This window comes from Methylobacterium sp. M6A4_1b, assembly GCF_053345175.1.
Window position 1 is genome coordinate 114,013 of the sequence record NZ_JBKEZQ010000009.1, and the last position, 54,540, is coordinate 168,552.

56 protein-coding genes and 1 pseudogene (2 of these 57 cut by a window edge) are annotated in these 54,540 nt (G+C 70.7%); 28 read left to right on the plus strand and 29 right to left on the minus strand.

What is annotated here, in order from left to right:
• Positions 1-277, plus strand: partial view of a metallophosphoesterase gene (locus ACLBWX_RS11520; RefSeq protein WP_447677198.1) — the final stretch only. 569 nt of this gene lie to the left of the window's left edge; 277 of the gene's 846 nt are visible here — the last part of the coding sequence; the start codon falls outside the window, past its left edge; it ends in the stop codon at positions 275-277.
• A gap of 70 nt (positions 278-347) precedes the next feature.
• Entirely contained in the window at positions 348-569 is a 222-nt protein-coding gene (locus tag ACLBWX_RS11525; RefSeq protein ID WP_055949561.1) for a hypothetical protein, read from the plus strand.
• 14 nt (positions 570-583) lie between these two features.
• Here the strand turns inward: ACLBWX_RS11525 and ACLBWX_RS11530 are convergent, their stop codons facing one another.
• Complete coding sequence (locus ACLBWX_RS11530) at positions 584-961, minus strand: 4a-hydroxytetrahydrobiopterin dehydratase (protein ID WP_447677199.1); 378 nt, start codon at positions 959-961, stop codon at positions 584-586.
• Positions 962-1,210: 249 nt separating this feature from the next.
• Here ACLBWX_RS11530 and ACLBWX_RS11535 point away from each other — a divergent pair, with 249 nt between their 5' ends.
• From ACLBWX_RS11535 to ACLBWX_RS11565, 7 genes and pseudogenes are all read left to right on the plus strand, one after another.
• Positions 1,211-2,203 carry an ABC transporter substrate-binding protein gene (locus tag ACLBWX_RS11535; protein WP_447677200.1) on the plus strand — a complete coding sequence of 331 codons (993 nt, stop codon included), beginning with the start codon at positions 1,211-1,213 and terminating at the stop codon, positions 2,201-2,203.
• A gap of 44 nt (positions 2,204-2,247) precedes the next feature.
• Positions 2,248-2,985 (plus strand): ABC transporter permease, encoded by a 738-nt coding sequence (locus ACLBWX_RS11540; RefSeq protein ID WP_447677201.1) that lies wholly within the window; start codon positions 2,248-2,250, stop codon positions 2,983-2,985.
• Complete coding sequence (locus ACLBWX_RS11545) at positions 2,966-3,736, plus strand: ABC transporter ATP-binding protein (RefSeq protein ID WP_447677202.1); 771 nt, start codon at positions 2,966-2,968, stop codon at positions 3,734-3,736. Before ACLBWX_RS11540 ends, ACLBWX_RS11545 begins: the two co-directional genes overlap by 20 nt.
• A 661-nt stretch (positions 3,737-4,397) precedes the next feature.
• Entirely contained in the window at positions 4,398-6,200 is a 1,803-nt protein-coding gene (xoxF1, locus tag ACLBWX_RS11550) for a lanthanide-dependent methanol dehydrogenase XoxF1 (RefSeq protein WP_447677203.1), read from the plus strand.
• 135 nt (positions 6,201-6,335) lie between these two features.
• Positions 6,336-6,941 carry a c-type cytochrome, methanol metabolism-related gene (locus ACLBWX_RS11555; protein WP_447677204.1) on the plus strand — a complete coding sequence of 202 codons (606 nt, stop codon included), beginning with the start codon at positions 6,336-6,338 and terminating at the stop codon, positions 6,939-6,941.
• On the plus strand, positions 6,941-7,795 hold the full coding sequence (xoxJ, locus tag ACLBWX_RS11560; RefSeq protein WP_447677205.1) for a rare earth element methanol dehydrogenase accessory protein XoxJ: 855 nt from the start codon (positions 6,941-6,943) through the stop codon (positions 7,793-7,795). The genes ACLBWX_RS11555 and xoxJ overlap by 1 nt, the downstream gene beginning before the upstream one ends.
• 1 nt (position 7,796) lies before the next feature.
• Positions 7,797-8,371: pseudogene (locus ACLBWX_RS11565) on the plus strand (L,D-transpeptidase family protein).
• Here the strand turns inward: ACLBWX_RS11565 and folK are convergent.
• From folK to ACLBWX_RS11645, 16 genes are all read right to left on the minus strand, one after another.
• A complete protein-coding gene (gene folK / locus ACLBWX_RS11570) occupies positions 8,372-8,845 on the minus strand; it encodes a 2-amino-4-hydroxy-6-hydroxymethyldihydropteridine diphosphokinase (RefSeq protein ID WP_447677262.1) in 474 nt (157 codons plus the stop codon).
• Between the two features lie 14 nt (positions 8,846-8,859).
• Positions 8,860-9,234 carry a dihydroneopterin aldolase gene (gene folB, locus ACLBWX_RS11575; protein WP_447677206.1) on the minus strand — a complete coding sequence of 125 codons (375 nt, stop codon included), beginning with the start codon at positions 9,232-9,234 and terminating at the stop codon, positions 8,860-8,862.
• A complete protein-coding gene (gene folP / locus ACLBWX_RS11580; protein WP_447677263.1) occupies positions 9,231-10,004 on the minus strand; it encodes a dihydropteroate synthase in 774 nt (257 codons plus the stop codon). The genes folB and folP overlap by 4 nt, the downstream gene beginning before the upstream one ends.
• A 232-nt stretch (positions 10,005-10,236) precedes the next feature.
• Positions 10,237-10,617, minus strand: coding sequence for a hypothetical protein (locus ACLBWX_RS11585; RefSeq protein WP_447677207.1), 381 nt, complete (start codon positions 10,615-10,617; stop codon positions 10,237-10,239).
• On the minus strand, positions 10,598-11,314 hold the full coding sequence (locus ACLBWX_RS11590) for a hypothetical protein (protein ID WP_447677208.1): 717 nt from the start codon (positions 11,312-11,314) through the stop codon (positions 10,598-10,600). The genes ACLBWX_RS11585 and ACLBWX_RS11590 overlap by 20 nt, the downstream gene beginning before the upstream one ends.
• Complete coding sequence (gene pqqE / locus ACLBWX_RS11595; protein WP_447677209.1) at positions 11,311-12,468, minus strand: pyrroloquinoline quinone biosynthesis protein PqqE; 1,158 nt, start codon at positions 12,466-12,468, stop codon at positions 11,311-11,313. The genes ACLBWX_RS11590 and pqqE overlap by 4 nt, the downstream gene beginning before the upstream one ends.
• Positions 12,465-13,577: a pyrroloquinoline-quinone synthase PqqC gene (pqqC, locus tag ACLBWX_RS11600; protein ID WP_447677210.1), complete on the minus strand. Its 1,113-nt coding sequence runs from the start codon at positions 13,575-13,577 to the stop codon at positions 12,465-12,467. The genes pqqE and pqqC overlap by 4 nt, the downstream gene beginning before the upstream one ends.
• A gap of 143 nt (positions 13,578-13,720) precedes the next feature.
• Positions 13,721-14,623, minus strand: a complete 903-nt coding sequence (gene pqqB, locus ACLBWX_RS11605; RefSeq protein ID WP_447677211.1) for a pyrroloquinoline quinone biosynthesis protein PqqB — start codon at positions 14,621-14,623, stop codon at positions 13,721-13,723.
• A gap of 58 nt (positions 14,624-14,681) precedes the next feature.
• Entirely contained in the window at positions 14,682-14,771 is a 90-nt protein-coding gene (pqqA, locus tag ACLBWX_RS11610) for a pyrroloquinoline quinone precursor peptide PqqA (RefSeq protein WP_055889187.1), read from the minus strand.
• A 200-nt stretch (positions 14,772-14,971) separates the two neighbouring features.
• A complete protein-coding gene (locus tag ACLBWX_RS11615; RefSeq protein WP_447677212.1) occupies positions 14,972-15,676 on the minus strand; it encodes a response regulator transcription factor in 705 nt (234 codons plus the stop codon).
• Positions 15,673-17,295, minus strand: a complete 1,623-nt coding sequence (locus tag ACLBWX_RS11620; RefSeq protein ID WP_447677213.1) for an ATP-binding protein — start codon at positions 17,293-17,295, stop codon at positions 15,673-15,675. The genes ACLBWX_RS11615 and ACLBWX_RS11620 overlap by 4 nt, the downstream gene beginning before the upstream one ends.
• A 158-nt stretch (positions 17,296-17,453) precedes the next feature.
• A complete protein-coding gene (locus ACLBWX_RS11625; RefSeq protein ID WP_447677214.1) occupies positions 17,454-17,660 on the minus strand; it encodes a hypothetical protein in 207 nt (68 codons plus the stop codon).
• 140 nt (positions 17,661-17,800) lie between these two features.
• On the minus strand, positions 17,801-18,598 hold the full coding sequence (locus tag ACLBWX_RS11630) for a formylmethanofuran dehydrogenase subunit C (RefSeq protein ID WP_447677215.1): 798 nt from the start codon (positions 18,596-18,598) through the stop codon (positions 17,801-17,803).
• Complete coding sequence (gene fhcD / locus ACLBWX_RS11635) at positions 18,595-19,551, minus strand: formylmethanofuran--tetrahydromethanopterin N-formyltransferase (protein WP_447677216.1); 957 nt, start codon at positions 19,549-19,551, stop codon at positions 18,595-18,597. The genes ACLBWX_RS11630 and fhcD overlap by 4 nt, the downstream gene beginning before the upstream one ends.
• A 69-nt stretch (positions 19,552-19,620) precedes the next feature.
• Positions 19,621-21,264, minus strand: a complete 1,644-nt coding sequence (locus ACLBWX_RS11640; RefSeq protein WP_447677217.1) for a formylmethanofuran dehydrogenase subunit A — start codon at positions 21,262-21,264, stop codon at positions 19,621-19,623.
• The gene (locus ACLBWX_RS11645; RefSeq protein ID WP_447677218.1) at positions 21,258-22,337 is read right to left on the minus strand and encodes a formyltransferase; all 1,080 of its coding nucleotides are present in this window, start codon (positions 22,335-22,337) and stop codon (positions 21,258-21,260) included. Before ACLBWX_RS11645 ends, ACLBWX_RS11640 begins: the two co-directional genes overlap by 7 nt.
• Positions 22,338-22,692: 355 nt before the next feature.
• Here ACLBWX_RS11645 and ACLBWX_RS11650 point away from each other — a divergent pair, with 355 nt between their 5' ends.
• The 7 genes from ACLBWX_RS11650 (at position 22,693) to fae (ending at position 29,526) form a co-directional block, all read left to right on the plus strand.
• Positions 22,693-23,679 carry a beta-ribofuranosylaminobenzene 5'-phosphate synthase family protein gene (locus ACLBWX_RS11650; RefSeq protein WP_447677219.1) on the plus strand — a complete coding sequence of 329 codons (987 nt, stop codon included), beginning with the start codon at positions 22,693-22,695 and terminating at the stop codon, positions 23,677-23,679.
• 110 nt (positions 23,680-23,789) lie between these two features.
• Positions 23,790-24,683, plus strand: coding sequence for an NAD(P)-dependent methylenetetrahydromethanopterin dehydrogenase (locus ACLBWX_RS11655; protein ID WP_447677220.1), 894 nt, complete (start codon positions 23,790-23,792; stop codon positions 24,681-24,683).
• Between the two features lie 197 nt (positions 24,684-24,880).
• Entirely contained in the window at positions 24,881-25,855 is a 975-nt protein-coding gene (locus ACLBWX_RS11660) for an ATP-grasp domain-containing protein (protein WP_447677221.1), read from the plus strand.
• Positions 25,852-26,838, plus strand: a complete 987-nt coding sequence (mch, locus tag ACLBWX_RS11665) for a methenyltetrahydromethanopterin cyclohydrolase (RefSeq protein ID WP_447677222.1) — start codon at positions 25,852-25,854, stop codon at positions 26,836-26,838. The genes ACLBWX_RS11660 and mch overlap by 4 nt, the downstream gene beginning before the upstream one ends.
• A 189-nt stretch (positions 26,839-27,027) precedes the next feature.
• Positions 27,028-27,939 (plus strand): ATP-grasp domain-containing protein, encoded by a 912-nt coding sequence (locus ACLBWX_RS11670; protein ID WP_447677223.1) that lies wholly within the window; start codon positions 27,028-27,030, stop codon positions 27,937-27,939.
• The gene (locus ACLBWX_RS11675) at positions 27,936-28,823 is read left to right on the plus strand and encodes a triphosphoribosyl-dephospho-CoA synthase (RefSeq protein WP_447677224.1); all 888 of its coding nucleotides are present in this window, start codon (positions 27,936-27,938) and stop codon (positions 28,821-28,823) included. Before ACLBWX_RS11670 ends, ACLBWX_RS11675 begins: the two co-directional genes overlap by 4 nt.
• 190 nt (positions 28,824-29,013) lie before the next feature.
• The gene (gene fae, locus ACLBWX_RS11680) at positions 29,014-29,526 is read left to right on the plus strand and encodes a formaldehyde-activating enzyme (RefSeq protein ID WP_056220318.1); all 513 of its coding nucleotides are present in this window, start codon (positions 29,014-29,016) and stop codon (positions 29,524-29,526) included.
• A 134-nt stretch (positions 29,527-29,660) separates the two neighbouring features.
• Here the strand turns inward: fae and ACLBWX_RS11685 are convergent, their stop codons facing one another.
• A complete protein-coding gene (locus ACLBWX_RS11685) occupies positions 29,661-30,359 on the minus strand; it encodes a HisA/HisF-related TIM barrel protein (RefSeq protein ID WP_447677264.1) in 699 nt (232 codons plus the stop codon).
• Between the two features lie 95 nt (positions 30,360-30,454).
• Here ACLBWX_RS11685 and ACLBWX_RS11690 point away from each other — a divergent pair, with 95 nt between their 5' ends.
• Entirely contained in the window at positions 30,455-31,480 is a 1,026-nt protein-coding gene (locus ACLBWX_RS11690; protein WP_447677225.1) for a hydantoinase/oxoprolinase family protein, read from the plus strand.
• A gap of 22 nt (positions 31,481-31,502) precedes the next feature.
• On the plus strand, positions 31,503-31,703 hold the full coding sequence (locus tag ACLBWX_RS11695) for a hypothetical protein (protein ID WP_447677226.1): 201 nt from the start codon (positions 31,503-31,505) through the stop codon (positions 31,701-31,703).
• A 225-nt stretch (positions 31,704-31,928) separates the two neighbouring features.
• On the opposite strand, the gene ACLBWX_RS11700 is transcribed toward ACLBWX_RS11695, so the two are convergent.
• The 7 genes from ACLBWX_RS11700 to ACLBWX_RS11730 form a co-directional block, all read right to left on the minus strand.
• Positions 31,929-32,831, minus strand: a complete 903-nt coding sequence (locus ACLBWX_RS11700) for a beta-propeller fold lactonase family protein (RefSeq protein ID WP_447677265.1) — start codon at positions 32,829-32,831, stop codon at positions 31,929-31,931.
• 53 nt (positions 32,832-32,884) lie between these two features.
• Positions 32,885-33,421, minus strand: a complete 537-nt coding sequence (locus ACLBWX_RS11705) for an SRPBCC family protein (RefSeq protein ID WP_056469097.1) — start codon at positions 33,419-33,421, stop codon at positions 32,885-32,887.
• Between the two features lie 30 nt (positions 33,422-33,451).
• Positions 33,452-34,048: a DUF447 domain-containing protein gene (locus ACLBWX_RS11710; RefSeq protein WP_447677227.1), complete on the minus strand. Its 597-nt coding sequence runs from the start codon at positions 34,046-34,048 to the stop codon at positions 33,452-33,454.
• Positions 34,049-34,052: 4 nt separating this feature from the next.
• Positions 34,053-35,660 (minus strand): DUF6513 domain-containing protein, encoded by a 1,608-nt coding sequence (locus ACLBWX_RS11715; RefSeq protein ID WP_447677228.1) that lies wholly within the window; start codon positions 35,658-35,660, stop codon positions 34,053-34,055.
• Positions 35,657-36,307 carry an amino acid kinase family protein gene (locus ACLBWX_RS11720; RefSeq protein WP_447677229.1) on the minus strand — a complete coding sequence of 217 codons (651 nt, stop codon included), beginning with the start codon at positions 36,305-36,307 and terminating at the stop codon, positions 35,657-35,659. The genes ACLBWX_RS11715 and ACLBWX_RS11720 overlap by 4 nt, the downstream gene beginning before the upstream one ends.
• Entirely contained in the window at positions 36,307-37,050 is a 744-nt protein-coding gene (locus tag ACLBWX_RS11725; protein ID WP_447677230.1) for a (5-formylfuran-3-yl)methyl phosphate synthase, read from the minus strand. Before ACLBWX_RS11725 ends, ACLBWX_RS11720 begins: the two co-directional genes overlap by 1 nt.
• A 186-nt stretch (positions 37,051-37,236) precedes the next feature.
• Positions 37,237-37,767 (minus strand): DUF3280 domain-containing protein, encoded by a 531-nt coding sequence (locus ACLBWX_RS11730; RefSeq protein ID WP_447677231.1) that lies wholly within the window; start codon positions 37,765-37,767, stop codon positions 37,237-37,239.
• A 232-nt stretch (positions 37,768-37,999) separates the two neighbouring features.
• Between ACLBWX_RS11730 and ACLBWX_RS11735 the strand changes: the two genes are divergently transcribed.
• The 9 genes from ACLBWX_RS11735 to ACLBWX_RS11775 all read left to right on the plus strand — a co-directional run bounded on the left by ACLBWX_RS11735 (position 38,000) and on the right by ACLBWX_RS11775 (position 47,111).
• Positions 38,000-39,217, plus strand: a complete 1,218-nt coding sequence (locus ACLBWX_RS11735; protein WP_447677232.1) for an ABC transporter substrate-binding protein — start codon at positions 38,000-38,002, stop codon at positions 39,215-39,217.
• 177 nt (positions 39,218-39,394) lie between these two features.
• Positions 39,395-40,390, plus strand: coding sequence for a YVTN family beta-propeller repeat protein (locus ACLBWX_RS11740; protein WP_447677233.1), 996 nt, complete (start codon positions 39,395-39,397; stop codon positions 40,388-40,390).
• A 117-nt stretch (positions 40,391-40,507) separates the two neighbouring features.
• Entirely contained in the window at positions 40,508-40,972 is a 465-nt protein-coding gene (locus ACLBWX_RS11745) for a hypothetical protein (RefSeq protein WP_447677234.1), read from the plus strand.
• Positions 40,973-40,982: 10 nt separating this feature from the next.
• The gene (locus tag ACLBWX_RS11750) at positions 40,983-41,324 is read left to right on the plus strand and encodes a hypothetical protein (RefSeq protein ID WP_447677235.1); all 342 of its coding nucleotides are present in this window, start codon (positions 40,983-40,985) and stop codon (positions 41,322-41,324) included.
• On the plus strand, positions 41,321-42,088 hold the full coding sequence (locus tag ACLBWX_RS11755; protein WP_447677236.1) for an ABC transporter ATP-binding protein: 768 nt from the start codon (positions 41,321-41,323) through the stop codon (positions 42,086-42,088). The genes ACLBWX_RS11750 and ACLBWX_RS11755 overlap by 4 nt, the downstream gene beginning before the upstream one ends.
• Before the next feature lie 208 nt (positions 42,089-42,296).
• Positions 42,297-43,181, plus strand: coding sequence for an ABC transporter permease (locus ACLBWX_RS11760; protein WP_447677237.1), 885 nt, complete (start codon positions 42,297-42,299; stop codon positions 43,179-43,181).
• On the plus strand, positions 43,181-43,816 hold the full coding sequence (locus tag ACLBWX_RS11765) for a hypothetical protein (protein WP_447677238.1): 636 nt from the start codon (positions 43,181-43,183) through the stop codon (positions 43,814-43,816). Before ACLBWX_RS11760 ends, ACLBWX_RS11765 begins: the two co-directional genes overlap by 1 nt.
• A gap of 257 nt (positions 43,817-44,073) precedes the next feature.
• Positions 44,074-46,506: a TonB-dependent receptor gene (locus tag ACLBWX_RS11770; RefSeq protein WP_447677239.1), complete on the plus strand. Its 2,433-nt coding sequence runs from the start codon at positions 44,074-44,076 to the stop codon at positions 46,504-46,506.
• Positions 46,507-46,751: 245 nt separating this feature from the next.
• Complete coding sequence (locus ACLBWX_RS11775) at positions 46,752-47,111, plus strand: hypothetical protein (RefSeq protein ID WP_447677240.1); 360 nt, start codon at positions 46,752-46,754, stop codon at positions 47,109-47,111.
• 88 nt (positions 47,112-47,199) lie between these two features.
• Here the strand turns inward: ACLBWX_RS11775 and ACLBWX_RS11780 are convergent, their stop codons facing one another.
• The 3 genes from ACLBWX_RS11780 to ACLBWX_RS11790 form a co-directional block, all read right to left on the minus strand.
• Positions 47,200-48,726: an undecaprenyl-phosphate glucose phosphotransferase gene (locus ACLBWX_RS11780; protein WP_447677241.1), complete on the minus strand. Its 1,527-nt coding sequence runs from the start codon at positions 48,724-48,726 to the stop codon at positions 47,200-47,202.
• Positions 48,727-48,798: 72 nt separating this feature from the next.
• A complete protein-coding gene (locus tag ACLBWX_RS11785) occupies positions 48,799-50,073 on the minus strand; it encodes a glycosyltransferase family 4 protein (RefSeq protein WP_447677242.1) in 1,275 nt (424 codons plus the stop codon).
• A gap of 211 nt (positions 50,074-50,284) precedes the next feature.
• Positions 50,285-50,857, minus strand: a complete 573-nt coding sequence (locus tag ACLBWX_RS11790; protein WP_056469148.1) for a polysaccharide biosynthesis/export family protein — start codon at positions 50,855-50,857, stop codon at positions 50,285-50,287.
• Between the two features lie 186 nt (positions 50,858-51,043).
• On the opposite strand from ACLBWX_RS11790, the gene ACLBWX_RS11795 reads away from it, so the two are divergent.
• Entirely contained in the window at positions 51,044-53,365 is a 2,322-nt protein-coding gene (locus ACLBWX_RS11795) for a GumC family protein (protein WP_447677243.1), read from the plus strand.
• An 80-nt stretch (positions 53,366-53,445) separates the two neighbouring features.
• On the opposite strand, the gene ACLBWX_RS11800 is transcribed toward ACLBWX_RS11795, so the two are convergent.
• Positions 53,446-54,540 carry the 3' portion of a GNAT family N-acetyltransferase gene (locus tag ACLBWX_RS11800; protein ID WP_447677244.1) on the minus strand. Its footprint extends 99 nt past the window's final position, so the window shows 1,095 of its 1,194 coding nt (coding positions 100-1,194); its start codon lies off the right edge, out of view; its stop codon occupies positions 53,446-53,448.

Genomic DNA, 54,540 nt, shown 5'->3' on the forward strand with positions numbered 1-54,540 from the left:
GCAGGCCCATGACGGGCCGACCGTCTGCGTCACCCATCACCCGGCGAGCCCGCGCGCGGCCAATGCGTTCCGGGATGTCCCCGGCGTGCCCTGGTGGGTCCCGGCCTTCTACGCCACCACCGTCCTCGAGGATCTGCCCGAGGCGGTCCGACCGAACCTCTGGGTCTCGGGTCATTTCCATGCCGGGCACGACATGCGGATCGGGCGCACCCGCTGGGTCGCGAACCCGGTCGAGGGGCGGGACTTCTCTGCCGATCACGTTCTCACGATCGAGTGAGACCGGACGCCGCCCGGCCGCGTACCTCTCGGGCATCGCCGCGCCGGAGATCACCCATGAGAGTTGGCCCATGAACGCCTTCATCGCCGTCGTCCTCGTCTGTGCCAACGGCATTCCGATCGAGGCCTGCACCGACGACAAGGCGAGCGAGGTCCGCAAGGTCCGCGTCGCCAACGAACTCGGCTGCACCAACGGGTGGCAGGAGATCATCGCCCGCACCGATCTGCGGGACGAGGTCGGCAAGACGAGCTACCTCAAGACCGAGTGCCGCCGGGTGAAGCAGGCCGACTGAGCGGCCGCCCGGATTCAGCGCTCGTACTTGATGTAGGCGAAGCGCGCGTCGGTGGGCGTGCCCTCCAGCGCGCCGCCCTCGGTGCCGGGTTGCCAGCCGACCACCTCCTCGATCTTGGCGGCCAGCGCGAAGTCCTTCTCGGTGATCCCCTTGGCGGCATGGTTGGTCAGCCGCACCTCGACCCATGCGTAGGAGGCGGTGATGTCCGGATGGTGCCAGGCGGCCTCGGCGAGATGGCCCACGGTGTTGATGACCATCAGCGTACCCTTCCAGCCAGCAGTCTTGTAGGTGCGCCGGATCCAACCGTCTTCCAGGCGCCAGGCCGGCAGCTCCCGCGCCAGGCGCTCCGTGACGGTGGCGTCGTCGATCACGTCGTCCCGCGTGCCGGCCATGGTCTGAAATCCCCTCGAACAAGCATCGATGCCGAACAGGCTGAAATCCTGCGCCGCCCCCTTGCCATGCGCAAGGTATCTGAGCCCGTTCGGAGAGATCTGCGGTTCCAGGGGCGACCATCCGCCCGGCGGACTTGCCAATTCGTCCTGTGGACGCCCTGTGCCCGACCTCCTATGAAGATTGCCAACCAGCGCCGGCCTTCACGGGACAACCCGAGCGTTCGATTTCGAATCCAGGGAGAGTCCCTCATGCTGTCACGGCGCGGATTGCTCGCGACGGCGGCACTGTTGCCCCTGCCCTGGAGCCTCGCCCGTCCGGCGCGGGCGGCGGGGCCGGCGTTCCGGGTCGGCAGCCTGCCCTTCGGCACGGTCTCCTGGGAGGCGGCGGTGATCAAGGCGCGCGGCCTCGACAGCGCCAACGGCTTCACCCTCGACGTCGTCAAGCTCGCCGGCAACGACGCCGCGCGGATCGCCTTCCTCGGCGGCCAGGTCGACACCATCGTGGGCGACCTGCTCTGGGCCGCCAGGCTCGGCAACGAGGGACGCGCCATCCGCTTCTTTCCCTACTCGACCACCGAAGGCTCCCTGATGGTGCCGGGCGACAGCCCGATCCGCACGTTGGCCGATCTCAAGGGCAAGCGCCTGGGCGTCGCCGGCGGCCCCCTCGACAAGAACTGGCTCCTGCTCAAGGCCCAGGCCCGGGACACCGCCGGAATCGACCTCGAGACCCAGGCCACCATCGCCTTCGGGGCGCCGCCCCTCCTGGCGCTCAAGCTGGAGCAGGGCGAGCTCGATGCCGGGCTCCTGTACTGGACCTACTGCGCGCGCCTGGAGCCCAAGGGCTTCCGCCGCCTGATCGGATCCGACGACATCATGCGCGCCTTCGGCGCCACCGGTTCGATGGCCCTGATCGGCTATCTCCTCGACGACGCCACCGTGAAGGACAAGGGCGAGGCGGTCATGGGCTTCACCCGCGCTTCCAAGGCCGCCAAGGAGATCCTCGCCAACGATCCCGCCGCCTGGGACGTGGTACGCCCGCTGATGTCGGCCGAGGACGAGGAAACGTTCCAGGCGCTCAAGCGCAACTTCCTCGCCGGCATCCCGCGCCGGCCCCTCGCCACGGAGCGCGGCGACGGCGAGAAGCTGTTCTCCGTCATGGCCCGCCTCGGCGGCGAGCGCCTCGTCGGCGCGGGCACGACGCTCCCCACCGGCCTGTACTTCGACGGCTCCGGCAATGGCTGAGGCCACCCGGCGCCGGTCAGCCGCGCCCCCGACGCCCTGACCCCATGGGCTTTGCCACCCGTCTCGCCTCCGTGCTGGTCCTCCTCGCGGGGTGGCAGATCGCGGCCTCGGCCGCCGGCTCACGGCTGCTGCCGGCGCCCCTGGCGATCCTCGACTTCATCGCGCGCGAATCCGCCACCGGCGACCTGTGGTGGAACGTCGGCATCACCCTGTCGCGGGTGGGCATCTCCTTCTTCCTGGCGATGACCCTGGGGGTGCTCCTCGGGATCGCCCTCGGGCGCTCGCGTCGGTTGAACCTCGTCCTCGACACGCCGCTCCTCATCCTTCTCAACACGCCCGCCCTGGTGATCACGGTGCTGGCCTACATCTGGGTCGGCCTCAACGAGGCGGCAGCCATCGTCGCCGTGGTGCTGAACAAGCTGCCGAACGTCGCCGTGATCCTGCGGGAGGGGGCCCGTGGCCTCGACCCGCAGCTCGAGGAGATGGCGCGCAGCTACCGCTTCGACCGGCGGACCTGGATCGCCCACGTGCTGGTGCCGCAGCTCCAGCCCTTCGCGGTGGCCGCCGCACGCTCCGGCCTGTCGCTCGCCTGGAAGATCGTGCTGGTGATCGAGCTGCTCGGCCGCCCCAACGGCGTCGGCTTCGCCATCAACTACTACTTCGTCCAGAGCCTGAACGTGGCGGCGATCGTCGGCTACAGCATCGTGTTCATGAGCGTGATGATCGCCATCGACATCCTCATCCTCCAGCGGCTCGAAGCCTATGTCCGGCGCTGGCGCTGACGGCAGGGCCGTGCCCGGCCCCGACGGAGCAGCTCTCCGGGTCGAGATCGTCCGCAAGGTCTATGGCGGCGGCGGCCCGGAACCGGTGGAGGCGGTGCGTGGCCTCGCCTTCACGGTGACGAGCGGCGCGATCACGTGCCTGATCGGCCCGTCGGGGGCTGGCAAGACCACGACCCTGCGCATCCTCCTCGGTCTCGACCCGGATTACGAAGGCAGCATCACCCCGCCGCCCGACGAGGCCGGCATCGCCATGGCGTTCCAGGAGCCGCGCCTGTTGCCCTGGCGCACCGTCGAGCAGAACGTCCGCCTCGCCCTCCCGAGGCCGGCGCGAGAACAGAACCTCGACGCCCTGTTCGAATCCCTCGGGCTGGCCCCCTGGCGCGGACGCTATCCCGGCGCGCTCTCCCTCGGCATGGCTCGACGGGTCTCCCTGGCCCGGGCGCTCGCGCAGAAGCCGCGGATCCTCGTCCTCGACGAGCCCTTCGTGTCCCTGGACGACAACGCCGCCGCCGCCCTCCGCGGCCTCGTGGTCGCGGCGGTCGGAAATTCGGGCATGGGCGTCCTCATGGTCACCCACAACGTCGCCGAGGCTCTCGAGATCGCCGACCGCCTGCTCCTGGTCTCCGGACGTCCGGCGAGCCTGCTCGGCACCATCGCCCTCGACAGGCCGCGCGGGCAGCGCAACCGCGCCTGGACCGAGGCGAACCGCGCCTCCCTCGCCGAGCGCTTTCCCGGCGTCATCGCGGGCTGATTCGCCGCTGATCTGCGTCCAGGCGACGAGATGGGCACCTTTCCCCGGGGTCGGATGCGGCGAGACCGCGCATCGGATCGTCGCCACGCTTCATCGGCGCTCCAAGAAACCTGCGGGCATTCCCGATCCAAAGCGCTCGATATTCCTGCATTATATAGCTGTTTTAGAATTTTATTTCTTTACGATCGGCTCGTCGAAGGGGGAATCGAACGGTCAGGTCGCGCCACCGACATGTCGCTCGCTGCCTAGCTACGATCCCATGCGCATGCTGCATGAAGATCCGGCAAAGCTGTTCAAATCGCTTTGTCTTACCACTTCGAGATATTGCGTCGCACAATCTTATGGTGCGAAGCGCGAGCCTGTTCGAATGTCGTCGGAACGCTCACGAGGTCTTGTGCAAACCCTGGAACCACGGTGCGCAAGCGTGTTGACGCCGCCCGAATTTTTCTTAGAGTTCGTTCAAGCTTCGGTTTCGAGGGGCGCCGCAAAGGGATAGCGGCCCCTGACCACACAAACCCAGCACCGACCTTTGCAGGTTTGGTTTCAAAGGTTTGGCGTCCGCTACCGTGGCGAACCTATCCCTGTCGCAAACAGTCAGATCACAGCGTGATCCTGCGGATTTTCTGCATGATGACGGCTGCAAGATCTGTCGGAGGAATCCATGAGAGCGGTACATCTTCTCGCACTCGGCGCCGGCATGGTCGCTTCGACCACGGCGTTCGCCAACGAAGACGTCCTGAAGCGCACGGCCAACCCGGCCGAGCAGGTCCTTCAGACCGTCGACTACGCCAATACGCGCTATTCGAAGCTCGACCAGATCAACGCCAGCAACGTCAAGCAGCTCCAGGTTGCCTGGACCTTCTCGACCGGCGTGCTGCGCGGCCACGAGGGCTCCCCGCTCGTCGTCGGCAACATGATGTACGTCCACACCCCCTTCCCGAACATCGTCTACGCCCTCGACCTGGACAAGGACGGCGTGATCGCCTGGAAGTACGAGCCCAAGCAGGACCCGTCGGTCATCCCGGTGATGTGCTGTGACACGGTCAACCGCGGTCTCGCCTACGCCGATGGCGCCATCATCCTGCACCAGGCCGACACCACGGTCGTCTCGCTCGACGCCAAGTCCGGCAAGGTGAACTGGTCCGTCGTCAACGGCGATCCCAAGAAGGGTGAGACCAACACCGCCACCGTTCTTCCGGTGAAGGACAAGATCATCGTCGGCATCTCCGGCGGCGAGTTCGGCGTGAACTGCCACGTCACCGCCTACGACGCCAAGACGGGCAAGAAGGTGTGGCGCGGCCACTCCCAGGGCCCCGACGCCGACATGCTGATGGATCCCGAGAAGACCACGTCGCTCGGCAAGCCGGTCGGCAAGGACTCCTCGCTGAAGACCTGGGAAGGCGATCAGTGGAAGACCGGCGGCGGCTGCACCTGGGGCTGGTTCTCCTACGATCCCAAGCTCGACCTGATGTACTACGGCTCGGGCAACCCCTCGACCTGGAACCCCAAGCAGCGTCCGGGCGACAACAAGTGGTCCATGACCATCTGGGCGCGTAACCCCGACACGGGCGCCGCCAAGTGGGTCTACCAGATGACCCCGCACGACGAGTGGGACTACGACGGCATCAACGAGATGATCCTCACGGATCAGAAGGTTGACGGCAAGGAGCGTCCGCTCCTGACCCACTTCGATCGTAACGGCTTCGGCTACACCCTCGATCGCGCCACCGGCGAGCTCCTGGTCGCCGAGAAGTTCGATCCGGTCGTGAACTGGGCCTCGAAGGTCGACATGGACAAGGGCTCCAAGACCTACGGCCGCCCGCTCGTCCAGGCGAAGTACTCCACCGAGCAGAACGGTGAGGATACGAACTCCAAGGGTATCTGCCCCGCCGCTCTCGGCACCAAGGACCAGCAGCCTGCGGCCTACTCGCCGAAGACCAACCTGTTCTACGTGCCCACCAACCACGTCTGCATGGACTACGAGCCGTTCCGGGTCTCCTATACCCCGGGTCAGCCCTACGTCGGCGCGACGCTGGCCATGTACCCGGCCCCCAACAGCCACGGCGGCATGGGTAACTTCATCGCCTGGGACGGCGTTGCTGGTAAGATCAAGTGGTCGAACCAGGAGCAGTTCTCGGTGTGGTCGGGCGCCCTCGCCACCGCTGGTGACGTCGTGTTCTACGGGACCCTCGAGGGTTACCTGAAGGCCGTCGACTCCAAGACCGGCAAGGAACTCTACAAGTTCAAGACCCCGTCGGGCATCATCGGTAACGTGATGACCTACAGCCACAAGGGCAAGCAGTTCGTCGGCATCCTGTCGGGTGTCGGTGGCTGGGCCGGCATCGGCCTCGCGGCCGGCCTGACCGACCCGAACGCCGGCCTCGGTGCGGTGGGTGGTTACGCCGCCCTCTCGAACTACACCAACCTCGGTGGTCAGCTGACCGTCTTCTCGCTGCCGAACTAATCGGTCGCACGTTACGGTAAGACTTGGGGTGCCGGCGCGGGTTTCCGCGCCGGCACCTTTATGATTAGAGTTGGAAGAACAAGATGTGAAACACGCGGCTGTTCGGCCGACGTGGAGTTCCTGGGAGAAACGTCGTTGCACACCCTCAGCAAAGCCGCCATCCGTCCTCTCGTGGCGGCCCTCGCCTTCGCCTCCATCTCGACCCTTGCCGTGCAGGCACAAGATGCGAAGAAGGCTGATCCGGCACTGGCCAATCAGCTCGACCCGAATGCGGCCGAGAAGGATGCCAAGCTGATCGACAAGTTCGCGGCCGTGAAGGTCGAGGACGGGAAGTATCAGGACGCAGACGGCCATCCGACCTTCCACATCACCAACGATGGCAAGAAGTTCGACTGGTATGCCTATTCGGGCTACCGCCGCTACCACGCCGAGTGCCACGTCTGTCACGGTCCGGATGCGATGGGCTCGACCTACGCGCCGGCCCTGAAGGACTCGCTCAAGACCATCGGCTACGAGGAGTTCATCGGTATCCTCGCCGGCGGCAAGCGCGACTCGCAGGCCGGCCAGGAGCGGGTCATGCCCGCCTTCGGCGATAACAAGAACGTCATGTGCTACGCCGACGATCTCTACGTCTACCTCAAGGCCCGGGCCTCCGGCGCGATGCCGCGCGTGCGTCCGACCGACAAGGAAGAGAAGCCTGAAGCCGCCAAGACGGCCGAGAAGGAGTGCCTGGGCGGCTGATGGCGCGCTCACGCACTCGGACACGTCTCGCCCTCGCGCTCCTGCTGGTGTCGGCAGGGGTGCGAGGCGCCTCGGCGCAGTCGCTGCCCGACCTCGTCACCACGGACACCCTGCGCGTCTGCGGCGACCCCGGCAACATGCCGTTCTCCGAGCGCAAGGAGGATGGTTTCGAGAACCGGATCGCGGCGATCATCGCGGACGAGCTCAAGGTCAAGATCCGGTACTACTGGCTGACGCAGGGTCCGGGCTTCGTCCGCAACACCCTCGGCACGGGTCTGTGCGACATCATCATCGGCTCCGCCGCCGGCGGTGAGCTCGTCCAGCACTCGAACCCGTACTATCGCTCCGCCTACACGCTGGTCACCCGCATGGGCGAGTTCGACGGGGTCACCCGCCTCGACGACCCCAAGCTCAAGGGCAAGTCCATCGGCGTCATCGGCGGCACGCCTCCGGTGAACCGCATGGGCGAGGTCGGCCTCGTCAGTGCGATGAAGGCCTACGCGCCCTACCAGCTCGATCCGGCCCGCAAACACCAGACGGTCTCGGCCGAGGTCATCGCGGATCTGGCCGAGAAGCGCATCGACGCGGCGATCCTCTGGGGACCGGCCGCCGGCTGGCTCGCCAGGCGGAGCGGCGTGCCGATGGCCGTCGTGCCGTTGCTGCAGGAGCCGGACCGGCCGCCGCTGACCTTCCGGATCGCCCTCGGGGTTCGCCTGGAGGAGAACGACTGGAAGCGGACGCTCAACACGATCCTGCGCAAGCGGCGAGCCGATATCGAGAAGGTGCTGCGCGACTACGACGTGCCGCTTCTGGAGGAGGAGGGCAACAAGCTCCTCGACGCTCCCGCTCCCTGAGATGGTGGGCACCGACAGGACAGGAAGACCGCGATGGCGGCGGCGGATCGGCTCCGGCGCCGCCATCGTCGTTCTCGCCCTGCTCGCCCTGATCGTCGTCGACCAGCGCCAATGGCTGCGGGTCGAGCCGGCCCTCGTGCCCGAACCGGACCGGGCCGACCGCATTCTCGTGGAGAAGGCCGCCCGGCGCCTGACGCTGCTGCGCGACGGCCGGGTCCTCGCCACCTATCCGGTCTCCCTGGGCTTCGCGCCGGAGGGCCAGAGAAGTTCCGCGAGGGCGACGGGCGCACGCCGGAGGGTATCTACGCGATCGCCTATCGCAACCCGCGCAGCGTCGCCCACCTTTCCCTGAAGGTCTCGTACCCGACGCCGGATCAGGTCCGCAGCGCCGCGGCCGCGGGCCGCGGCCGCGGCGGCGACATCATGATCCACGGCCTGTTCAACGGGCTGTCCTGGCTCGGTCCCCTGCATCGGCTCGTCGGTTGGACCAACGGCTGCGTCGGCGTCACCAATGCCGAGATGGCGGCGTTCTACGCCCGGGTCGACACCGGCACCCCGATCGAGATCCGGCCCTGATCAGGCCCGCACGATGCCGCGGGCGTCGAGCTTGGCCAGGGCCTCGGTGACCGTCTCGGGCCCGATGCGCAGGTTGGGGGCGATCTCGGCCAGGGGCACCAGCACGAAGGCGCGCTCCCGGACGAAACGGTGCGGCAGGATCAGGCGGGCATCCGAGATCGCTGCCCCTTCGTAGGACAGCACGTCGATGTCGATCACCCGCGGCCCCCAGCGGCGCTCGCGCACCCGACCCATGGCGGTCTCGATGCCGAGGCCCGCCTCCAGGAGTTCGTGCGGGGTCAGGCTGGTCTCGATCCCGATGGCGGCGTTGAGGAACCAGTCCTGGTCGGTGTCGCCCCAGGGCGGGGTGCGATAGTCCGACGAGCGCGCGGTGACGCGGATGCCCGGCGTATCGGCGAGCCGTGCCACCGCATCGGCCAGGGTCGTGGCCTTGTCGCCGATGTTGCTTCCGAGGCCGAGATAGGCGGCGTGCATGTGGGGGCCGACGCTCATCGGGTGGCCTCGCGATGCCGCACGATCTCGATGGCGACGCCGTCGATCACCGCCGGCACCGGCGCGCTCGGCTTGTCCACGCGCACTCGGACCTCGGTGATGGAGGGGTGCCGGTCGAGGATCTCGTCGGCGATGGCCTCCGCCAGGGCCTCGATCAGGGCGAAACGCCGCTGCGTGGCGATCCGGGTCACGATCTCGGTGAGGTCGGCGTAGCTCACGGTCCGGGTGACGTCGTCGGAGCGCCCGGCCGCGCCAAGATCGAGGCGCACGTCGAGAGAGACGTAGAAACGCTGGCCGAGGCGGGCCTCCTCGGGCAGGAGGCCGTGGAAGGCGAAGACCGCGATGCGGTCGACGAGGATGCGGTCGCTCATGCGGGTCGTCCCATCACGGCGTCGACCACCCGCAGAGCATCCACGTGCGGGCGGACATCGTGGACGCGCACGATCTGCGCCCCGAGCGTGGCGGCGAGCACGTGGCTGCCGATCGAACCGAAGAGCCGGTCCACCGGCTTGGTCTCGGCATCGTGCAAGCGTCCCAGGAGCGACTTGCGCGAGACGCCGACGAGGACCGGAAATCCGAGGGCCACGATCTCGGGCAGGCACCGCAGGGCTTCGAGGTGCTGAGCCCAGCTCTTGCCGAAGCCGATGCCGGGATCGAGGACGATGTCGCCGTCGCGGAGGCCGGCGGCCCGAGCGATGGCGAGCGAGCGCTCGAAGAAGCGCAGCATGTCGGCGACGATGTCGACGGCCGGATCGATGGTCTCGCGGTTGTGCATGATCATCACCGGCGCACCGTGGTCGGCGGCGACCCGGGCGATGTCGGGCTCGCGCTGCAGGCCCCAGACGTCGTTGACGATGCGGGCGCCGGCCTCCAGCGCCACCCGCGCGGTCGAGGCCTTGTAGGTGTCCACCGAGATCGGGACGGACAGGCGTGGGGCGAGATCGCGGATCACCGGCAGGATGCGGGCCTGCTCCTCCTCCGCCGAGACCGGCACGTGGCCGGGGCGGGTGGACTCGCCGCCGATATCGACCAGTGCCGCGCCCTCCGCCACCAGGGCCTCGGCCTGGACGCGAGCGGCCTCGAGGCCCGCGAAACGGCCGCCGTCGGAGAACGAATCGGGCGTGACGTTGAGGATACCCATCACGAGGACGCGCCGCCCGAGATCGGGCAGGAGCGTCGTCAGCGGGGCCGGCAGGTCTGGGGGCACGGGATGCTCGGGTTCGAAGGCGGGCGGTCCGGGGCGTGTCCTCGGCCGGGATGCCGCTGTCTTGAACCCATTGCCGGGTCGGAGCAACGCCGATGCCGACGCCGGACGGGAACCCGGTGATGCGCCGCCGCGCCGGGCAGCGACGCCGTGAGGTCCGAAGGCCCGGTCAGGTCCCGCCGCGGTAACAGCGGATCTCGGCCTCGGCCTGGGCCCGGCGGAGTTCGGCCACCTGGTCGTCGAAGACCTTGGTCGACTTGAACGCGGTGGTACGCTGTCCGATGCCCTGGCGAAGCGACAGCACGGTGCTCGCCTGGACGTACTTGTCGTAGGGCAGCAGAGAGGCGAGGGCGTCGAGGGAGCAGGAGCAGCGCGACAGGGACTCGCGCGACTGGCCGTTGGCGGCCATGCAGCCGAAGATGTAATCGGCCCGCGCCTCGGTGGGGTAGTCGTTCTCGGGCTCGGCCGCGGCCGCCGCACCCGCCACGAGGGCCGCGGCGCAGGCGCCGGCGACGAGGTGCGGAAGCCGCTTAACCAGCGTTCGGATCATAGGTCAGGTTCTCCTGCAGGAGTTCGCCGCCTTCGGCGTTCTTGGAGCTCGCCTCGATCGAAACGAGTTCGCCGGGCACGGCCTCCGACGTGACGAAGGTGTATTTCAGGTTCTCGAAACCGCGCATGCGCTCCTTCATCTTGTCGTCGAGGAAGGGCTGGGTCTCGATGCGCCAGCCGGAGACTGTGCGTCCCTTGTAGTCGACCTGCGTCGGCGTCACGGTGGCGTTGTCGCGCAGGCCCTTCCGGATGGCGTTCTTGATGTAGCGCGGGTTGGCCATCAGCACGCGGGCGAGGTCGATGAGATGATGCTCGAGGAAGAGCGTCATCACCGGGTTCCCGGGCATGTCCTCGAACGGACCGGCCGGGAAGCGGTTGGCGCCGGAGAACATCTCCACGCGGATGCTGCGGTTGTCCGCCGCGTTGCCGGGCTCCACCCCGAGCTTGATCGTATCGTTCAGCGGCGGCCCGAACGGGCCCTTCGAAATGCCGCTGCGGCGCAGGTAATCGTAGGTGAGCTTCGTCCCGGGCGGAACGTTCTTCATCTGCGGCTGCTCGAAGAGCAGGTCCGAGGCGTTCGGAGGCGTCGCGGTGTTGGCCTTGGTGACGGCGGGCGCCTCGGGCGCGGCGGGCGCGGTCTGGGCAAGCGCAGGCGCGCCCGCGAGCATCAAGAACGCGGCAAGTGTGACGGGCTTCAAAGCGGCGCTTCCTCATTCAGCGGCGTACGCACATTCGGCTGCACGTTACTGCCGATGGTCCGGTAGACGTAGTCGGGCGGCGTCTCGGCCGCCTCCTCGGTGGCGAGATCGCGCACCTTGGCGTGGAGCGGCGAGAGGGAGCAGGCCGGGTCGGTGGCCGCCGCATCCCCGGCCAGCGCCAGGGCCTGGCAGCGGCAGCCGCCCCAATCCTTCTCCCGCCGGTCGCAGGAGCGGCAGGGCTCCTTCATCCAGTCCGTGCCGCGATAGGCCGTGAAGGCCGGGGCGTTCGCCCAGATGTCGCCGAGCGAATGGTCGGACACGTACCAGAATTCGAGGTTCGGGATTGTCTCGGCCGCGTGACAGGGCAACACCTTGCCCTGGGGCGTGACGTTCATGAGCTTGCGGCCCCAACCGCCGGCGCAGGCCTTCGGATACTTCGCGTAATAGTCGGGCACAACGAGGTCGATGACGAGCTGCCCCTTCAGGCGCTCGCGGGCGGCCTCGACGATGCGGATCGAGCGGTCGACCTCGGCCTTGTTCGGCATCAGGGCCGCGCGGTTCACGTAGGCCCAGCCGTAATACTGGGTGTGGGCGACCTCCAGGCGCTTGGCGCCGAGCTTGACCGCGAGGTCGATGAACCCCTCGACCTCATGGATGTTGCCTCGGTGGATCACCGCGTTCAGCGTCAGCGGCAGGCCGAGCTGGGTCACCCGCTCGGCGAAGGCGAATTTCTGCGGCTGGGCGTTCTTGAGCCCGCCGATCCTCTCCGCATTGGCCGCGTCGACGCCCTGCACCGAGAGCTGCACGTGGTCGAGGCCGGCGTCGTAGAGCGCATCGAGCTTCTGCAGGGCGCCGCCGACACCGGAGGTGATGAGATTGGAATACAGGCCCAGCGTCGCGCAGGTCTTCGTGATCTCGACGATGTCGTTGCGCGCCGTCGGCTCGCCCCCCGAGAGGTGGACGTGCAGCACGCCCAAGGCCGCCGCCTCCGTCAGCACCCGCTGCCACGTCGCGGTGTCGAGCTCGCCCGAGCGCCGGTCGAGTTCGAGCGGGTTCGAGCAGTAGGGACAGCGCAGGGGGCAGCGATGGGTGAGCTCCGCGAGGAGCCCGACCGGAGCCGGCAGGGCGGGGGCGTTCGGCGTGATCGCGTTCATCGCTCCAGGACCCGTTTCGTGGCCAGATCGTTCAGCATCACGAGGATGTCGGCCTCGATCACGGTCACGTCCGCCGTGAACCTCTCGCCCAGCACCTCGGCGATGTCGCGCACGGACCGTCGGCCGTCCACCAGTTCCAGGACCATGACCGCGTTGGCGTCGAGGTCGAAGGTGCGCTCGGGCGCCAGGAGGACATGCTGGTCGCGCACGGCGTCGTGGCGCAGGCGCACGCCGCGCGGCAGGCGCGGCACGTCGTGCGCCGTGAGGGTGCCGGTGCCGGCGGCCGGCGTCCCGGAAGCCTGGGACGCCGGCTCGGGCACCAGTCCGGTGCCGGGCGTCCAGGCATCGGGCGGGATCAGGCCGGGGGCGACGTAGGCGAAGTACAGGGCATCGAGCTGCGTCCAGAGCACGTTGCACTTGAACGTCAGCGCATCCATCGCCTGGCGCTGCAGCGCCGGCGTGGTGGCGTGCTCCTTGACGTAGGCGATGGCGAAATCGGCGTCGCGCGGCGCCTGCGTCAGGCGCTTGTCGAAGTAGGCCAGCGTGTCCTTGGTGATGAAGTCGTAGTTCTTCAGCATCCCGGCCACCCGCTCCGAGATGATGGTCGGCGAAAACATCTCGGTCAGCGAGGAGGCGATCGCCTCCAGGAGCGAGCGCTCCTTCACGAAGTGCACGTAGGCGTCGACCGAGAACCGGGTCGCCGACAGGATGCCTTGCGTCGATTCCACGTAAGTCCGCGCGAAGCCCACGCCTTCGGCGAGCTTGAGCCAGCGCTCGATGCCGCCGTCGCCGGGCGCGTCGCCGTCATGGTCGACGATGCGCTGGCGCCAGACCCGGCGCAGCGACGCGTCGGTCATGCGCGCGAGCACGGCGGCGTCCTTCACCGGGATCATCGCCTGGTAGTAGTAGCGGTTCAGCGCCCAGGCCCGGACCTGATCCTTGTCGAGCTTGCCATCGTGCAGCAGGCGGTGGAACGGGTGAAGGTTGTGGTAGCGGCGCGCCCCGATGTCGCGCAGAGCCGCCTCGAGTTCCTCGGGCGAGAGCAGGCGCAGGGCCTCGTCGGCCTCCAGCGTGTGCACGGGTTTGGGCGTCGGGAAGGGCGCGGTCATGGCGTGGCTCGCGGATCAGCGGGGAGCGGTTTTAGGAACTTTTCTTATCAATCGCGCCGCGCCCCGTGAAGGGCGCCGGCGCGCGGACACAATTCAATCGGACACGATGTATGTCCTCGGCACTAAACTGCCAGATGGACGCATCACGAAAGGGTCAGCGTCAAACCGTCATGGGCCACCGCCCAACCCGCGGCTTCGACCTGGCGGCGTTCGTCGGATCCTTCGACCAGCACCGGATTGGTGTTGTTGATGTGGACGAAGACCCTTCGGCCGATCGCCACGTCGGACAGGGCCGCGATGGAGCCGCCCTCGCCGGTCATCGGCACGTGGCCCATGCGCCAGCCGGTCTTGGTGCCGACGCCGGCGCGGATCATGTCGTCGTCGAGGAGCACGGTCCCGTCGAACAGCAGGGCGTCGACCCCGTTGATGCGGGCCTTCAGGTCCTCGGTGACCCGGGCGCAGCCGGGGATGTAGGCGAGGCGCCGCCCGTCGGCCTCGATCATCGCGCCGACCGTGGTCTCGGTCTCGGCGCCGATCTCCAGGGTCTCGTCCTCGAGCCACAGGGGCACCTTGCCGGGTACCGCGAACAGGGTGACGTGCAGGCCCGGTATCGGCTCGAAGCGCCGGTCGAGGCCGATCGGCTCGCGGGCGACGACGCCGGCGGCCATCACGTCGAACACCCGGTTGGCATTGACCGATTCGAGGATTCCGCTGGTCCCGTACAGGGTGAAGGGCTGGCCCTCGCGCAGGGTCAGCAGGCCGGCGACGTGATCGACGTCGCCGTTGGTCAGCAGCACCGCATGGATCGGCGAGTGCCGCAGCCCGGTGCGCGGGTGCATCGCCGGGTTGTCGAACAGCTGCTGGCGGATATCGGGGGAGGCGTTCACCAGGAGCCAGCGCTCTCCATCGGGGGAGACGGCGATGCTCGACTGTGTCCGCGGCCTGACGCGGGTCTCGTCCTCGCGGGCGAGGGCGCAGATCGGGCAGCGGCAATTCCACTGGGGAAGGCCGCCGCCCGCGGCCGAACCGAGGATCAGGACATGCATGGTGGAACCGACGCTGCCTTGAGATCCTCGGGTTCGACGAAGACTGAGTTGCGAAGGCTCAGTTGAAGGTGTCGATCTCAGCCGACTCGTAGCTGGTGACTTCCATGCCGACGCAGATCTCGGAAACGATGGGGGCGGCCCAGGTCATGGTGTTTCTCCTGAAAGTTTCTTCTGAACGTCAGCAGCATCCCGATCGCCTCTAAGAAGATCGTAAGACACTGACGGCGCAGTGATTTCTGTCGCCGGGTTGATATCGACAATTTGGCTCGGCAGTTCAAGCGCTAAATTGCCGGTTTCTCCCAGCCACCCCCGCGAATTCGCTGCCGCCGTTAACGCGCGGTGCCGGAATCAATGCCGGAAATCCTGTCCCTTGAGGTCGAGCATGAAGCCCTTGCCCCGTACCGTGACGATGGCCGGACCGCCGAGCCGCACGAAGTCGGAGAGCTTGGTTCTCAGGTAACCCACGTAGACATCAACGACATTCAGCGAGAGGCCGCCCTGGCCGGCCCAGAGCTTGTCGAAGATGTCGCCCCGGGAAACGGGGTGGTTGGCGTTGTCCATCAGGAGCGCGAGGAGCTCCGCCTCACGGGGGGTGAGGCGCGCCGTCGCATCGGCGAATCCCACCTGCCGGATGGTCAGGTCGAGCATGAGCTTACCGGCGGTGACGATGCTGCGCGGCTCCTCCGAGGCCTTGCGGCGCAGGAGGTGGGTCTGGAGACGGGCCAGCAGCTCGTCGAAGACGAACGGCTTCACGATGTAGTCATCGGCCCCCAGCGCCAGTCCCTCGGCGCGGTCGCGCACCTCGTCCCGGGCCGAGAGGAAGAGGATCGGCCCCGGATAGCCGCCCTCGCGCAGAGATCTGCAAACGTCGTGGCCCGAGCCGTCCGGGAGGGTGATGTCGAGCACCACGGCCTCGGGAGCCTCCGCGCGGGCGGCCGCGAGGGCGTCGTCGACCCGGCCGGCGACGCCGACGATGAAGCCCTCCGCCTCCAGCCCGCGGGCGAGCATGGCGCGGATGTCGCTGTCATCCTCGACGATCAGTACGCGCGTCATGCCACGGTCTCCTGGGCGCCCGTCGGGTGCGGCGAGGGGGGAAATTCGGCGTCGCCGGCGAACAGCGCGGGCAGGTCCAGGGAGACCTGCGCACCGCGCCCGCCCGGACCCGCCCCGAGGCGGATGGTGCCATCATGGCGCTCGACGACCCAGCGCGCCAGGGCCAGTCCGATGCCGAAGCCGGCCTCTCCCGTCGGACTGTCGCGGCGGAAGCGCTCGAACAGACCGTCTCCAAGGTCGGGAAAGCCCGGCCCGTCATCGGTGATGGTCACCGTCGCGTGCCCACCCTCCACCGGCGCCAGGGCCACCACGACCCGGGTGAGGCCGGTGGCGTGGCGCAGGGCGTTGTCGATCAGGCTCTCCACCACCTGACGCAGCCATTCCCGGTCGGCGAGCAACGTCGGGTCGGCCTCGGCCGGATCGAGGCTCAGCGCCACGCGGCGGCGGGCGGCCTCGGAGGCCATGCCGTCGACGGCGTCGGCCAGGATCTCCCGCGCCCCCACCGGACGGCGGTCGAGTTCGATCTGTCCGGATTCGGAGCGGGCGACGCGCAGCAGGTCCTCGACCCGGCGTTTCAGGCGCAGAGCGCGCTTGCGGATGGTGGCGAAGACGGGCGTGACGTCGCGCTGGCGCCCGGCCGAGCGGGCCGCGATGTCACACTCGCCGAGGATGACCGTGAGGGGCGTGCGCAACTCGTGGCTGACATCGGCGAAGAAGCGCCGGCGGGAGCGGTCCACCGCCTCCAGCCGGGCATTGGCGGCGCGCAGATCCAGGGTACGGGCCGCCACGGTGTCCTCCAGGGCGGCGCGGTCGGCGGCGAGGCGCCCCTCGCGCCGGGCGAGGCGGGCGGCCATGCGGTTGAAGTTCGCCACCAGCAGGCCGAGCTCGTCCCGGGTCGCCACGGAGAGGCGGGTATCGAGCTCGCCGCGGCCGACGGCGCTGGCGGCGCGGCGCACCGCCTCGATCCGGGCCAGCACGGGGCGGGTCACCGCCCGGTAGAGCAGGAGCACGATGGCGAGCGCTCCCGCGACGGCGGCGAGCGAGGCGATCCGGAGGGTGCTGGAGAGCGCGCGCGCCGCGTCCGAGCCGGCGATCATCGAGCGCCGCTCCACCTCGATCAGGAAGGAGAGGGGCTGCCCGGTCATGGCGCCGAAGCCGTTCAGGGCGCCCCGGATCGCCGCCTTGCGCGACTCGTCCTCGGACTGACGCAGCACCTGGGTCACCTGCCGGTCGAGGACCGCGCGCGCCGCGCGCAGTTGCGCCAGGGGCCGGGTGCGCGCGGCGTACTGGGTGCGGTCGAGGGGATCGTCGCTGGACGCGATGGAGCGCCCGAGGGCCTCGTCCACCGCCACCAGGGCCCGGTCGACGTTGGTGCGCGCCACCGCCAGGCCTTCCGGCTGGGCGTCCGGGTTGCTCACCGCCTCCAGGGCGGCGAGGCCGTACTGGGTCATGCGTCCCGACAATTCGACGAGGAGTTCCAGGCGCCCCTGCGCCGCGAGCGTCCGGTCGATGGTGCGCTCCGCCGCGTTGATCGAGGCGAGCACCCCGAGGGCGGCCAGGACGACGAGGAGCGCGGTGGCGCCGAGGAGCAGCGCGAACCGGACCTTCAGCGAGCGCATGGGTCTGCCAGCCTATCCTGCGTTCGTCCCGACGCGTTCCGCGTCCTGCCGGATGCGCCGATCCGTTCCGTCCCCGGCAGGATCTCTAGGCCGAGCCCCGCCGAAGAGGCAAGGCGACGCGGTTCGGCCAAAGCCTCAGACCCCTCGCCCGCGCCCCTTCACAGATCGCGCGGCTGGCTGCCCCGGACGGCGCAGCGCCACTTGGTGACGTGCCATTCCGGGTGCTCCTCCTGCCACTTGGCGAGGGCGCTCTGGGAGTTGCGCAGGCAGACCGTGGGGCTGCGCGCCTCGAATGAGAGGTCGATCTTGTCCTCGCGGCATTCCGAGGGCTGCGCCAGGAGGCAGATCGAGAGCAGGATGAGCATCGGTGACGCCGGGTTCACGCTGAGGATGCGCGGGAGGTCGGCATGATGGGGCCAGCCCGCGGACGATGAAGGTCGTCCGATCGGGAGGATTGTGCAAGTCCGGCGGTTCGATCGCCCGGATCGTGAGGGTCCGGGTGCCCTCAGGCGGCCGCCACCCACAATTCGCCCTTGCCCAGGGTCGCGAGGTCGCCCGAGTAGCGCGTGAGCGCGCCGGCCGCGAGGTCGGCATGGACGGGGCTCAGGGGCCGGAGCGAGCGGGCCAGCAGCCGCAGGAACACGAGATCGTGCGTGCCGGTCTCGACGAAGCTCGGGGTCAGGGCGCCGACTCCGCCGGCCAGGATGGTGCCGCGGCGCATGCCGAAGCCCGGATGGTCGCCGAGGCTGGTCGCCGCGATGGTGCCGGCGATCATCCGCGCGCCCGCATAGGCGCCGGCCCGGCCCACCAGGATCAGGCCGCGCCGCATGCGGTCGCCGAGATAGTCACCCGCCGAGCCGTGGATCACCAGGGTGGCGCCGTCGAGCCCGGCCTTGGCCGCGTAGACCGCGCCGCCGGCATGGTCGCCGGCATCGCCCTCGATCGTGATCGTGCCGCCGGTGGCGCCGGAGCCCGCGAAGGGGCCGGCCGAGCCCGTGACGGTGACGGAGCCCGACCGCATGCCCACCCCGAGGCGCTGGCCGACATCGCCGAGCACCCGGATGCTCCCACCGCTCAGCGAAGCCCCGACCCGGTCGAGGCGCGACGAGCCCCCCTGGATGACGAGGTCGTCCGAGCCGTCGAGGGCGAGCGTGAAGCAATCGCCCAGCGTCAGGCCGCGCCGGCTGGTGCCGACGGGAAGCCTGGCCGCTTCGGCCTCGCCGAGGCCGCTCAGGGACAACGGGTTGACGTGCAGGAGGTCGAGCCGCTCCGGCGGCTCCTGGCGCAGGGTGAGGGTGCTCATGCCGGTCCGGCCTCGCTGCCCGGCTCCTTCGAGAGCAGGTTCTTCAGGTGATAGTGATGGCGGCCGAGATTGCCGCCGTAATTGCCGGCCGTGACCGCGACGAGGCCGTGGGCGGCCCCGGCCTCGGTGGCCGCGTGCAGGGCCGCGCGCATCGAGTCGGCGACCGCGTCGGAGGTCAGCGCGTCGATGACGATCTCCAGCACGACGCCGACCTCGGCCGAGAGTTCGGTGCCGGCCCGGCCCTTCAGGGTCGGGCAATAGGCGTCGTTGGTGGAGGCCATCATGCCCTTGGTGCGGGCGCCGACCTTCGAGCCGGAGCGGACGATACCGCCGGGGAAGGGCAGGATCGCCCCCGGAACCGCGCGGGCGGCCTCGACCGCGATCTCGGCGACCTTGAGGGTGTCGGCGTGCTTGCGCCCGAGGAACAGCAGGTTGCCGCCCCCGACCGCGCCATCCACCGCGCGGACGAAGTCCTCGCACAGGAACTCGCCGTCCATGACGGGGATGCGCCAGTAGCGCCGGGCCTTGCCGGTCACCGGGTCGGTCAGGCGCTTGGCCACGGCGAACCCGTCGCCGAAGTAGCGGATGGCGCCGCCGAGTTTTATCTTCGTGGGGCCATCCACACCGGCGTAACACGCGGTGCCCGGGCAGGTGAGGATGCACTGGCCGACGCGCTTGAGAAGCTGGTCCTTGAGGCCGTTCGGCTCGAAGCCGAACAGCAGCACGCGCACGCCGGGGCGCCCGTCGGGAGTCTCCTCGGGGGAGAGCTCGCAGTCGATCCCGGCCTCGGCGCCGCAGCCGATCACCGAGGTGGCGAAGCCCGTCATCACGGTGGCGGCGATCATCGCCCATTTGGGCGTGTCGTTGGTGATGACGATCGCGGTGCCGGCGACGTCGAACGCCTCCGCGAAGGTGTCGATCACCGGAATGCCGTTGAGGGTGAGGTCCGTCATCTCAGTCACCGGTCCCCACGCGACGCATTTCGATCAAGCCCGGCATGGTTCTCAGGTCCGACATGCTTCTCAAGTCCGACATGCGACCTCCGTGAACACGTCCGGCTTCGGGAAGGCCTCGTCGGGCACCGCGAAGCTCTTGAGGCCGGTGCCGAAGCGGTCCTGCAGGTAGGTCTCGGAGCGGGCCACCATCGCCTTGTCGGATTCCACGGTGAGTTCCAGCGTGCGGCCGGAGCGCCAGGCCACGACCTCGCCGTCCTCCACGATGGTCTCGCCGTCCTTCAGGACCAGCTTGGCGCGGGCGAACATCGCCGTGCGGTCGGGGTCGTCGCGATAGACCGCGACGTCCGCCCTGGCGCCCTCGCGCAGGTGGCCGCGGTCGGCGAGGCCGAGGAGCTTGGCGGGTCCCGAGCGGGTGAGCTGGGCGATCTCCGAGAAGCTGTACTCGCGCTCGATGGCGCACAAGCCGGAGCGCTCGGCGATGACCTTGTGCAGGCCGGCGATCTCGCGATCGCGCTCCTCCTTGTCCATCAGGAAGTGGATGATCCGCGGGTAATCCGTGAAGGGACCGCCGTTCGGGTGGTCGGTGGTCAGGATGGTGCGCTCCGGCTCCTTCGAGAGGAGCATCAGCTCGAGGCCGATCGCCCATTGCAGGGAGCTGACCGGGCCGCGCGGCTTGTAGAGGAACGGCACCACGCCGCCGCCCTCCGCGTCGCCCGCGGTGACGATCCACTTCTTCGGGTTGGCGCCCTTGCGGCCGGCGAACTGGCGCAGGATGTCCAGCGAGATCGTCACGGTCTGACCGAAGGCGACCTGGCCGACGTCGTAGGTGGCGTTCGGGTGCGCCTCCATCGCTTCCGTGATGCGCTCGGCCGCCGAGCGGAACCCGCCGGTGAGCGGGTTCTCCGGGTCGGCAACGCCGTAGCCGTAGAACTGGGCGTGCGCGAAGTGGATGCGCCGGCCCTCCGCCGCCTCCAGGGTCGCCACGAAGGACTCGTCGGCACCCGGGATGCCGAGGTTGTTGCAGTGGACGTGCAGCGGGTGCGGCACGCCGATCTCCTCGACCGCATCGAGGAGCGCGCCCATGATCTTGCGGGTGGAGAGGCCGTAGACCGGGATCTCGTCGTCGAGGCTGAGCTTCAGCATCCCGTCCTTGAAGGCCGAGGCGCCGCCCGCATTGATGCACTTGACGCCGAGGCCGCGCGAGGTGGCCACCGAGAGGGCGACGAGGTCGCGCACCGCCGCCTTGCCCTCGCGCGCCCGCAAGAGCTGGAGCAGGTGGTCGTCGTTGCCCATCACCGTCAGGGCGCCGCGGTCGAGGAGCGGGATGTCGGCGAGTTCGAGTTGCGTCGCCAGCGCGTTGGACGGCGGCATCGCCGGCTCGACCGCCAGGGTGTAGCCCATCCGCGCGTAGTTCGCGCCGATCCAGGCGGCTGAGCCGCCCGCATGGGCGAAGGGATGGCCCTCGGGCGCGGCCTCGCTGGCGTAGAGTTCGGGCAGGAGCAGCCGGCTCATCACCACGTTGCCACCGGCGATGTGCGAATGGACCTCGACGCCGCCCGCCATCACCACGCAGCCGGTGGCGTCGATGGTCCGGTCCGGCGCGCGGTCGGACGGCGCCACCACGCGGCCGTCCTCGATCCAGACCTCGCCGACCGCGTCGCGGCCGGCCGTCGGGTCGACGACCCGGCCCCCGTGAATCCGGATCAGCATGCGGCGGCCTTCTTCTGCATGAGGCGTTCGTGGATGGCGGTGAGGATGCCGGCCGCGCTCAGCTCGGCCGTCTGGCCGGAAGCCGGCACGTAGGTGATCGCGGCCCGGCGCTCGTCCCACAGGCTGCCGCCGGCGGTCTCGCCGGGCACGCCCACGGCGAACACCACGTCGGCGACGTCGCCGCCGGCCTCGGGGCTGCCGACGCCCACGATGGCGATGCTCGGCAGGGTCCCGAGCCAGTCGGGGCGCGGGGCGGGGAGGGAGGCGAGCCACAGGGCGGCGTCGGCCTCGCCGGCCGCGATCTGGCGGGCGCTGTCGAAGCGCCAGGGATCGTGCTCGGGCACATGGCGGCCGAATCCGACGCGCGGGGCCTGGCCGGTGGTCCAGGCGGCGAGCTGCAGGAGGGCGCGGCCCTGGAACGGATCGGAGAGGGGCAGGCCGAAGAAGCGCGTGACCTCGTTGAGGTCCTTCACCATGCCCTGCAGCATCTCGACGCCGAGTTCGCCGATCTCGGCCGGGTCGTACAGGACGACGCCGTACTGCGCGGTGCTCAGGCGCCGGGCGAGGTCGGCATAGGCGGCCTCGCCGCCGAGATTGCCCTTCAGGAAGGCGCGCAGATGCGCGATCGAGACCGCGAGGCCGCCGGCCTCGGCCGGGTAGGCCACGTGGCGGGTGGCGCCGTTGCGCGGGCCGCCGAGGGACAGGATGACCCGCTCCGAGCCGGCGGCACGGCCGCGGGTCGCCTGGGAGCCGGCGATGTCCTGGACGATCGGGCGGTCCCAGGGCGCGTTGCCGACCATGAGGACCGCGTCGGCCCGGCCGACGGCCTCGGCCGGCGTCGTCGTCATCGCGCCGGTGCGGCTCAGGGAGCCGAGTTCGGCATAGAGGCTCGGGCCGGCCACGGGATCGACGGAGGCGCCGAGGGCGTCGGCCAGGTGATAGGCCGCGCGCACCGCGCTCAACTCCGCGCAGAGACCCGCCAGGACAGCCGTCTGTGCTGAAGCGAGGAGCGTGGCGGCGGCCTCCACCGCCGCTTCCGCATCCGTCGCACCACCCTTCACCCAGGCCGCCATGCGTTGCACCTTGGAAATTCGAGGGCCCGGCGCGCACCGTATTCGGCGTCGCGCGCGGCGGGACTGAGCCAGTCCATGTCGTTGGGGCGGCACGTTTGCATCGCCGCCGTCCCCCAGGCAACCCCCCGGAACCGTCCGGCGCGAATCAGGAGCCCGGCTCCGCGGGAAGAGTCTTCGCGGGAGGAGTCATCGCGGGAGGAGTCATCGCGGGAGGAGTCATCGGGACCGCGGCGCCGCGCCGGGAGATTTGCCCGATGCGCTTGCGACGGGTCGGCCCTCCGTGGGAGAAGCCGGCGGCGCGGGATCGGCGGCCCGACGGGGCACGAGGCCGTATGGAACGGGAGGACGGGTCGCGATGGAGGGGATCGACGTGATGCGGCCCCCGAGCGGGCCGGGCGAACCCGGCACCGGCCTGCGCGTGCACGCCCCCGCCCGCCTGCATTTCGGATTCCTCGACCTGCATGGCGGCCTCGGCCGGCGCTTCGGCAGCATCGGCCTCGCCCTCGACGCCCCCGCCGTGACCCTGGCGGCGCGGCCGGCCGGGCGCCTCGACGTGACCGGGCCGGAGGCGCGCCGCGCCGCAGCCTATGCGCTCGCCGCCGCCGGGCATCTCGGCATCGCCGGTCACGCCGCGCTCACCATCGAATCCGCCATCCCCGCCCATGCGGGCTTCGGCTCCGGCACCCAGCTGGCGCTCAGCGTGGCAGCGGCCCTGGCTGGCCTCGCCGGGCGGCCCTTCGCGCCGGAGGACTTCGCCAATGCCCTCGACCGGGGCAACCGCTCGGGCGTCGGGCTGGCGGCCTTCACCCAGGGCGGCCTCATCGTCGATGGCGGGCGTGACCCCGACGGCAATCCGCCGCCGGTCATCGCCCGGCTGGCCTATCCCGAGGCCTGGCGCGTCGTGCTGATCCTCGACACCGGCATGACCGGCGTCCACGGCACCCGCGAGGTCGCGGCCTTCCGCGACCTGCCGCGTTTCCCGGAAGCCCAGGCCGCCGAGATCTGCCGCATCGTGCTGATGCAGGTGCTGCCCGCTGCGGTCACGGCCGAGCCGGAGGGGTTCGGCGCCGGCATCACCCGGATCCAGCAGCTCATCGGCGACCACTTCGCTCCTCATCAGGGCGGCCGCTTCGCCAGCCCGGCCGTGGCCGAAGCGCTCGCCGCCATCGCCGAGTTCGGGATCATGGGCTACGGCCAGAGCTCCTGGGGACCGACCGGCTTCGCCCTGATGCCCTCGGAGGCCGAGGCCCGCGCCCTCGTGGCGATGCTGGAGCGACCCGGCCCACTGAAATTCCTGGTCGCCCGGGGGCGCAACACCGGCGCGACGGTCACCGCGCTTTAAGACGAAGTCCGGTAGAGCCGAGCTTCGAGCCGCCCGCCTCGGGCAGGTTTTGACAATTCGACGCCTCGGCGCACGATCGGGCCGCGTCACAGCACGAAGGGAGTCCGACGATGGCCCGCTCGATCCTGCACATGATCACGCCCCTCAAGCACATGAGCCCGTTCGACGTGAACATGGCCGTGGATGCGGGCTTCGAGACCATCGCCACCTACGCGAATGCGACGCTGGCGGACGTGACGACGCTCGTGCAGGATTCGATCTTCTCGCGCGCACCCCAGGACGGCGTGCGCACCGGGATCTTCATCGGCGGCAAGAACGCCGAGGAGGCCCTCGACATGATGGACCGGGCCAAGAAGGCCCTGGTGCCGCCCTTCGCCAACCACATCTTCGCCGATCCCGCCGGCTCCTTCACCACCGGCGCCGCGATGGTCGCGGAGGTGACCCGCGCCCTGAAGGCGAAGTTCGACACCGGTCTCGAAGGCAAGCGCATCGTCATCTTCGGGGGCGCCGGCGTCGTCGCCTACGTCGCCGCGGTGATCGGCGCCCTGCACGGCGCCAAGGCCGTCCTCGTCGGCCATGACGGCGAGGAGCGCGTCAGCAAGATCGCCAACACCATGCGCTGGCGCTTCGACGTCGAGGTCGAGGCGGTGGACGGCACCACGGTGGCCGCCCGGCGCGCCGCCATCGTGAACGCCGACGTCATCCTCTCGGCCGGCCCGGCCGGCATCCCGATCCTCACGGCAGAGGACCTCGAATCCGCCCCGAAGCTGCTCGTGGCCTCCGATGTCAACGCCGTGCCGCCCGCCGGCATCGCCGGCATCGACGTCAACGCCGTCGACGTGCCCCTGCCCACGGGTCGGGGCGTCGGCATCGGGGCACTGGCGGTGGGCAACGTGAAGTACCAGACCGAATCCCGCCTCTTCCGCCGGATGCTGGAGGCCGACGAGCCGCTCTGCCTCGACTTCCGCGACGCCTACACGCTGGCGGTCGAGGTGGCGGGCTGACGCCCGGCCCGTCGGAGCCGGCACCGGCCCTCGCCGGTCGAACCCTCCTGATCGCCGCCCAGTCCGGCCGCGCCCTCGCCCAGGCGGCGCGGCGGGCGGGCCTACGGCCCCTCGTCCTCGACCTGTTCGGCGATGCCGACACGCGTTCCCTGGCCGAAGCGTATGAACAGGCCGAGGGCCGGCTCGGGGCCGGGCTCGTGGGCGAAACACTCCTCGCGCGTCTGGACGCGCTCGCATCCCTCGGCGGGGAAAAAACCCTCGGCCTCGTCCTCGGCAGCGGCTTCGAGGCCGCCCCCGACCTGATGCGGGCCATCGCGGGACGCCACCGCCTCCTCGGCGCGGGGCCGGATTGCGTGGCCGCCCTCAAGGACCCCTTCGCCTTCGCGGCGCTCTGCCGGGCGCAGGGCGTCCCGCACCCGGCCGTCACCCGCGATCCCGTGCCCAACAGGGCCGCCTGGCTCCTCAAGCGGGCGGGGGGATCGGGCGGCACGCATATCCGCGCCGCGCCGGGCGGCCCCGCGCCGCCGGGCGCCTATTTCCAGGCCCGGGTGCCGGGACGGGCCGTGTCGCTGGCGATCCTGGCCGACGGCGCCGCGATCCAGGTGGTGGGGGTCACCGAGCAGTGGAGTGCCCCGTCTCCCCTCCGGCCCTACCGCTACGCCGGCGCCCTGGAGCGGGCGTCCCACGAGCCGCCGGTGCTCGAGCCGGGGCTGTCGGCGGCGATGGCGGCCGGGATCGGCCGCCTCGCGGCGGCGACCGGCCTCAGGGGACTCGCCAGCGCCGACGGCCTCGTGGATGGGCAGGATTGGTGGCTCACCGAGATCAACCCGCGACCGGGCGCCACCCTCGACGTGCTGGACCGGCGCCGAACGCCGCTCCTGGCCCTGCACATCGCGGCGAGCCTCGGCCGTCTGCCCGATCCGGAACCCGCACCGATGGATGCGGCGGCGTCGGAAATCTGCTACGCGGCCAGCGGCTACGCGCCGATGCCGCCGATCTCCTGGCCGGATTTCGTGCGCGACCGCCCAAGACCCGGCACCACGGTGGCGCGCCACGCACCGCTGTGCACCCTGTTCGCCACAGGGCCGGACTCGGCCGCCACGAGAGCGATGTTGCGAAGCCGGGCCGCGGAACTGCGGACCTTGCTCGCCCTGACGGAGGGACACCCATGACCACCAGCCCGAGCGGCGCGAAATTCCCGTTTCCGAGCGTCAACGCCCTGACCGCCCCCCTGGTGGAGCGGCTGGTCGCCGATGCCGAGGCCCTGCGCCTGTCCGTCACCACCGAGAACGGCGCCCGCATCGTCGACGCCGGCGCGAACGTGCGCGGCTCCATCGAGGCTGGGCGTCGGATCGCCGAGATCTGCCTCGGCGGCCTCGGCACCGTCTCGATCGCGCCCTCCGGCCCGATCACGTCCTGGCCCTACTCGGTGATCGTGCACGCCGCCGATCCGGTCATCGCCTGCTTGGGGAGCCAGTATGCCGGCTGGTCGCTCGCCGACGAGACCGGGGATTCCGGGTTCTTCGCCCTCGGCTCCGGCCCCGGCCGCGCCGTCGCGGTGGTGGAGGACCTCTACGGCGAGCTCGGCTACAAGGACACGGCGACCCAGACCGCCCTGGTGCTGGAGGCGGCCGGCGGACCGCCGGCCTCCGTCGTCGCCAAGGTGGCCGAGGCCACCGGCCTGGCGCCGGAGCAGCTGACCTTCATCTACGCCCCGACCCAGAGCCTGGCCGGCTCGACCCAGGTCGTCGCCCGCGTCCTCGAGGTCGCCCTGCACAAGGCCCACACCGTCGGCTTCGACCTCCACAGAATCGTCGACGGCATCGGCTCCGCCCCGCTCTCGCCGCAGCACCCGGACTTCATCCAGGCCATGGGCCGCACCAACGACGCCATCATCTACGGCGGCCGCGTGCAGCTCTTCGTCGAGGCCGACGACGCCGATGCGCAGCAGCTCGCCGAGCAGATCCCCTCGTCGAACTCGGCCGACCACGGCGCCCCCTTCGCCGACATCTTCGCCCGGGTGAACGGCGATTTCTACAAGATCGACGGCGCCCTCTTCAGCCCGGCGGAGGTGATCGTCACCTCCGTCACCACCGGAAAGAGTTTTCGCGGCGGCCGGCTGATGCCGGAGCTGGTGGAAGCCTCCTTCCGGTAGAGAGCCGACGCATGAACCCTCCTCCCTCTGCGGGGGAGGGTGCCTGCGGAGCAGGCGGGAGAGGGGGCGAGGTTTCCGGAGGGGGCGCTCCTCCCTTGCGGGACTTCGTCCCGGCCCGTTCCGCTGACGCGGGCCACCTTCTCCCGCCGGGGGGAGAAGGGTTTTCACGTTCGAGGTTTGCGAAAGACAATGCGGATCGGGCTCGCGGCCGACAACGGCAACTGGCACAAGGCGCGCCTGAAGGCCGCCCTCGAACAGCTCGGCGCCGAGCCGCTGCTGTTCTCCATGGCCGACGTCGCGGTGGTGACGGGGGGACCCGAGCCCCTGCGCGTGCCCGGTTTCGAGGCCCTGCCGGACGGCGTCCTCCTGCGCACCATCGCGGGAGGCACCTTCGAGGCGACGACCATGCGGCTGGGTGTCCTGCACGCCCTGGTGGCCGCCGGCACCGTCGTGTGGAATTCCCCCGGCGCGATCGAGCGCTCGGTCGACAAGGCGATGACGAGCCTGCTCATCGCCCGGGCCGGCCTGCCGACCCCGGAGACCTACGTGCTCTCGAAGCGCGAGGCCGCCGCCGAGATCGTGGCGCGGGAGGCGCGGCCCGGCCGTCCCCTGGTGCTGAAGCCGCTCTTCGGCTCGCAGGGCGAGGGACTCCAGCTGATCGAGCGCCCGGAGGACCTGCCCGGCGAGGAGGCGGTGTCCCGGGTCTACTACCTCCAGCGCTACGTCGCCCGCAGCGACGGCCTCTGGCGCGACTACCGGGTCTTCGTCTGCGAGGGCCGCGCCATCGCGGGCATGATCCGCGAGGGTGACGGCTGGATCACCAACGTCCATCGCGGAGGCCGGCCCCTGGCCTGGGCGATGCCGCCCGCCGCCGCCGAGCTCGCCGAGCGGGCGGCCGCCGCGGTCGGCGTCGACTATTCCGGCATCGATCTCGTCGAGGACGGGCAGGGGGGCTACCTCGTCCTGGAGGTGAACTCGATGCCGGCCTGGTCCGGGCTGCAGCGGGTCACCGAGGTCGACATCGCGCTCGCCGTCGCCCGCGGCTTCCTCAACGCCGTGCGTGCGGCCCGCCCGCCCCGGCTCGTCTCGGCCCTCGGATGATCGCGCCCGAGGCCATCGCCGCCGCCTATCGGGCGAGCTGCCTCGACGAACTCGACGCCCTGAAGCCCGGCAACGTCCACGCCTTCGCCGACGGCCACCGCATGGCGGTGGCGGATTTCGTGGCGAGCGCGGAGGTCTCGGCCCCTGCCCTCGCCGAGGCCGGCGCAGCGGTCGGCCGGCGCGTGCTCGGGGCGGTCGAGGCGACGATGGACCGGGTCGGCCAGAACACCAATCTCGGCATCCTGCTCCTCTGCGCGCCCCTGGCCCTGGCGGCCGAGGCGGGCCCACCCCTCCGTCCCGCCCTCGCGACTCGGCTCGACGGCCTCGACGCCGCCGATGCGCGCGACGTGTACGCCGCGATCCGCCGGGCCAATCCGGGCGGTCTCGGCCGGGCCGAGCGCCACGACGTCACCGATGCGGCGGCCCCGGCCTCGCTCCGGGCCGCCATGGCGGACGCCGCCCCGCGCGACGCCATCGCGCGAGCCTACGTCACCGGATTCGCCGATCTGTTCGCGATCGGACTGCCGGCCCTGGCGGCCGCCCGTGCGCGGGGCCTGGCGCCGCCCTGGTGCACCACCGCCGTCTACCTCGCCTACCTCGCCCGGGTGCCGGACAGCCACGTGGCGCGCAAGCACGGCCCCGGCCGGGCGGAGGCCCTTCGCGCCGAGGCGGAGGCGCTGCTCGCCCTCGACCTCGAAACGGCGCCTGTGGAGGCCCTGCTCGACCGGGACCGGGCCTGGAAGGCGGCCCGCCTCAACCCGGGCACCAGCGCGGACTTCACGGTGGCCACGCTGTTTCTCGCCCGCCTCCTCGAAGCCGACAGCAAAAACGCTCGGCCCGGTGAAGATTTCGCCGCCTCAAACGAAGGTTCCGGCCGGCGATGAATAAATTGCCAGGCCGTACGCCCCGCGCAGGGTTGTTCCCGGCAAGGCCCCAGAGTAGGGTCCGCGCCGCGATCCGGGCTAACCGGTCCGGTCCCTCGATGGACTGGACGCCGTGAACAAGGATAGCTGCCGACCGCGCCTGAAGCTCGGGGGCGGTCACGTCTTTTCAAGACTTTGGGAGAAACCCCACATGGCGAAGATCAACAAGGTTCTGGTCGGCGAGGCCCTCGTCGGCGATGGCAACGAGGTCGCCCACATCGATCTCATCATCGGACCGCGCGGTTCGCCGGCCGAAGCCGCCTTCTGCAACGGCCTCGTGAACAACAAGCACGGCTTCACCAGCCTGCTCGCGGTCATCGCGCCGAACCTGCCCTGCAAGCCGAACACCCTGATGTTCAACAAGGTCACCATCAACGACGCCCGTCAGGCCGTCCAGATGTTCGGCCCCGCCCAGCACGGCGTGGCCAAGGCCGTTCAGGATTGCGTGGCCGAGGGCACGATTCCCGCCGACGAGGCCGACGACCTGTTCATCCTGGTCGGCGTGTTCATCCACTGGGAAGCGGCCGACGACGCCAAGATCCAGAAGTACAACTACGATGCCGTGAAGCTCTCCATCGAGCGCGCCGTCAAGGGCGAGCCCACCGCTGCCGTCGTCACCGAGCAGCGCAACTCCGCTTCGCACCCCTTCGCGTCGAACGCTTAGATCGGGGGCAGTCCTGGGCAGAGCGCGCCTCCGCCCGCACCGCGGGGCCTGCTCCAGCGACTGGCTTCCATCTTCCTCGGACGATGAACACATGGCGGGGCGGCCTTCGGGCCGCCCCTCTCTTTTGCGCGGCGTCAGACGCGCAGGCCCCCATTCTGCAAGGCCCCGTCATGGATGGCGGAGGCCACGAGGGCGCCGGCCACGCCCCGGTCCCGCAGGGCCGCGATGTCCGCCGGCCCCCGCACGCCACCGGCCGCGTAAAGGCGGGTCCCCGGGCTCGCGGCCGCCACCGCCGCCAGACGGTCGAGGTCCGGCCCGGCTCCGACGCCGATCCGCCCCAGCGTCATCACGATGACGTCGCGCGGCCAGTGCGCCGGCGTCTCGTGCAGGGCGGCCGGCCCGAGGGCTTCGCCGTCCCGCGTGTCGAGGGAGAACACCGACCGGTCGCCCAGGGCGCGCACGAGCCCGGCATCCGTCTGGCTCTCGCTCCCGATCACCGGCCGGCCGAGCCCGGCGTTGAGGAAGGCCTCGACCCCGGCCGCCTCGGCGAATCCCGCATCGACCCAGAGGATGGTGCCGGGGCAGGCGGTCGCGATGGCGGACAGGCTCGCGTGGTCGGGCGCGGCCCCGTCGACGATCGCATCGAGGTCGGCCACGTAGAGGATCCGGGCCGGCACGGCCCCCAGGAGCCCGCGGGCCACGTCCGCCGGCGCCGACCCCTTTGCCAAGGGCGTGACGATCGGGGCATAGGAGGCGCGGTCCCCGGCCCGCGCCCGCACCACGACTCCGTGGCGCAGGTCGATCACCGGAATGATCTCGAATTCGTCCGCCATCCGGCTTCCTCCCGCGTTCAGGCCCGCCCGTGACACCACCGTCTGGATCTCCTGCATCTGGATTTCCTGCATCTGGAGCGCCCGCCGATGCGCCCGTGATCGGCTGGGATCTCGGCGGGGTCCATGTCAAGGCGGCCCTGGTCCGCGACTCCCGCGTCATCGACGTGGTCCAGGCGCCGTGCCGCCTCTGGCGCGGCCTGCCCGCCCTCGACGAAACCCTGGCGCAGTTGCCCGACTGGGCACGCGGAGCGGCCGACCACGTCGTCACCATGACGGGGGAACTCACCGATTGCTTCGCCGGCCGAGCCGATGGCGTGCGGCAGATCTCCGCCTGGGCCGAGACGCGCCTCCCGGGGCGCGTCCGGATCTACGGCGGACGCTCCGGCCTCCTCGCACCGGCCGCGGCCGCGGCGCACGCGGCCGACATCGCCTCGGCGAACTGGCACGCCACCGCGGCCCTGATCGGCCGCCACGTCGCCGACGGGCTCCTCGTCGATATCGGCTCCACCACGGCCGACCTCATTCCGATCGCGGCCGGGGCGCCCGTGGCGGCCGGCTACAGCGACGCCGAGCGCCTGGAGACGGGGGAACTCGTCTATACCGGCGTGGTGCGCTCGCATCTCGTCGCGCTGGCCGACCACGCCCCGTTCCGGGGCCGGCGCACCGGGCTGATGGCCGAGACCTTCGCCACGGCCGCCGACATCCACCGCATCCTCGGCGACCTGCCGGAGGGCGCCGACCAGCAGCACAGCGTCGACCTCAAGGGCAAGTCGATCCCCGAGAGCGAGACCCGGCTCGCCCGCATCATCGGCCGCGACCGCGACGAGGGCAGCGCCGCCGAGTGGCGCGCCCTGGCAGCCCATTTCGCAGAACAGCAACTCCGACGTCTGCACGATGCGGCCGCCCTGGTGCTCTCGCGCCGGCCCCTGCCCGACGCGGCGCCCGTGGTGGTCTGCGGCGCCGGCCGGTTCCTGGCCGAGCGCCTGGCCGCCCGCCTCGGCCGGCCGGCCCTCGCCTTCACCGGCCTCGTCGCCGGCCCCCGCGCCGAGGCCGCGACCGACTGGGCCTCCACCTGCGGCCCCGCCGTCGCCGTGGCGCTGCTGGCCGCCGACCCATCCTGATTTCCCGGAGAGAGATCCCCGCATGAGCACGCCCCAGAAACTCGCCCGCATTCTCGCGAGCCGCTCCAGCGGCGGCATCGAGCTGGCCATCGCCACCGAATCCGGCCAGACCCTTCGGGTGCTGGCGACGCAGGACCAGATCGACATGCTGGTGGACGAGCTGGAGGACATCCTGAACTCGCCCGAGGAGCCCGAGTCTCCGGAGCCGCCGGCGGCGGCGTGAGGTGCAGGGGGCCGCGGGCTCTCGTGGTGAGAGCTTGACAGCTCGGCCCCGTCCGCTTGCGCCCCTTTCAGAACCCTTCGGAAGGTCCGCTACGCGGGAGCTTGAAAAAGGATGCGCTACGTCTGGGTGAAGTGAGGAGCGGAACGTCCGCTTCGGGGCGAAAGGCCAGGATCCGCTCTCTAACCGATCCGGCACATCACGCGCGGCGTACCCAGCCTCCAACACTCACCGCAGGAAATCCCCGAAGGACCGGGGTCCGTCCGGCACCTTGATCTCGCCCGTCACCTTGAGCGTGGTCGAGTCGATCACGCTCAGGGTGTTCGAGCCCCAGTTCGCCACGGTGAGCGTCTGGCCGTCGCGGGAGGCGGCGATGCCCTCCGGGTGATCGCCGACCTCGATCGCCGCGACGTTGGTGAGGGTCTTCAGGTTGAACACCGTGACCGTGCCCGAATACTGGTCGGTGACGAAGCCGCGCGGACCGGCCAGAGCCACCACGTAGGGGCGCTCGCCCGTGGTCACCCGGCCGATCTCGTGCCGGCCGGGCACGTCGATCACCGAGACGTCGTTCGAGGTGACGTTGGCGGTGTAGGCGCGGGCGCCCTCGGCATCGAGGGTGATGCCGAACGGGTGCTGGCCGACGGGGATCTTCTGGACTTCCCGGGCCGTGGCGACGTCGACCACCGAAACCGAATCGCCCTCGCGGTTGGCCACCAGGAGGGTGGCGCCGTCGGGCGTCACGGCGATGCCGGAGGGCGAGGCGCCGACCTGGATCTCGGTGTCGAGCTGCGCACCGTCGGGTGAGACCACGAAGATCCGGCTGCCGTACCAGTCGGCGACGTAGACCGCGCCGGATTTCGGATTGACCGCGATGCCGAGGGGGCCGCCGGGCAGCGCGAGGGTGCCCGTCACCGTGCGGGTGGCGAGATCGACCACGGCGAGGCCCGGTCCCTCGGGTCGGGTGACGAAGGCGGTCCGGCGGTCGGGGGACAGGGCGATGCCGGCGGGCGCGCCGTCGATCGGCACCTGCGCGGCCACGGTGCCGGCCTCGAGGTCGACGATCGCCAGGGTGTTGGCGCCCTGGGCGGTGACGAGGGCCTCGTCGGCCCGGGCGGGCGCGCCGAGCAGCAGGAGACCGAGGAGAGGGCCGGCGAGGCGCCGGCCCGTCCCCTTGCGCGATGCGATCAAGAACCGCTCTTCTCGATCTTGGCCTTCAGGGCGTCGAGGCCGGTGCGATAGAGGCCGCGCACGGCCTTCTGCGAGGCCTCGTCGTTCAGCTCGGGCGGCGGATCGTTGTTCATGTAGCCGCGATAGAAGGCGCCGTCCCAGGCGACCTTGGACTTGCCGCCGCCGGCATCCTCGACCTTGAGGGTGGAGGAGTAGTCGTTCACCGGCAGGGTCTTCACGTCGACCTTGGTGATCCGGTACGAGTAGCTCATCTTCTCGGCGGAGTACTTGTACAGCTCCTCGTCCACCGTGGCGCCGCCCTTGAGCGTCAGCGTGCGGGTGGCCTTGACCTCGTTGCCGCCCTTGCCCTCGGTCTTCTCCACCGGCGGCAGCCAGCTCATGTCCTGGAAATTGCCGATCACGGCCCAGACCTTGTCGGGCGCAGCATTGATCTCGACGGTCTCCTCGACCTTCTTGCGGGTCGGGCCGTGCGCCTGGGCGCCGAACGACACCAGGGCGAAGGCCGCCACGGTCGTCAGAGTGAGAAACTTCATCGGGTCTTCGTCTCCTCGGGAAAGCACATTCTACGGTGCTGGGGGGGAACGCTCGAGGATGCGATCGTCGCGGCCGAGGGCCGCGGCGACCTTGTCCTCGATCCAGTCCCAGGCCTCGCGCTCGGCGGGCCCGGCGGTCTTGGCGACCGCGATGGCGTGGTAGCGCATCTCGGTCAGGATCTTGTCGGGCTCCAGCATGTGCAGGCGGGTGGAGAGGATCGCCGCCTCCAGCACCGCACCTTGCGCCCGGTTGTAGCCGATGAAGGGGACGTGCGCCGCCGCGTGCACCATCCGGCCCCGATAGCGGGGCCGCACCGCGTCCTCCTCCACGGCGGCGACCTCGAACTCGGCATGGCCGAAGCTCTCGGCGAGGCGCCGGCCGGCGATGCGCTCGCAGGGCAGGGTCGGCCAGTCCCGCCGCCCGGTGACGGCGCCGGCGATCACCCGCACGTCGCTGGGGCTGGAGGCGGCGAAGACCGGGTTTTCCGCGAGGTTGAGGATGGTGGGCGAGGGCCGGAACGGCGCCAGGATCCAGTCCGCACCGTCCTGGATCAGCCCGAACGGCACGAGGTGCAGCGACCCGTCGCGGGCGGTGGTGGTGACGACGGTCTCGAGGATCAGCGGCACGGGGTCAGGCCTTCCCTGCGGGTGCGGACGGGTCTGCCGGAGCGGGCTCGTCGGGAACGAACCTGCCGCAGACGATGCGACCGCTCGTCTCCGCGGGAACCTCCGAGAGCGCGTCGGCGGCCCGGGTCTCGCCCGGCCCGGTCGTCGCGGGCGCTGCCGCCCCCGCCTCCGGCGGCGTCGCGTCACGGGCCGCGATCTCGGCGGCGGCGGGGCCGGAATGCTTCGTGTGGCCGGCCTTCTTGAAGGCGGTGGCGTCCTCCACCTCGGCATCGGCCGCCGCCCCCCAGGCCAGGGCCTCGTCCTGCACGTAGCGCTTGCCGAGGCGCCAGGCGGTCTCGGCCTTGGTCAGTTCGCCACCGAGATAGAAGGCGTGGGCGCCGTCGCTCGCCACGTCGCCGGTCCTCTGGAGATCGGAAAAGAAGGCCATCGCGTCGGTGCCGATCGCGTGGAGGTCGCGGTTGAAGAGATGGATGCCGTCCTCGGCCACGGCGATGCGGTAATTCGGGTCCTTCACCTCGGCCGCCTGGGCCGCGATCTCGTCCGGGGTCTGCACATAGGGCCGCTTGTCGTGGAGCGCCAGCAGGGCGCGGCCGTAGCCCTTGGGCAGGGCCGAATCGGCGCGCGCCGCGAACATCACCCGGCGGGCGGCGTCGTGCTCCTCAACGGTCCGGCGGGTGTGGTTGGAGACCTGGACGATGAGCACGTTGCGGATGGCGAGCTCCGAGCACATCCCGACCAGCAGGGCGGTGACCCCGAGGCTGTCGGCCTCGGTGAGTTCGGTGAGGTTGCCGGTCCCCATCATCATCTCGATGCCGGGCCAGCGCCGCCGGGTCTCGTGGTAGCGGGTGATCGATTCCACGAAGCCGAAGTGGATCGGCTCCAGGATCGGGTCGGCCATGTAGGGCCGTCCCGCCCGCTCCATGCGCTCGATGGCGCGGTCGAGGGAGGGCAGGTCGTCGGGACGCACCGGCACCAGCACCGGCACGGCGTCGGTCTCGAAGACCAGATCCAGGGTCTGCTCGTTCAGGCTGAGGAGGTAGTCGGCCCCCGCCCGGGCTCCGCGGGCCAGTTCGTCGAGGGAGAACGAATCGACGCTGACCTTGAGCCCGGCCCCCTTCAGGAGGCGCACGCACGCCTCGAGATGCGGGAAATCGGTGTCCGGCAGGCCGCCGAGGTCGATCACGTCCGCGCCGCGCCGAGCCAGATCGAGGCCCTTGGCCAGGATCTGCTCGGGGGTCATCTTCGAGGCGTCGACGATCTCGGAGAAGATGCGCAGGTCGTGGCCCGAGAGATCGACCTTGCGCCCAGCGAGCCCGAGATAGGCCGGCAGATCGACGATCTCGTCGGGCCCGCGTTCCACCGGCAGGCCGAAATGCGCGGCCAGCGCCTCCGGATTGGCCCGGCAGCGCCCGGGCAGGACGATGCGGGTGGCGCCGTCCGGGATCGTCACCCGACGCCGGATGATCTCCTCCGTCATCAGGGCGGCGACCTTCACGCCGGCATCGGCGATGCTCCAGGCGAAGCGTTCCGGCGGCAGGGTGGCGGCGACCTTCTCCAGGCGCGCCTTGGCCATGCGGCCGGTGATGAAGACCAGATGCTCGGGCGCGCTCATGCGGCGGCCCTCGTCGAATCGAGGCCGGGACCGAGGATCTCGATGCGGCCGGCATAGCGCGCAGCGAAGGCCGGGAAGGCCGCGTCGACGAGGCCGGTCCGGGCGAGAGCGGCCCAGTCCGCGCCCGCCGGACGGTCGACGGACTTCACCAGGCGGCAGCGCGGCGCGCCGATCTCGGCGGCGAGCCAGAGGGCGAGGCTGTCGGAGGTGACGGCCCAGGTCTCGGGAATGTCCGGGTGGCCCGCCTGCAGGGCGACCGGATCCCAGACCGGGACCCGCCCGGCGGCCAGGATGCCGGCGAAGGCCCCCAGGTCGCGGACCGGGACGAGGCGAGGCTCCAACGCCGAGAGGATTTCGGCCATGCGGCCCATGGCGTCGAGGGCGAGGCGGTGAGCGAGGGCGTCGGAGAAGCCGAGGGCGGCCTGGGCGCTGCGCACTCCCTCGGCGAGGGGGCCGCCGCCGGGGACGATGACGCAGGGACCCTCGACGCAAAGATCCTTGATGCAGGAGCCCTCGACGCAAGAGTCCTCGGTGCAAGAGTCCGCGACGCCAGCGGCGAGGCGCGCGAGGCAGGCCCGCAGGCGGGGCGCATCGGCGACGAGGCTGCCGCCGAGCTTCACCACGGTCGGGGCGGCCGGCGCCCGCATCAGGCGGCGTCCCGCCGGGCCGAGGCCCGGATCAGGCGCACGGCCTCGGCCACCCGGACGGGATCGAGGCCCTGCCGTCGATTGCCGGAGGCGCAGAGTCCGCCGCGAAAGCCGAGGTAATCCGGGCCGAGGGCTGCCAGGACCGCGATGTCGGGCAGCGCCAGGGAGCCGGCGAGGCCCGAGACCAGGCCATGGCCGCGGCAGGCGCGGGTGAAGGCGGCCAGCACCGGCAGGGGCAGGTGGTCGGTGAGGCGGCGCCCGTCCTTGCCGGCGGTGTCGATCATGGCGCCGAGAAAGCCGGCGCGGCGCAGGGCCGGCACCAGGCCGGTCGCGTCGCCGGCCTCCGCGAAGAGCACGGCGATCAGGCGGCCGGAGGCCGCCGCGGCGGCCCGGGCGAGATCGTCGGCCGAGGCGTCGCCCCGCACCGCCACCTTCACGACCTCGACGCCGGTATCCGCCATGGCGGCGATGGCGGGAACCAGGGCCGCCCGGTCCGGCTCGCCGGCCACGGCGCTCGTCAGCGACCGGCCGTCCACCCGCGCCACGATGGCGCGGACCGTGGCGGGGGGGAGGGCGCCGAGCGCCCCGCGATCGGGGTCCTTGGCGTCGACGAAGTCGGCGCCCGCGCGCGCGGCGAGGTCCGCCTCCTCCGCGTCGCGCACGCTCACGAGGAGGCGCGGGGCGGGAGCGTCGCCGCCGAAGGACCGGAGATCGAAGGATCGGGGAACGCGGGGTACGGACATCAGCGCGGGTTTCGGTTGCTCGGGGGCCTCGGGGAGACCATCGACGACGCCCGGGTCGGGAAGCGCCGCGCCCGTGATGGCGCGGCCGGGGCAAATTCGGCCTCAAGCTGGCGCTTCCGGCCCGGAGGCGGGCCTAGCGCATGGGCGGGAAGAAGGGAAATCCCCGCCCGTCGAAACGCGGCCCGGTCAGGAGCGGTTCGACAGGGGCTCGGTGAGGAGGCGGTTCTTGACCACCCAGCGCATGGCATGCGCCCAGGTGTCGTCGGTGTCGGCCCGGATCACCACGCGGCCGCCGCGGATGACCTTGCCGGTGGCGGCCTCCGCGATCGTGACGGTGAGGTTGAAGATCTGGTTGGAGCCCTTCTCGACATAGCCGCTGACCGCGAGATCGGCCCCCAGGGTCTTGGCGATGGCCGCGGCGCAGCCGTCGCACTTGTAGAGGGGCGCCTGCTTGGCGATCTCGGCCGCCTGGGGGGCGACGTCGACGGGCTCGACGCTGTCGGCCAGCGCCTTGCGCAACTCGTCGGTGACGAGGCCGAGGCGCCGCACTTCGTCCGGCCGGGCCTTGCGGCCGCCGACCACGCCGGGGTCGAACAGTTCGACCCCGAAGATCGCGGCCTTCTCCGGTGCGGCCCGTGCGGGTCCCGCGAGAGCACCGGTGGCGAGGAGGGCGGCGAGGGCGAGACCGAGCGCTGAGCGGACCGGAGACGGGGCCATGGGCGAAGCTCTCCGCTGGAGGCGGGGACAGGAAGGATCACGGGAACGCGCCGGACGCCCGCGCGATCCCACCGGTACGTCCGTTCCGCGAGATCTGCCCGGAAACGGCCCGGCCCGCAAATGGCGCCGCGGCGCCGTGTTGAGCGCAAGGTTTCCCGCGCGACGCCCTTAGGAACCGCTTAGCAATCCGTGATTGAGCGCGGCGGCGCAATGTTGTTAGCCTCTGCGCCACATGCACAGCCCCGCACGCTTCCTCCTCGCCCCGCTCGCCCTCAGCCTCGGGCTGTGCGGCCTTTCGCCGGCCTCGGCCCAGGAGCCGGCCGCACCGGCCATCGCCCCGAGCGAGACGCATATCGGCCTGATCTATCGGCCCGAGCCCGCCCCCTCCTCCTACGACGCCGAGGCGGTGCCGGAGGACGAGGGCGTCGCCGGCGCCCGGATGGCGGTCAAGGACAACAACAACACCGGCCGCTTCACCCAGCAGACCTACGTGCTCGACGAAGTCGCCCTCGACGGGGACAAGGAGGCCGTCGCGGCGGCACGGGACCTCGCGGGGCGGGGCATCCGCTACCTCGTGGTGGCGCTCCCGGCGGCCGAACTGCTCGCCGTCGCGGACGCGCTGAAGGGCCAGGGCGTCACGATCTTCAACATCGCCGCCCCCGACGACCGCCTGCGCGGGGCCGATTGCCGCCGCAGCGTCTTCCACGTCCTGCCGAGCCGGGCGATGCAGACCGACGCCCTGGCGCAGTTCTTCACCCTGATGCGCTGGCGCAAGATGTTCCTCATCGTCGGGCCGGCGGAGAACGACCGGCTCTATGCCGACGCCTTCAAGAACTCCGCCCGCAAGTTCGCCCTGAAGATCAACGCCGAGAAGCCCTGGACCTTCGGGCCGCTCGCCAAGGCGCGGGGCGACACCCCGACCCGGTCCGAGGCGATGGTCTTCACCCGGGGGCTCGACTACGACATCGCCGTGGTGGCCGACGAGGCCGGCGACTGGGGCGACTACGTCCCGTTCCGCACCGTCGACCCGCGCCCCGTGGCGGGTACGCAGGGGCTGATCGCCACCACCTGGCACCCGATGCTGGAGACCTGGGGCGCGGCCCAGGCGCAGAACCGCTTCCGGCGGCAGTCGGGGCGGCTGATGCGGCCCCTCGACTATCAGGCCTGGGCGGCGGTGCGCTCGGTGGGGGAGGCGGCGACCCAGAAGAAGACGGCCGACCCGGCGATCCTCGCGCCCTATTTCACCGACCCGGCCTTCAGCCTGCCGGCCTACAAGGGCGTCTCCCTGAGCTACCGGCCCTGGGACCACCAGCTGCGCCAGCCCATCATCGTGGTGCAGCCCAGAGCCATGGTCTCGGTGGCGCCGGAACAGGGGTTCACGCACCAGCGCACGCCGCTCGACACCCTCGGCATCGACCTGCCGGAGACGACCTGCAAGTTTCCCGACTGATGCCGTCACGTTCGCGCGAGGCCCGGGCCGTCCGGCTCCCCTGCGGCAACGCGGTCCCCCGTCCGCTTGCGATCCCAAGCTCCCCGTGAGAGGGGGCTGCACTATAGTAACGCCCAAACAATCGTGCGCGAGCGATTCTGCGCCCACGCAACAACGATGGCCCCGAGGAGGAACCCCATGAGCCGCGGCTTCAGGGCAGACGCGTCCGGATCGATCCTGGGCCTGGCGCTGCTGGCAGGCACGTCACTGGCCCATCCGGCGCAGGCTTACACGGTCTACGTCACCAACGAGAAGGGCAACTCGGTCAGCGTCATCGACACCGAGACGATGGCGGTCACCGGGACCTGGAAGGTCGGCCGGCGTCCGCGCGGCGTGACCACCAGCAAGGACGGCAAGGAACTCTTCGTCTGCGCCAGCGACGACGACCGCATCGACGTGCTCGACACCAGCACGGGCAAGGTCGTGCGCTCCCTGCGCTCGGGGCCCGATCCGGAGCAGTTCATCCTCGGCCCGACCGGCAACCTCCTTTACGTCGCCAACGAGGACGACAGCCAGGTCACCGTCATCGACATCGAGAAGAACAAGGTCATGGCCGAGGTGCCGGTGGGCGTCGAGCCCGAGGGCATGGGCCTGTCGCCGGACGGCAAGATCCTGGTGAACACCTCCGAGACCACCAACATGGCCCACTTCATCGACACCACGACCTTCGCGGTGATCGACAACGTGCTGGTCGATGCGCGGCCGCGCTTCGCCGAGTTCACGGCGGACGGGAAGTACCTCTGGGTCTCGGCGGAGGTCGGCGGCACCATCAGCATCATCGACGTCGCCTCGCGCCGGGTGATCAAGAAGATCAGCTTCAAGATCCCGGGCGTGAACGACGAGGCGATCCAGCCCGTCGGCATCCGCATCACCAAGGACGGCAGCAAGGCCTTTGTGGCGCTCGGGCCTGCCAACCGCATCGCGGTGATCGACGCCAAGTCCTACGCCGTGGAGAAGTATCTCCCCGTGGGCCAGCGCGTCTGGCAGCTCGCCTTCACCCCGGACCAGAAGCTGCTGTTCTCCACCAACGGCTCCTCGAACGACATCTCGGTCGTGGACGTGGCGGCCGAGAAGGTGGTGAAGAGCATCCCCGTCGGGCTTCTGCCCTGGGGAGTCACGGTCTCGCCGAACTAGGCACGCGCGCCTCCCCGACGGGGAGGGGAGACCCGCGAGAGCGACAGCGACGACCGCTCCAAGGCGGCACCGTCCTGGGGCAGCACCGCCTCCGGGCGGCCAACGGGAGGACAACACATGAAGCGGACGATGCGGCGCACCGCCCTTGCCCTGACCGCCCTTGCCCTGGCGGCGTGCCTCGCCACCGGCGCGGCCTGGATGGCGCCGGCCCAGGCCCTCGACCTGACGAAGAAGCGCCAGAACCTGCCCGACCTCGTCCTCGGCAACGAGGAGGGCAACGACTTCGTCGTGGAGAACAAGGAGATCGAGCTCGAATCCGGCAAGGCCTACCGCCTGCGGATCGTCGCCAAGGGCCGGCAGGAGTACAAGTTCTACGCGACCGAGTTCTTCCGCAACATCTGGTTCAACCAGATCGTCATCCAGCACCTGGAGATCCACGGCAGCGGCCCGCCGGACCATTTCGAATTCGACGATCCGGGCGAGATCGCGATCGAGTTCGTGGCCATCCGGCCCGGCGAGTATCCCTGGTCGGTCCATGGCCTCGAAGCCAAGGGCATGACCGGCAAGTTCATCGTGAAGTAGGACCCCGTCGATGCGCGCGCCCCCGTTTCTCGCCCTCTCCGTCCTCCTCGCCCTCGGGAGCGTCGCCGCCCGCGCGGACGACAAGGCCGCCTGCATGGACGGCATCGCGATGATCAGGGCCGAACTCGCCAAGACCGCCCCGGACGCCAAGACCGCCCCGGACGCCAAGACCGCCCCGGACGCCAAGACCGCCCCGGACGTCAGGCCCGCCCCGGACGTCAGGCCCGCTCCTGAGGCGATCCAGCCCAAGCTCAAGAAGGCCCTGCGGGTCGCCGAGCGCGAGATGGGGGAGGGCGAGTTCGACGAGTGCCTCGATGCCGTCGGCGACGCCAGGCGGGCGTTGAAGCCATGAGTTCTGGAGAGAGTTCTGGAGAGCGCGCGAGCCCCGCCCTCGACGTCGCCCAGGTCAGCCACCGCTTCGGCGCGCGGGCGGCCCTGTCCGACGTCTCCCTCAGCGTCGCGCGCGGGCGCTTCACCGCCCTGCTCGGGCCGAACGGGGCCGGCAAGACGACGCTGTTCTCGGTGATCACCCGCCTGTATTCGAACCAGGATGGCCGGGTCTCGATCCTCGGCCATGCCCTCGACCGGGAGCCGAGCCGGGCGCTCGCCCGCCTCGGCGTGGTGTTCCAGGCCCGCACCCTCGACACCGATCTCACCGTCGCGCAGAACCTCCTCTACCATGCCAGCCTGCACGGCATCGCCCGCAAGGCCGCCAAGGCGCGGATCGCCGCGCTCCTCGATCGCGTGGGCTTGAGCGACCGGCGCGACGACAAGGTGCGGACCCTCTCGGGCGGCCAGTCCCGGCGCATCGAGATCGCCCGCTCGCTGGTGCACGAGCCCCGGCTGCTCCTCCTCGACGAGCCGACCGTGGGCCTGGACCTCGAATCGCGCGCCGACATCGTCGCCATCGTCCGCGCCCTGGTGCGGGAGGAGGGATTGTCGGTGCTCTGGGCGACCCACATCTTCGAGGAGATCGACGCGTCCGACGATGCGGTGGTGCTGCACCGGGGCCGCGTCGTCGCCCGCGGCACCGCCGGCTCCATCGCGCGGGGCGACGAGACCCTGGAGGCGGCCTTCCGGCGCCTCGTCGCCGAACCCGCGCGGGCTGCCGCATGAGAAGCGACGTCGAAGCGGCCGCATCCAACCCTCCCCCCTCCGCGGGAGAGAATGGTCGCGGAGCGACCATAAGAGGGGGCGACCTCTCCGGAGATGGCGCCCCCCTCATGCGGGACTTCGTCCCGGCCCGACCCGCGCTCACGCGTGGGCCATCCTCCCCCGCAGAGGGGGGAGGGTTCGGCTGCGCGCAGAACGAGCGATTGTCCGCATGACCAAGACCCTCGCACCAGCCGCCCCAGCCCTGTCCGAGAAGCCGGTCCCCCATCTCGGGCGCCTCGACGCCGTCGGCTACCTGATCTGCCTCGGCGGCATCGTGCGCCGGGAACTCCTGCGCTTCTTCAACCAGAAGGAGCGCTTCTTCTCGGCCCTCGTCCGCCCCCTGGTCTGGCTGTTCATCTTCGCGGCGGGCTTCCGCAACACGCTCGGCGTCTCGATCGAGCCGCCCTACCAGACCTACGTGCTCTACGAGGTCTACGTGGTCCCGGGTCTCGCCGTGATGATCCAGCTCTTCAACGGCATGCAATCCTCGCTCTCGATGGTCTACGACCGCGAGGTCGGCTCGATGAAGGTGCTGCTGACGAGTCCCTATCCGCGCTGGCTGCTCCTGCTCGCCAAGCTCATCGCCGGCGTCACCGTCTCGGTGGTGCAGGCCTACGCGTTCCTGGCCATCGCGTGGTTCTGGGAGCTCGACATCCCGGCCATCGGCTACCTGGCGGCGCTGCCGGCCTTCATCGCCTCCGGGCTGATGCTCGGCGCCATCGGCCTGCTGCTCTCCTCCATGGTCAAGCAGCTGGAGAACTTCGCCAGCGTGATGAACTTCGTGATCTTCCCGATGTTCTTCGCCTCGTCGGCGCTCTACCCCCTCTGGCGCATCCGCGAATCCTCCGAGACCCTGTACTGGATCTGCCAGCTCAACCCCTTCTCCCACGCGGTGCAGCTCGTGCGCTTCGCCCTCTACGGGCAGTTCGAGCCGATCGCCTGCGCGGTGGTCGTGGGGACCACGCTCGCCTTCTTCACCCTCGCCGTCGTCGCCTACGATCCGGGCCGTGGCATCATGGCCCGGCGCGGCGGCCCGGCCGGAGACAATTCCTGATGACTTCTCGCACGCTCCCCCTCCGCGCCCTCGCCGGCCTCGCCCTCCTCGGCCTCGGCGCCGGGCCGGTCCTCGCCCAGCCGAAATCCGATCCGGACTGGCCCTGCGTCCAGCGCAAGGTCTCGACTCTGAGCGCGGGCACGGTCTGGACCGGGCCGGATCTCGAGGCGGCCGGCCCCTGGGGCGACGATTTCGAGTCCGCGGCGCTGGCCCAGAAGATCGCCTCCCGCCGCACGCCGCTGTCCGAGGTCGACCCGCTCCTCGACGACTTCGCCGCCAAGGCCGGCGCCGACAAGGAGAAGCGCCTCACCCGGGTCTTCGCCGGCGTGTTCGAAGTCCTCAACGGCGAGCGCAACAAGGTCATCGCCGGCATCGGCCGCTACGCCCAGGGCCAGCGCCGCATGGCCGAGCGCATCCGCGAGGAGGCGGACCAGATCAGCGCCACCAAGGATGCGCCGAGCGCGCAGGACGCCCGCGACATCCCCAAGGACGCCTCGGAGCTGGAGACCAAGTTCACCTGGGACCGGCGCATCTTCCAGGAGCGCAGCCAGTCCCTGTCCTATGTCTGCGAGGTCCCGACCCTGCTCGAGCAGCGCCTCGGCGAGATCGCCCGCAAGATCCAGGCCCGCCTCTGACGAGGCCCGGCGGTCCGGCGGCCCCGGACCGCCTTGCCACATTCTCCCGGGCAACTTGCTGAACTCTCCCCAAACCTTTGAAATCGTAAGAAAAATCGTGTCCGCCGTGCCACGCCGCGCGGCCAAGGAAGCGAGCAACGCGCAAAAGCGCCGAATCCCCGCAGCGCGCGATTGTTCTCAGCATCCGATCCTCGCAAGACTGTTTTCGAAGCCCCGGCCAAGGGGCAGCACACGAAGACGATCTTGGGGGACTGGGGATGACGAGACGGACACTGCGGAGCAGCTTGCTGCTGTCGGTGGCCCTGCTGCCGAGCGCCGTGCTGGCGCAGGGGGCCGGCGGCCAGCAATCGGTGACGCTGAGCGAGCTCGACGTGGTCGCGACCACCCCGGTCGGCGCCACGGGCGGCGGCGGCGGCCAGTCCCTCTACAAGATTCCCAACACCGTCGAGACCGTGACGGCGGCCGACTTCGCGCAGGACCGCGCCACCCTCGACCCGACCTTCACCCTGGCGCGCAAGACGCCGGGCGTGAACCTGTCGGACGGGCAGGGCAACGGCTTCCGCCAGACCCTGACCTATCGCGGCTTCGACGCCTCGCCGCTCCAGGGCGCGCCGCAGGGCCTCGCCGTCTACCAGAACGGTGCGCGCATTAACGAAGCCTTCGGCGACGTGGTGAACTGGGACCTGATCCCCTCGGTGGCGATCAACCGGATCGACATCGTCACCGGCAACCCGGTCTTCGGCCTCAACGCGCTCGGCGGCGCGATCAACATCGAGATGAAGAACGGCTTCACCTGGCAGGGCAAGGAGATCACCGTCAGCGGCGGCTCCAACGGCCGCATCCTCGGCTCGCTGCAATACGGCGAGGTCATCGGACCCTGGAGCTTCTACTTCGCCGGCGAGGGCCTGCGCGACGAGGGCTGGCGCCTCCGCTCGCCCTCCGAGATCGGCCGCGTCTACGCGGATCTCGGCCACAAGACCCTGGATTCCGAGTTCCACATCATCGCGTCGGGCGCCAAGACCTTCTTCGGCGCCGCCGCCGCCACGCCGGTGGACTTCACCCGCGCCAACGAGCGGGCGATCTTCACCTCGCCCCAGACCATCTCCACCGAGCAGGGCCAGATCCAGGTCACCGGCAAGGTCGCGGTCTCGCCGACCTGGGACCTGCAGGGCAATGCCTACGTGCGCCGCCTGAGCCAGTTCGTGATCGACGGCAACGACGGCAACTTCGAGCAGTGCAGCACGCGCTCCAGCAACCGCGGCTTCCTCTGCTTCGAGGATGACGGGTTCGAGCGTGGCGCTCTGAGCGACCGCGCCTTCCGCGACCAGTTCACCATCCTGGGCCGCCAGGGCCAGCGCATCCCCTTCACGGCGGGCGTCCCCTACGGCACCCTCGACACGATCCGCACCGAGGCCGTCGGCTACGGCGGCACCCTGCAGGCGACCAACCGCGACCAGGTCTTCGGCCACAACAACACCTTCGTGGTGGGCGGCAGCATCGATGCGGCCAACTACACCTACAAGTCGTCGAGCAGCCTCGGGGTGATCAACCCCGACCTCAGCGTCACCACGGATCCGCTCAACCCGAACTACGGCACGATCCCGGGCCTCGGCACGGAGGCGATCCGCACGGCGGCGGCCCTCGGCATCGCGCCGAGCAACGTCACGGGCTCGAACCTCTACATGGGCCTCTACGCCCTCGACACCTTCGACGTCACCGACGCCCTGTCGCTCACCGCCGGCGCCCGGCTGAACTTCGCCCGGATCTCGACCCAGGACCAGACCGGCTTCTCGCCGGACGTGACGGGCACGCACTACTTCACCAAGGTGAACCCGGTGGTGGGCGCGACCTACCGCTTCTTCCCCTGGCTGAACCTCTACGGCGGCTACTCCGAGTCGAACCGCGCCCCGACTCCGCTCGAACTCGCCTGCGCCAATCCCGACCGGCCCTGCCTGCTGCCGAACTCGCTCGTGGCCGATCCGCCGCTCAAGCAGGTCACCGGCCAGACCTACGAGGTGGGCTTCCGCGGCACCGTGCCGAACTTCTACGAGAACGGCCTGTTCAACTACAAGATCGGCGCCTTCCGCACCGACCTGCGCAACGACATCCTGCAGGTCGCGGTGCCGGGCAACGCCGCCCGCGGCTACTTCGTCAACGTGCCGGCCACCCAGCGCCAGGGCATCGAGGTCTCGGGCGAATATGTCGGCGAGCGGCTCAGCCTCTACGGCAACTACGCCCTGATCGACGCCACCTTCCAGTTCGCGGGCGAGTTGTCCTCGCCCAACAACCCGCTCGCCGATGACGGCCTCATCAACGTGCGGCGCGGCAACAACGTCCCCCTGATCCCGAACCACCAGTTCAAGGCCGGGTTCAACTACCTGATCACGCCGATCTGGACCTTCGGCCTGAACTTCCAGGCGTTCTCGTCGTCCTACTTCCGCGGCGACGAGTCGAACATCAACCGCAAGCTGCCGGCCTACTTCACCGCGAACCTGAACACGAGCATCCAGATCAGCCCGAACGTGCAGGTCTTCGCCCTGGTCACCAACCTTTTCAACAACCGCTACGCCAATTTCGGCACCTTCGCCGAGACCGGCCCGGTGGCGGGCAACTTCGTGATCAACGACCCGCGCACCACGACCCTGGTGCAGCCGCTCTCGGCCTATGGCGGCGTGCGCGTGACCTGGTAGCCCGACGCGTCGGGCGGGACGGACGGAAGGGGGCGCGGGTCGGGGACGATCCGCGCCCCCTTCGCGTTGGCCGGGCCGCGGCACTCGGGCAGGCCGCGGCGCTCGGGCAGGCTGCGACGCTTGGGCCTCGGGGGCGGGCGGTCCGGAAAGGAACTCCGCCCGCCGGCGGGCGCTTCTCTCGCGACACCCCGACACCCCGACATGGGCCGCCCTCGCGGGCGGTCCCCACCCCGGAGAGCCCATCCATGCGGATCGCTATCGTCCTGCCCGCCGCCCTCGTCCTCCTCGGCGCGGCCGGACCCGCCTTCGCCTCGTCCTGTTCCGAGCAGATCGCCACGATCGAGCGCCGCCTCGACAGCGCGGGCGCCGAGCAGGTCACCGGCAAGGAGCCCCCGGGGGGCCCGACCTCGTCGCATTCCGAGAAAGCCCTCGACAAGGCGCCGAACGTGAAGCCGACCGACCCGTCCACCACGGCGAGCGCCGGCGGCGTGGCCGAGGCGCGCGACCTGATCAAGAAGGCCCGCGCCCAGGACAAGGCCGGCGACATGAAGGGCTGCGAGGACACGATGACCGAGGTCAAGAAGAAGGCCGGCGCCCTCCCGTAGGACGACGCTCCGCCTGTCAAGGCCGAACGAGACAAGGGCCGTCCCCCTCGCGGGAGCGGCCCTTGTTCCGTTCGGCGGCGGGTCCGGATCAGTAGGCGTTCTTGGTGCGGAACAGCGAGACCGGGGTCGCGAGCATGATCTTCACGTCGAACAGGATCGACCAGTTCTCGATGTAGTGCAGGTCGTGCTCGACGCGCTTCTGGATCTTGTCGCTGGTGTCGGTCTCGCCGCGCCAGCCGTTCACCTGGGCCCAGCCGGTGATGCCGGGCTTGACCTTGTGGCGGGCGAAGTAGCCGTCCACCACCTGGTCGTAGAGGGTGTTGGCGGCCTTCGCCTGGAGAGCGTGCGGGCGCGGCCCGACCAGGGAAAGCTCGCCCTTGATGACGTTGAAGAGCTGCGGCAGCTCGTCCAGCGAGGTCTTGCGGATGAAGCGGCCGACGGGGGTGACGCGGGGATCGTCCCGGGTCACCAGACGGGCGGCGCCGGCATCGCTCTGGTTCACGTACATCGAGCGGAACTTGTAGACCTCGATCAGCTCGTTGTTGAAGCCGTAGCGCTTCTGCCGGAACAGCACCGGGCCGGCCGAGGTGAGGCGCACCGCCAGGGCGACCGCGAGCATCACGGGGGCGAGCGCCACCAGCATCGCGAGGCCGACGACCCGGTCGAAGACGCTCTTGGCGACGATGTCCCAGTCGGCCATCGGCTTGTCGAAGATGTCGAGCACCGGCACCGCGCCGAGGTAGGAATAGGCGCGCGGGCGCAGGCGCAGCTTCGAGGCCTGGGCCGAGAGGCGGATGTCGATGGGCAGGACCCAGAGCTTGGCCAGCATCTGCAGGATGCGGTCCTCGGCGGCGATCGGGATCGTGAAGATGATGAGGTCGAGGCGCGTCGTGCGGGCGTAGGCGACGAGGTCGCTCACGGTGCCGAGCTTCGGATAGCCCGCCACCACGGTGTCGGAGCGGGTGTCGCCGCGGTCGTCGAAGACGCCGACGATGCGCACGCCGGAATCCGACTGGGCGTCGAGGGCGCGGATCAGGTCCTCGGCGACGGGACCGCCGCCGACGATGGCCGTGCGGCGGTCGAAATGGCCGCGCTGCATCTGCGCGGTGATGAACCAGGCGAGGGCGAGCCGCCCGGCCACGAGGGCGGCGAGGCCGGCGACGAAGACGCTCGCCATCCAGACCCGGGAATAGTGGTCGGCGATCTTGGCGAACACCATGGCGGTGGCCACCAGGAGGAATGCCAGCGACCAGGCGCCCACCAGCCGCAGCGCCGATCCGCGCAGGGTCCGGAAGGCGGCCATGCCGTAGGCGCCCGAGGCCTGCAGCAGGCACACCGCCAGGACGGCGAGGCCGAAGGAAGCGGCGAGGTAGCGGGGCGAGAGCGGCACGATGCCGGCGAGCTGCAGCCGCTGGATCACGATGCCGAGGCCGGCGACGAGGACGAACTCCGCGATCCGGACGCAGCCGGCGAGCACCACCGGGGAGAGCAGCTTCGGGGCCGCCGGGTGCACCCGCGCCTCGGCGGGCGGCAGCGCGGATGGCGGGCTTCCCTCCACCGAGGTGGCGAACCGGCCGGCGGCATCCAGCAGGTCACGGACATCGAAGGCGCTCATGGCTGGCTTTCGGGCTCGGATACGCGTCTTGGGATCGGGCAGAGGGTCGGGGGTCGGGTCGGCGAGGCGGGTTCAGGGCGCCGTGGAGGCCATGGCGGGGCCGGGGCCGGTGCCGGGAGCCCGGGCGCGCAGGGCCGCGGCATAGCCGGAGAGCACGTCCGACCCCATGCGCGTCATCGGGAACCGGGCGCGGACCGAGGCCGCGAGGGCCTCGAAGCGTCGGCGGCAGGCGGCGGGCTCCTCGTCGAGGACCCGGGCGATGGCCTGCGCCAGCGCCTGCCCGTCGCGGGGCGGCACCAGCTCGGACGCGGCGGCGCCGAAGATCTCCGGGATGCCGCCGACATTGGTGGCCACGAGGGGCTGGCAGGCGGCGGCCGCCTCCAGCACCACGTAGGGCAGGGATTCGGCCAGGGAGGGCACCACCATGAGCCGGCCCCGGGCCAGCACCGGGCGGATCGCCTGAGGCGGCTCGAAGGCCACGGCGTCGCCGAGGCCCATCGCCACCACCCGCTCGGCCAGGATCGCCGCGTCGGGGCCGGAACCGACCATGAGCAGGCGCAGGGGGCGGCCGGCGGCGCGCAGACGCAGGAGCGCGTCGAGGAGGAAGGGCACGCCCTTGGCGTCGCGCAGCTCGCCGATATAGACGAGATCGTAGCGCTCCTCGGCCGGGACGATGGGGGCGAATTCCGCCTCGCCGATGCCGTTGTGGACGATGCGGGTGATGCGGCGCGGGTCGCCCGCGAAGGCCCGGTGCCGCCCGGCGACGTACTCGCTCTCGAACAGGAACACGTCGGTGCGCAGGCCCATCAGGCGCTCCAGGCCCATGTAGAACCGGTGGCGCAGGGTACCGGGCTTGTAGTTGTAGCTGCCGCCGTGGGGCGTGTAGGCGCGGATCGGCGAGAGGCCGGGCACGGAGGCCATGCGGGCATAGACGCCGCCCTTGGCCCCGTGCCCGTGCAGGACGGTGGCGCCCACCGCTGCGGCCCGCCGGGCGATGGCGCGCAGGACCGCGAGGTCGGAGGGGTGCGGGTTGCGCCGCATGGGCAGGCGCGTGATGCCGAGGACGAGGGAGGGGGCGAGGTCGGCCAGGGCCTGGGCGGCGCGCTCGCCGCCGGTGGAGGCGTCGCAGACGATCCCGACCTGGTGCCCGGCCGCAGCCTGGAGCCGGGCGAGGTCGAACACGTGCCGGAACAGGCCGCCCACCGGTGCGCGGAAGACGTGGAGGATGCGCTGGGCGGGGAGGCCGCTGGAGGCGGCATGGATCGCGAGGCCAAAGCCGCCGGAGGCGGCATGGATCGCGGGACCCGGCCCGATGGCGCCGGTCTGACCGAGGGTGAACGCGTTCACGACAGCTGCTCCACGCACCGTTGCGCGAGCGGTCGGGCCGCTCGTCCATCGGGGGACCTTGGCGCGGCACAGGTGCGCGGACCGTTAAGCCGACGCCCGCGCAAATGCGTGCGAATGGCCGGATCAGCGGAATAGTTCTCAGATGAGTTAGGCGAATCCTAATCGCCGAGGCAGGATTTCCCGCCTCCGAAGAGGTTTCGTCGGCCGGCTCTCAGAAGAACCGCTCCTTGATCACGATGGTGTCGCCGGGGCGCACCGGGTACGTCATGGGCACGATGCCGGAGACGAGGCCGTCCCGGCCTTCGCGGGTGAGCACCGCGTAATCGCGGGCGGCGCGGGGGCCGAAGCCGGCGGCGATCGCCACCGCGGTCTCGACGGCCATGCCGTTGACGTAGGGATACTGACCCGAGGTCGTGACCTCGCCGAGGATGTAGAACGGCCGGTAGGCGTCGACCTCCACGGTGACGTGGGGCTCGCGCACGAAGCCGGACGAGAGCTTGGCCTCGATGGTCCGCGCCGCCTGGCTGGTGGGCTGGCCACCGACCTTCACGAGGCCGATGAGCGGCATGGCGATGTTGCCCGCCCCGTCGACCGCGTAGATGTTCGAGAGATTGTCCTGGCCGAAGACGATGACCCGCAGGCGGTCGCCGGCGGAGAGCGTGTAGCGCGCGCCGATGGAGCCGGTGCCCGTGGCATCGAGCTGGTCGGTCCGGAAATCCGGGCGCAGGCAGCCGCCGAGCGCCAGGCTCGACGAGAGTGCTAAGAGGAGTGATCGCCGGTTCATCACCACTGCCGTCGTGAGGAGAATTCCCAACGGGTGGTAAGCCGATATGGTTAACGAAGACTGACGTCCCGCATCGGCCTCCACGAAGCGCGCGGTTCTTAACGTCCGGTCAACCTTAAACCAGTCTAGTCGCGGAAAGCCGGCCATCTCGCGGTCGACATCCTTGCCTTGCGTAAAGATCGAGCCATGCCCCGCTCTTCGCCGTTCGAGCCCACACGCGATGCGCCCCCCGCCGAGAGCGAGGGCCTGGGCCTGTCGCAGCTCGCCGGCCTGCTGCGCCGGTCCTGGCGCTGGATCGTCGTCCCGACCGCCCTCGTCACCATCGGCGCCATCGCCTTCGTGCAGGTGGTCTCGCCGCGCTACACCGGCGAGGCGAAGATCCTGCTGGAGAGCCGCGACACCCCCTACACCCGCACCGCGCAGGAGCGCGGCGAGCAGACCCAGCCCATCGACGAACAGGCGGTGGCGAGCCAGGTGCAGGTGGTGATGTCCCGCGACCTCGCCCGCGAGGCGATCCGCCGGCTGTCGCTCGCCGGCAACGCCGAGTTCGATCCCGGCGTCTCCGGCTTCGGCCCGCTCCAGCGCGCCCTGATGATGATCGGGCTGGCCAGCAACCCGATGGAGCGCCCGCCCGAGGAGCGGATGCTGGAGACCTACTTCGACCGCCTGGCCGTCTACCCGGCCGGCAAGTCGCGCATCCTCACGGTGGAATTCCGCTCGAAGGACCCGCACCTGGCGGCGCAGGCGGCCAACACCATCGCGGAACTCTACATCGCGTCCCTCGACGCGGCCAAGACCGACACCGCCCGCTACGCCTCGACCTGGCTCGGCGGCAACATCGAGACCCTGCGCACCCGCGTCGCCGACGCCGAGGCCAAGGTCGAGACCTACCGGGCCAGCCACGGGCTGATCGCCACCGGCGGCGCCGCCGGCCAGCCCCTCGGCGCCCAGCAGCTCGGCGAGCTGTCGACGCAGCTCTCCCAGGCCCGCACCGCCAAGGCCGACCTCGCCGGCCGCGCCAAGCTGATCAAGGAGATGATCAAGGACGGTCGCGCCTTCGAGATCCCGGATGTGGCCAACAACGAGATCATCCGCCGGACCGTCGAGCAGCGCATCACCCTGCGCAACCAGCTCGCCCTCGAGTCCCGCACCCTGCTGCCGGCCCACCCGCGCATCAAGGAACTGACGGCACAGATCTCGGACCTCGATGCCCAGATCAAGGCCACCGCCGAGCGCGTGGTCCGCACCCTGGAGAACGACGCCCGCATCGCCGAGGCCCGGGTCGAGAGCCTGAGCGCGGCGGTCGACGCGCAGCGCGACGTGGTCTCGAAGGGCAATTCCAGCGAGGTCCAGCTGCGCGCCCTGGAGCGCGAGGCGAAGGCCCAGCGCGAGCAGCTCGAATCCTACCTCGCCCGCTACCGCGAGGCCTCGGCCCGCGACGCCGAGAGCGCCGCCCCGGCCGATGCCCGCGTGGTCTCGCGCGCCATCACGCCCGAGACGCCGTCCTTCCCCAAGAAGCTCCCGATCGTGCTCTTGGCGGCGGTGCTCGGCCTCCTGTTCTCCACGGGCGGCGTCATCGCCCGCCACCTCCTCGGGGATCCCGACGGCCCGGGCCGCCGCCGCCGGCGCGAGGAGGAAACCGAGACCGGCGCCGAGCGCCCGGCCTATCACCACCGGCCCTTCGCCTTTCCGGAAGCCTCCCTGGCGATGGCGCGCCAGGGCGACGCCGCCGGTGCGCCGCTGACGGCCGCCGTGATGCCGGTCCAGGCCGCCGCCACACCCGAGGCGGCGACCGTCCGCCCGACGCTGGCCCCGGCCCGGGCCGAGGCCACCCCGGCCGCGCCCGAAGCGGCGACGGCGGAAGCGGGCGCCTATGCCCTCGACACGCTCATTACCCGCCTGCGCACGGGCGCCGGGCCGGCCCTGTCCGGGGAGGGCCGAACCGTCCTGGTGGTCGAGGCGGTGCCGGCCAAGCGCACCGAGGCGGGCCTCGCGGTCAGCCTCGGCAGCAGCCTCGCGGCGGGCGCGAGCGTCGTGGTGGTCGATCTCAACGGTCCCGCCTGCGGCGCGGAGGATGTCGGCCTCACCGACCTCGTGGCGGGCGAGGCCGCCTTCGCGGACGTCATCCAGTCGATCCCCGGCTCGCGCCTGCACGCGATCCCGCGCGGCTTCGTCGACGCAGGCATCCTCGCCGAGGAGCCGCAGGCCCTGGCGATCACCCTCGACGCCCTGGCCCAGGCCTATGACTGGGTGGTGTGCCGCCTCGGCACGCCGCAGGCCCAGACCGCCCGGGACATCCTCGCGGTGGCCGGCGGCCGGATGGACACGGTGGTCCTCGCCTCGGACCGCGACCCCGAGGACGCCGACCTCCTCGACCTCTACGCCCTGGCCGAGGCCTCCGGCGCCGCCCAAATCCTGGTGGCCCAGGACCAGGCCGCCGCGTCCCTCGCCCCCGAGATGCCGGCCTTTTCCGAGGATGCGATGCCCCTGCGCCGCTCGGCCGCGTGAACCGGCCGCCCCGATCGTCGAATCTCACGCGGCACCGCCCTCGCATCCGCGCGGGCGGTGCCGCGCGTTCCGGAGGATGGTCACTCCGCCGCCGCACGGCGCCGGCGCAGGCGCGTCACCAGGGCCATCAGGCGCGGGTCGCGCTTGATGCGGCGCTTGAGGCGGGCGGCGGCGATGGTCCGGAGGGCGAAGACCTGGCCGCGCAGGGTCACCGGCAGGGCGACCTCGCCGAGTTCGATGGTCTCGTCGCAGATGCTGCTCTTGTAGCGGGCCTCGCCGACGCCGAGATCGAAGCTCCGCCGGCCCCGGGCCGTCTGGTCGCCGATCAGGTGGTGCAGCAGGATGTCGCCCGGGCTCGACCGGCTCACCGCCGGGTCGGCGTCGAAGGCGGTGAACATGCCGCTGTAGCGCTGCCCGTCGACCGCCCCGGCGAAGACCGCGAAGACGCGGCCGGTCTCGGTGGCTACGAGGGCCGTCACCTCGAGGACCGAGCCGCCCGCCGGGGAGGCCGCGAGAGAGAGGAAGTCCCGCACCGCAGGATCGGCATAGGGATCGGCGAGGCCCATGGCGGCGAAGCGCGCGGCCTTCTGCGCGTAGAAGGCGGCGAGGAAGCGCCCGGCCTCCTCGGAGGTCTCGGCACGCCGGCAGGCCACGGGTCCGAAGGACTCCACGAGCTTGCGCTCCTTGGCGCGCAGCTTCTTGCGGGCATCGCTGCTGAAGACGCGCTTCAGCGTCGCGTCCGGGTCGGGGCCGAGGATCAGCCCGTAGCCGTCGCTCGGAGAGGGCTCGGCCCGATGGTGCAGGGGATTGGCGGCGCCGTCCCAGAAGCGGGGCTGGTGCGAGAGGGCGAACACGTCGATCCCGGTCTCGCGGCCGAGCCGGCGCAGGGCCTCCGCCAGATCCTCCGGGGGCATCGCCGCCGCCTCGCGCGAGGCGAAGAGCGGCATGTGGTAGTTGGCGTGCTTGGCGCCGACGATCCGGGCCACCCGGGCGCCGCCCTCGCGGGCGACCACGAGGGGCAGGAGCACCCGCGGACGCCCGGCCGCGTCGCGCAGGACGACGATGCGCAGATCCGCGTCCGGCAGCGTCCGGGCGAAGGCCGCGACCCAGTCGAAGCGCTGGTAGGGCGTCGCCAGCACGGCCGGATCGGCCTCGAGGGCGCGCCACAGGGCCTC

Excerpts from the sequence above, each read along its gene's own strand:
- ACLBWX_RS11620 (WP_447677213.1), bottom strand. The coding sequence starts at position 17,295 with ATGCGCTCGCTGAAGGTCCGGTTCGCGCTGCTCCTCGGCGCCACCGCG.
- ACLBWX_RS11535 (WP_447677200.1), top strand. The coding sequence starts at position 1,211 with ATGCTGTCACGGCGCGGATTGCTCGCGACGGCGGCACTGTTGCCCCTG.
- fhcD (WP_447677216.1), bottom strand. The coding sequence starts at position 19,551 with ATGACGGACCTCACCCTCAACGGCATTCCGGTGATCGACACCTTCGCG.
- ACLBWX_RS11650 (WP_447677219.1), top strand. The coding sequence starts at position 22,693 with ATGGAGGGGATCGACGTGATGCGGCCCCCGAGCGGGCCGGGCGAACCC.
- folP (WP_447677263.1), bottom strand. The coding sequence starts at position 10,004 with ATGGGTATCCTCAACGTCACGCCCGATTCGTTCTCCGACGGCGGCCGT.
- ACLBWX_RS11790 (WP_056469148.1), bottom strand. The coding sequence starts at position 50,857 with ATGAACCGGCGATCACTCCTCTTAGCACTCTCGTCGAGCCTGGCGCTC.
- ACLBWX_RS11615 (WP_447677212.1), bottom strand. The coding sequence starts at position 15,676 with ATGACGCGCGTACTGATCGTCGAGGATGACAGCGACATCCGCGCCATG.
- pqqC (WP_447677210.1), bottom strand. The coding sequence starts at position 13,577 with ATGACCGCGCCCTTCCCGACGCCCAAACCCGTGCACACGCTGGAGGCC.
- ACLBWX_RS11795 (WP_447677243.1), top strand. The coding sequence starts at position 51,044 with ATGCCCCGCTCTTCGCCGTTCGAGCCCACACGCGATGCGCCCCCCGCC.
- ACLBWX_RS11750 (WP_447677235.1), top strand. The coding sequence starts at position 40,983 with ATGCGCGCGCCCCCGTTTCTCGCCCTCTCCGTCCTCCTCGCCCTCGGG.
- pqqB (WP_447677211.1), bottom strand. The coding sequence starts at position 14,623 with ATGCATGTCCTGATCCTCGGTTCGGCCGCGGGCGGCGGCCTTCCCCAG.
- ACLBWX_RS11715 (WP_447677228.1), bottom strand. The coding sequence starts at position 35,660 with ATGAGCGCGCCCGAGCATCTGGTCTTCATCACCGGCCGCATGGCCAAG.
- ACLBWX_RS11585 (WP_447677207.1), bottom strand. The coding sequence starts at position 10,617 with ATGATCCGAACGCTGGTTAAGCGGCTTCCGCACCTCGTCGCCGGCGCC.
- folK (WP_447677262.1), bottom strand. The coding sequence starts at position 8,845 with ATGCACGCCGCCTATCTCGGCCTCGGAAGCAACATCGGCGACAAGGCC.
- ACLBWX_RS11720 (WP_447677229.1), bottom strand. The coding sequence starts at position 36,307 with ATGCGGGCGCCGGCCGCCCCGACCGTGGTGAAGCTCGGCGGCAGCCTC.
- ACLBWX_RS11525 (WP_055949561.1), top strand. The coding sequence starts at position 348 with ATGAACGCCTTCATCGCCGTCGTCCTCGTCTGTGCCAACGGCATTCCG.
- ACLBWX_RS11765 (WP_447677238.1), top strand. The coding sequence starts at position 43,181 with ATGACTTCTCGCACGCTCCCCCTCCGCGCCCTCGCCGGCCTCGCCCTC.
- ACLBWX_RS11675 (WP_447677224.1), top strand. The coding sequence starts at position 27,936 with ATGATCGCGCCCGAGGCCATCGCCGCCGCCTATCGGGCGAGCTGCCTC.
- ACLBWX_RS11705 (WP_056469097.1), bottom strand. The coding sequence starts at position 33,421 with ATGAAGTTTCTCACTCTGACGACCGTGGCGGCCTTCGCCCTGGTGTCG.
- ACLBWX_RS11540 (WP_447677201.1), top strand. The coding sequence starts at position 2,248 with ATGGGCTTTGCCACCCGTCTCGCCTCCGTGCTGGTCCTCCTCGCGGGG.
- ACLBWX_RS11545 (WP_447677202.1), top strand. The coding sequence starts at position 2,966 with ATGTCCGGCGCTGGCGCTGACGGCAGGGCCGTGCCCGGCCCCGACGGA.
- ACLBWX_RS11760 (WP_447677237.1), top strand. The coding sequence starts at position 42,297 with ATGACCAAGACCCTCGCACCAGCCGCCCCAGCCCTGTCCGAGAAGCCG.
- ACLBWX_RS11625 (WP_447677214.1), bottom strand. The coding sequence starts at position 17,660 with ATGCTCATCCTGCTCTCGATCTGCCTCCTGGCGCAGCCCTCGGAATGC.
- ACLBWX_RS11770 (WP_447677239.1), top strand. The coding sequence starts at position 44,074 with ATGACGAGACGGACACTGCGGAGCAGCTTGCTGCTGTCGGTGGCCCTG.
- xoxJ (WP_447677205.1), top strand. The coding sequence starts at position 6,941 with ATGGCGCGCTCACGCACTCGGACACGTCTCGCCCTCGCGCTCCTGCTG.
- ACLBWX_RS11740 (WP_447677233.1), top strand. The coding sequence starts at position 39,395 with ATGAGCCGCGGCTTCAGGGCAGACGCGTCCGGATCGATCCTGGGCCTG.
- ACLBWX_RS11725 (WP_447677230.1), bottom strand. The coding sequence starts at position 37,050 with ATGTCCGTACCCCGCGTTCCCCGATCCTTCGATCTCCGGTCCTTCGGC.
- ACLBWX_RS11530 (WP_447677199.1), bottom strand. The coding sequence starts at position 961 with ATGGCCGGCACGCGGGACGACGTGATCGACGACGCCACCGTCACGGAG.
- ACLBWX_RS11640 (WP_447677217.1), bottom strand. The coding sequence starts at position 21,264 with ATGCTGATCCGGATTCACGGGGGCCGGGTCGTCGACCCGACGGCCGGC.
- ACLBWX_RS11780 (WP_447677241.1), bottom strand. The coding sequence starts at position 48,726 with ATGAGCGCCTTCGATGTCCGTGACCTGCTGGATGCCGCCGGCCGGTTC.
- ACLBWX_RS11735 (WP_447677232.1), top strand. The coding sequence starts at position 38,000 with ATGCACAGCCCCGCACGCTTCCTCCTCGCCCCGCTCGCCCTCAGCCTC.
- ACLBWX_RS11630 (WP_447677215.1), bottom strand. The coding sequence starts at position 18,598 with ATGAGCACCCTCACCCTGCGCCAGGAGCCGCCGGAGCGGCTCGACCTC.
- ACLBWX_RS11695 (WP_447677226.1), top strand. The coding sequence starts at position 31,503 with ATGAGCACGCCCCAGAAACTCGCCCGCATTCTCGCGAGCCGCTCCAGC.
- ACLBWX_RS11730 (WP_447677231.1), bottom strand. The coding sequence starts at position 37,767 with ATGGCCCCGTCTCCGGTCCGCTCAGCGCTCGGTCTCGCCCTCGCCGCC.
- ACLBWX_RS11685 (WP_447677264.1), bottom strand. The coding sequence starts at position 30,359 with ATGGCGGACGAATTCGAGATCATTCCGGTGATCGACCTGCGCCACGGA.
- ACLBWX_RS11755 (WP_447677236.1), top strand. The coding sequence starts at position 41,321 with ATGAGTTCTGGAGAGAGTTCTGGAGAGCGCGCGAGCCCCGCCCTCGAC.
- mch (WP_447677222.1), top strand. The coding sequence starts at position 25,852 with ATGACCACCAGCCCGAGCGGCGCGAAATTCCCGTTTCCGAGCGTCAAC.
- folB (WP_447677206.1), bottom strand. The coding sequence starts at position 9,234 with ATGAGCGACCGCATCCTCGTCGACCGCATCGCGGTCTTCGCCTTCCAC.
- ACLBWX_RS11745 (WP_447677234.1), top strand. The coding sequence starts at position 40,508 with ATGAAGCGGACGATGCGGCGCACCGCCCTTGCCCTGACCGCCCTTGCC.
- fae (WP_056220318.1), top strand. The coding sequence starts at position 29,014 with ATGGCGAAGATCAACAAGGTTCTGGTCGGCGAGGCCCTCGTCGGCGAT.
- xoxF1 (WP_447677203.1), top strand. The coding sequence starts at position 4,398 with ATGAGAGCGGTACATCTTCTCGCACTCGGCGCCGGCATGGTCGCTTCG.
- ACLBWX_RS11775 (WP_447677240.1), top strand. The coding sequence starts at position 46,752 with ATGCGGATCGCTATCGTCCTGCCCGCCGCCCTCGTCCTCCTCGGCGCG.
- ACLBWX_RS11645 (WP_447677218.1), bottom strand. The coding sequence starts at position 22,337 with ATGGCGGCCTGGGTGAAGGGTGGTGCGACGGATGCGGAAGCGGCGGTG.
- pqqA (WP_055889187.1), bottom strand. The coding sequence starts at position 14,771 with ATGACCTGGGCCGCCCCCATCGTTTCCGAGATCTGCGTCGGCATGGAA.
- ACLBWX_RS11655 (WP_447677220.1), top strand. The coding sequence starts at position 23,790 with ATGGCCCGCTCGATCCTGCACATGATCACGCCCCTCAAGCACATGAGC.
- pqqE (WP_447677209.1), bottom strand. The coding sequence starts at position 12,468 with ATGAACGCGATCACGCCGAACGCCCCCGCCCTGCCGGCTCCGGTCGGG.
- ACLBWX_RS11670 (WP_447677223.1), top strand. The coding sequence starts at position 27,028 with ATGCGGATCGGGCTCGCGGCCGACAACGGCAACTGGCACAAGGCGCGC.